The 57,671-nt window shown below is 67.6% G+C and carries 48 protein-coding genes and 1 riboswitch; of the genes, 17 read left to right on the top strand and 31 right to left on the bottom strand.

Annotated elements, in window-relative coordinates; translation table 11 throughout:
- Window positions 1–745 precede the first annotated feature (745 nt).
- The 5 genes from NN2_RS15725 to NN2_RS15705 all read right to left on the bottom strand — a co-directional run bounded on the left by NN2_RS15725 (window position 746) and on the right by NN2_RS15705 (window position 6,121).
- Entirely contained in the window at window positions 746–1,492 is a 747-nt protein-coding gene (locus NN2_RS15725) for a succinate dehydrogenase/fumarate reductase iron-sulfur subunit (protein WP_063014358.1), read from the bottom strand.
- A 2-nt stretch (window positions 1,493–1,494) separates the two neighbouring features.
- Window positions 1,495–3,435 carry a fumarate reductase/succinate dehydrogenase flavoprotein subunit gene (locus tag NN2_RS15720; protein WP_063014356.1) on the bottom strand — a complete coding sequence of 647 codons (1,941 nt, stop codon included), beginning with the start codon at window positions 3,433–3,435 and terminating at the stop codon, window positions 1,495–1,497.
- A gap of 60 nt (window positions 3,436–3,495) precedes the next feature.
- Window positions 3,496–4,326: a succinate dehydrogenase subunit SdhC gene (gene sdhC / locus NN2_RS15715; protein WP_062966449.1), complete on the bottom strand. Its 831-nt coding sequence runs from the start codon at window positions 4,324–4,326 to the stop codon at window positions 3,496–3,498.
- 306 nt (window positions 4,327–4,632) lie between these two features.
- Window positions 4,633–4,923: an Rv0250c family protein gene (locus tag NN2_RS15710; RefSeq protein ID WP_030514117.1), complete on the bottom strand. Its 291-nt coding sequence runs from the start codon at window positions 4,921–4,923 to the stop codon at window positions 4,633–4,635.
- 169 nt (window positions 4,924–5,092) lie between these two features.
- Window positions 5,093–6,121, bottom strand: a complete 1,029-nt coding sequence (locus NN2_RS15705) for an alpha/beta fold hydrolase (RefSeq protein ID WP_082857017.1) — start codon at window positions 6,119–6,121, stop codon at window positions 5,093–5,095.
- Between the two features lie 249 nt (window positions 6,122–6,370).
- On the opposite strand from NN2_RS15705, the gene NN2_RS15700 reads away from it, so the two are divergent.
- Window positions 6,371–7,501, top strand: coding sequence for an epoxide hydrolase family protein (locus NN2_RS15700; RefSeq protein WP_063014411.1), 1,131 nt, complete (start codon window positions 6,371–6,373; stop codon window positions 7,499–7,501).
- Between the two features lie 72 nt (window positions 7,502–7,573).
- On the opposite strand, the gene NN2_RS15695 is transcribed toward NN2_RS15700, so the two are convergent.
- Together NN2_RS15695 and NN2_RS15690 are read right to left on the bottom strand one after the other, a co-directional pair.
- On the bottom strand, window positions 7,574–9,529 hold the full coding sequence (locus tag NN2_RS15695) for an acyl-CoA dehydrogenase family protein (RefSeq protein WP_063014354.1): 1,956 nt from the start codon (window positions 9,527–9,529) through the stop codon (window positions 7,574–7,576).
- 95 nt (window positions 9,530–9,624) lie between these two features.
- A complete protein-coding gene (locus tag NN2_RS15690; RefSeq protein WP_030514121.1) occupies window positions 9,625–10,809 on the bottom strand; it encodes an ATP-binding protein in 1,185 nt (394 codons plus the stop codon).
- A gap of 164 nt (window positions 10,810–10,973) precedes the next feature.
- Between NN2_RS15690 and NN2_RS15685 the strand changes: the two genes are divergently transcribed.
- From NN2_RS15685 to NN2_RS15675, 3 genes are all read left to right on the top strand, one after another.
- Window positions 10,974–11,258 carry a hypothetical protein gene (locus NN2_RS15685; RefSeq protein ID WP_063014352.1) on the top strand — a complete coding sequence of 95 codons (285 nt, stop codon included), beginning with the start codon at window positions 10,974–10,976 and terminating at the stop codon, window positions 11,256–11,258.
- Window positions 11,259–11,521: 263 nt separating this feature from the next.
- A riboswitch (cyclic di-AMP (ydaO/yuaA leader) is annotated at window positions 11,522–11,686 on the top strand.
- Window positions 11,687–11,704: 18 nt separating this feature from the next.
- Entirely contained in the window at window positions 11,705–12,382 is a 678-nt protein-coding gene (locus tag NN2_RS38955) for a C40 family peptidase (RefSeq protein WP_063905996.1), read from the top strand.
- 61 nt (window positions 12,383–12,443) lie between these two features.
- Entirely contained in the window at window positions 12,444–12,830 is a 387-nt protein-coding gene (locus tag NN2_RS15675; protein ID WP_063014350.1) for an RNA-binding S4 domain-containing protein, read from the top strand.
- Here NN2_RS15675 and NN2_RS15670 read toward each other — a convergent pair.
- From NN2_RS15670 to NN2_RS15655, 4 genes are all read right to left on the bottom strand, one after another.
- Window positions 12,807–14,537, bottom strand: coding sequence for a fatty acyl-AMP ligase (locus NN2_RS15670; RefSeq protein ID WP_063910772.1), 1,731 nt, complete (start codon window positions 14,535–14,537; stop codon window positions 12,807–12,809). The two genes, NN2_RS15675 and NN2_RS15670, sit on opposite strands and share 24 nt — an antisense overlap.
- Window positions 14,534–19,747 (bottom strand): type I polyketide synthase, encoded by a 5,214-nt coding sequence (locus NN2_RS15665; RefSeq protein ID WP_063014348.1) that lies wholly within the window; start codon window positions 19,745–19,747, stop codon window positions 14,534–14,536. Before NN2_RS15665 ends, NN2_RS15670 begins: the two co-directional genes overlap by 4 nt.
- Window positions 19,744–19,995, bottom strand: a complete 252-nt coding sequence (locus tag NN2_RS15660) for an acyl carrier protein (protein ID WP_063014346.1) — start codon at window positions 19,993–19,995, stop codon at window positions 19,744–19,746. The genes NN2_RS15665 and NN2_RS15660 overlap by 4 nt, the downstream gene beginning before the upstream one ends.
- 233 nt (window positions 19,996–20,228) lie before the next feature.
- Window positions 20,229–21,200, bottom strand: a complete 972-nt coding sequence (locus tag NN2_RS15655) for an NAD(P)H-dependent flavin oxidoreductase (protein ID WP_030514128.1) — start codon at window positions 21,198–21,200, stop codon at window positions 20,229–20,231.
- 417 nt (window positions 21,201–21,617) lie between these two features.
- Here NN2_RS15655 and fadD5 point away from each other — a divergent pair, with 417 nt between their 5' ends.
- On the top strand, window positions 21,618–23,183 hold the full coding sequence (fadD5, locus tag NN2_RS15650; protein WP_063014344.1) for a fatty-acid--CoA ligase FadD5: 1,566 nt from the start codon (window positions 21,618–21,620) through the stop codon (window positions 23,181–23,183).
- A gap of 155 nt (window positions 23,184–23,338) precedes the next feature.
- Here the strand turns inward: fadD5 and NN2_RS15645 are convergent, their stop codons facing one another.
- The 3 genes from NN2_RS15645 to NN2_RS15635 all read right to left on the bottom strand — a co-directional run bounded on the left by NN2_RS15645 (window position 23,339) and on the right by NN2_RS15635 (window position 27,490).
- Entirely contained in the window at window positions 23,339–25,711 is a 2,373-nt protein-coding gene (locus NN2_RS15645) for a lysylphosphatidylglycerol synthase transmembrane domain-containing protein (protein WP_063014342.1), read from the bottom strand.
- Window positions 25,712–25,959: 248 nt separating this feature from the next.
- A complete protein-coding gene (locus NN2_RS15640; protein ID WP_227463097.1) occupies window positions 25,960–26,730 on the bottom strand; it encodes an SDR family NAD(P)-dependent oxidoreductase in 771 nt (256 codons plus the stop codon).
- On the bottom strand, window positions 26,717–27,490 hold the full coding sequence (locus NN2_RS15635; RefSeq protein ID WP_063014332.1) for a 2OG-Fe(II) oxygenase family protein: 774 nt from the start codon (window positions 27,488–27,490) through the stop codon (window positions 26,717–26,719). Before NN2_RS15635 ends, NN2_RS15640 begins: the two co-directional genes overlap by 14 nt.
- Window positions 27,491–27,604: 114 nt before the next feature.
- Between NN2_RS15635 and NN2_RS15630 the strand changes: the two genes are divergently transcribed.
- Window positions 27,605–28,204: a GDSL-type esterase/lipase family protein gene (locus NN2_RS15630; RefSeq protein WP_245658714.1), complete on the top strand. Its 600-nt coding sequence runs from the start codon at window positions 27,605–27,607 to the stop codon at window positions 28,202–28,204.
- A gap of 126 nt (window positions 28,205–28,330) precedes the next feature.
- Entirely contained in the window at window positions 28,331–28,891 is a 561-nt protein-coding gene (locus NN2_RS15625) for a dihydrofolate reductase family protein (protein ID WP_063014328.1), read from the top strand.
- A gap of 12 nt (window positions 28,892–28,903) precedes the next feature.
- On the opposite strand, the gene NN2_RS15620 is transcribed toward NN2_RS15625, so the two are convergent.
- From NN2_RS15620 to NN2_RS15610, 3 genes are read right to left on the bottom strand one after another with little or no spacing between them, the layout of a single operon-like run.
- Entirely contained in the window at window positions 28,904–29,257 is a 354-nt protein-coding gene (locus tag NN2_RS15620) for a glyoxalase superfamily protein (protein WP_063014409.1), read from the bottom strand.
- Window positions 29,258–29,293: 36 nt separating this feature from the next.
- Complete coding sequence (locus NN2_RS15615; RefSeq protein WP_063014326.1) at window positions 29,294–30,856, bottom strand: phytoene desaturase family protein; 1,563 nt, start codon at window positions 30,854–30,856, stop codon at window positions 29,294–29,296.
- Between the two features lie 12 nt (window positions 30,857–30,868).
- Entirely contained in the window at window positions 30,869–31,540 is a 672-nt protein-coding gene (locus tag NN2_RS15610; RefSeq protein WP_063014324.1) for a class I SAM-dependent DNA methyltransferase, read from the bottom strand.
- Window positions 31,541–31,636: 96 nt separating this feature from the next.
- Here NN2_RS15610 and NN2_RS15605 point away from each other — a divergent pair, with 96 nt between their 5' ends.
- Entirely contained in the window at window positions 31,637–32,167 is a 531-nt protein-coding gene (locus NN2_RS15605) for an NUDIX domain-containing protein (RefSeq protein WP_063014322.1), read from the top strand.
- Window positions 32,168–32,178: 11 nt separating this feature from the next.
- Here NN2_RS15605 and NN2_RS15600 read toward each other — a convergent pair whose 3' ends face one another.
- Together NN2_RS15600 and NN2_RS15595 are read right to left on the bottom strand one after the other, a co-directional pair.
- Window positions 32,179–32,874 (bottom strand): class I SAM-dependent methyltransferase, encoded by a 696-nt coding sequence (locus NN2_RS15600; protein ID WP_082857015.1) that lies wholly within the window; start codon window positions 32,872–32,874, stop codon window positions 32,179–32,181.
- Window positions 32,875–32,900: 26 nt separating this feature from the next.
- Complete coding sequence (locus NN2_RS15595; RefSeq protein WP_063014407.1) at window positions 32,901–33,923, bottom strand: NAD(P)/FAD-dependent oxidoreductase; 1,023 nt, start codon at window positions 33,921–33,923, stop codon at window positions 32,901–32,903.
- Between the two features lie 78 nt (window positions 33,924–34,001).
- On the opposite strand from NN2_RS15595, the gene NN2_RS15590 reads away from it, so the two are divergent.
- The gene (locus NN2_RS15590; RefSeq protein WP_063014320.1) at window positions 34,002–34,592 is read left to right on the top strand and encodes a helix-turn-helix domain-containing protein; all 591 of its coding nucleotides are present in this window, start codon (window positions 34,002–34,004) and stop codon (window positions 34,590–34,592) included.
- Here NN2_RS15590 and NN2_RS15585 read toward each other — a convergent pair.
- Entirely contained in the window at window positions 34,589–36,124 is a 1,536-nt protein-coding gene (locus NN2_RS15585; RefSeq protein ID WP_063014405.1) for an FAD-binding protein, read from the bottom strand. The two genes, NN2_RS15590 and NN2_RS15585, sit on opposite strands and share 4 nt — an antisense overlap.
- Window positions 36,125–36,313: 189 nt before the next feature.
- Here NN2_RS15585 and NN2_RS15580 point away from each other — a divergent pair, with 189 nt between their 5' ends.
- From NN2_RS15580 to NN2_RS15570, 3 genes are all read left to right on the top strand, one after another.
- Entirely contained in the window at window positions 36,314–37,573 is a 1,260-nt protein-coding gene (locus NN2_RS15580; RefSeq protein ID WP_063014318.1) for an MFS transporter, read from the top strand.
- Between the two features lie 89 nt (window positions 37,574–37,662).
- Window positions 37,663–38,019, top strand: a complete 357-nt coding sequence (locus NN2_RS15575) for an ArsR/SmtB family transcription factor (RefSeq protein WP_227463096.1) — start codon at window positions 37,663–37,665, stop codon at window positions 38,017–38,019.
- Between the two features lie 33 nt (window positions 38,020–38,052).
- On the top strand, window positions 38,053–39,072 hold the full coding sequence (locus NN2_RS15570; protein WP_063014316.1) for an LLM class flavin-dependent oxidoreductase: 1,020 nt from the start codon (window positions 38,053–38,055) through the stop codon (window positions 39,070–39,072).
- A gap of 54 nt (window positions 39,073–39,126) precedes the next feature.
- Here NN2_RS15570 and NN2_RS15565 read toward each other — a convergent pair whose 3' ends face one another.
- Window positions 39,127–40,827 (bottom strand): cutinase family protein, encoded by a 1,701-nt coding sequence (locus NN2_RS15565; RefSeq protein ID WP_063014314.1) that lies wholly within the window; start codon window positions 40,825–40,827, stop codon window positions 39,127–39,129.
- Window positions 40,828–41,078: 251 nt separating this feature from the next.
- On the opposite strand from NN2_RS15565, the gene NN2_RS15560 reads away from it, so the two are divergent.
- Together NN2_RS15560 and NN2_RS15555 are read left to right on the top strand one after the other, a co-directional pair.
- Window positions 41,079–41,663, top strand: a complete 585-nt coding sequence (locus NN2_RS15560; protein ID WP_063014312.1) for a helix-turn-helix domain-containing protein — start codon at window positions 41,079–41,081, stop codon at window positions 41,661–41,663.
- Between the two features lie 46 nt (window positions 41,664–41,709).
- Entirely contained in the window at window positions 41,710–42,561 is an 852-nt protein-coding gene (locus tag NN2_RS15555) for an AraC family transcriptional regulator (RefSeq protein WP_063014310.1), read from the top strand.
- On the opposite strand, the gene dnaB is transcribed toward NN2_RS15555, so the two are convergent.
- The 5 genes from dnaB to rpsF all read right to left on the bottom strand — a co-directional run bounded on the left by dnaB (window position 42,530) and on the right by rpsF (window position 47,696).
- Window positions 42,530–45,160, bottom strand: a complete 2,631-nt coding sequence (gene dnaB / locus NN2_RS15550; protein ID WP_063014308.1) for a replicative DNA helicase — start codon at window positions 45,158–45,160, stop codon at window positions 42,530–42,532. The two genes, NN2_RS15555 and dnaB, sit on opposite strands and share 32 nt — an antisense overlap.
- A gap of 786 nt (window positions 45,161–45,946) precedes the next feature.
- Window positions 45,947–46,402, bottom strand: coding sequence for a 50S ribosomal protein L9 (gene rplI, locus NN2_RS15545; protein ID WP_030514150.1), 456 nt, complete (start codon window positions 46,400–46,402; stop codon window positions 45,947–45,949).
- A gap of 16 nt (window positions 46,403–46,418) precedes the next feature.
- The gene (gene rpsR / locus NN2_RS15540) at window positions 46,419–46,691 is read right to left on the bottom strand and encodes a 30S ribosomal protein S18 (protein WP_025353551.1); all 273 of its coding nucleotides are present in this window, start codon (window positions 46,689–46,691) and stop codon (window positions 46,419–46,421) included.
- A gap of 58 nt (window positions 46,692–46,749) precedes the next feature.
- Window positions 46,750–47,295, bottom strand: a complete 546-nt coding sequence (locus NN2_RS15535; protein ID WP_063014306.1) for a single-stranded DNA-binding protein — start codon at window positions 47,293–47,295, stop codon at window positions 46,750–46,752.
- Between the two features lie 110 nt (window positions 47,296–47,405).
- Complete coding sequence (gene rpsF / locus NN2_RS15530; protein ID WP_030514152.1) at window positions 47,406–47,696, bottom strand: 30S ribosomal protein S6; 291 nt, start codon at window positions 47,694–47,696, stop codon at window positions 47,406–47,408.
- Between the two features lie 260 nt (window positions 47,697–47,956).
- Between rpsF and NN2_RS15525 the strand changes: the two genes are divergently transcribed.
- Window positions 47,957–49,327 carry a glycosyltransferase family protein gene (locus tag NN2_RS15525; protein WP_063014304.1) on the top strand — a complete coding sequence of 457 codons (1,371 nt, stop codon included), beginning with the start codon at window positions 47,957–47,959 and terminating at the stop codon, window positions 49,325–49,327.
- Window position 49,328: 1 nt separating this feature from the next.
- On the opposite strand, the gene NN2_RS15520 is transcribed toward NN2_RS15525, so the two are convergent.
- The gene (locus NN2_RS15520) at window positions 49,329–49,868 is read right to left on the bottom strand and encodes a CGNR zinc finger domain-containing protein (protein ID WP_063014302.1); all 540 of its coding nucleotides are present in this window, start codon (window positions 49,866–49,868) and stop codon (window positions 49,329–49,331) included.
- Window positions 49,869–49,951: 83 nt separating this feature from the next.
- On the opposite strand from NN2_RS15520, the gene NN2_RS15515 reads away from it, so the two are divergent.
- Window positions 49,952–50,896, top strand: coding sequence for a DMT family transporter (locus NN2_RS15515; protein ID WP_231983120.1), 945 nt, complete (start codon window positions 49,952–49,954; stop codon window positions 50,894–50,896).
- Between the two features lie 24 nt (window positions 50,897–50,920).
- On the opposite strand, the gene NN2_RS15510 is transcribed toward NN2_RS15515, so the two are convergent.
- The gene (locus NN2_RS15510; RefSeq protein ID WP_063014400.1) at window positions 50,921–51,286 is read right to left on the bottom strand and encodes a MerR family transcriptional regulator; all 366 of its coding nucleotides are present in this window, start codon (window positions 51,284–51,286) and stop codon (window positions 50,921–50,923) included.
- 48 nt (window positions 51,287–51,334) lie between these two features.
- Between NN2_RS15510 and NN2_RS15505 the strand changes: the two genes are divergently transcribed.
- A complete protein-coding gene (locus NN2_RS15505) occupies window positions 51,335–52,423 on the top strand; it encodes an alkene reductase (RefSeq protein ID WP_063014300.1) in 1,089 nt (362 codons plus the stop codon).
- Window positions 52,424–52,564: 141 nt separating this feature from the next.
- Here the strand turns inward: NN2_RS15505 and NN2_RS15500 are convergent, their stop codons facing one another.
- The 3 genes from NN2_RS15500 to NN2_RS15490 are packed head-to-tail and all read right to left on the bottom strand — an operon-like array spanning window position 52,565 to window position 57,503.
- Window positions 52,565–53,317 carry an isocitrate lyase/PEP mutase family protein gene (locus NN2_RS15500; RefSeq protein ID WP_063014298.1) on the bottom strand — a complete coding sequence of 251 codons (753 nt, stop codon included), beginning with the start codon at window positions 53,315–53,317 and terminating at the stop codon, window positions 52,565–52,567.
- Entirely contained in the window at window positions 53,314–55,029 is a 1,716-nt protein-coding gene (locus tag NN2_RS15495; RefSeq protein WP_063014397.1) for a glycosyltransferase family 87 protein, read from the bottom strand. Before NN2_RS15495 ends, NN2_RS15500 begins: the two co-directional genes overlap by 4 nt.
- 29 nt (window positions 55,030–55,058) lie before the next feature.
- Window positions 55,059–57,503, bottom strand: a complete 2,445-nt coding sequence (locus NN2_RS15490) for a transglycosylase domain-containing protein (RefSeq protein WP_063910774.1) — start codon at window positions 57,501–57,503, stop codon at window positions 55,059–55,061.
- Window positions 57,504–57,671: the final 168 nt, after the last annotated feature.

Raw genomic sequence — 57,671 nt, 5'->3', positions numbered from 1 at the left:
ACCGGCGGCGCGGTGGAGCTGGTGGATCCTGTGGTCCGGTCGCGGCGCGGCCGGTCGAAGCGGACGAAAGTTCGCTGGTCATCAACGACGACCCGATGACATGAACAGCCATGACTCCTCGTTCCTGCATGCGATACCCGACTGTGCCCGGCGAGCCGACTCCGGGGCCCCGCTGCGAGCACACTCTCAGCATCCATCAGATCGTCGCTGCGCGGGGCAGAATCGCCGATCCCGTCCGATTCTCAGCGAACCGCCAGCACCGAATCAGCTTGGGAGAAAAGGACTTTTCGCATCCGTCCGAGCGTCGCCACCTGCGAACACTCCGGGCATGCCGCCGCGCCGCCGCCCGGGATGCGCGCCCCGAATATTTGCCGGCAGATCACGAAACCACACCCGTTTCGCAACGAATCTATGTTTACCCCGGGCCCGTTCGGGTAATCAGAACTACATGGATCGCGGGCTGAGAAATACCTCACCTCGGTACCGCAAACTGCTTCCGGGTGACTGGGTAGAACACCTTATCGTCGGAATGTTGTTCGTGGTATCGGCTGTCGGGGTGTACGTACTGACCGGTGCCATGCTCTCGTCACTGCTGGTAGGAGCGCTGGTCGCGGTAGTCGCGATCGGTGTGGTGACAATGCTGTAGCCGGTCGGCGAACCGACCGGCTACGTGGTTACCGTTATTCGAACAAAGTGAGAAACGGCGGAATCGGCGAAGAAATTCTTCTCCGATTCCGCCGTAGATTTATCGCCGGAACAATTTGTTACCCAGCCAGACGATCGGATCGTATTTGCGATCCGCAACTCTTTCCTTCATCGGGATGAGGGCGTTGTCGGTGATCTTGATGTGCTCCGGGCACACCTCCGTGCAGCACTTGGTGATGTTGCAGAAGCCGAGTCCGAACTCCTCCTGCGCCATCTCGCGCCGGTCCGCCACATCCAGCGGATGCATCTCCAACTCGGCCACCCGCATCAGATAGCGCGGCCCGGCGAAGGCGTTCTTGTTGTCCTCGTGGTCGCGCACGACGTGACAAACGTTCTGGCACAGGAAGCATTCGATGCACTTGCGGAACTCCTGCGAGCGTTCCACATCCCGCTGCTGCATGCGGTAGTCGCCCGGCTTCAGATCGGCCGGCGGAGTGAAAGACGGTATTTCCCTGGCCTTCTGATAGTTGAACGACACATCGGTCACCAGATCGCGAATTACCGGGAAGGTGCGCAACGGGGTCACCGTCACCACCTCGTCGGCGGCGAAGGTCGACATTCGGGTCATACACATCAGACGCGGCCGGCCGTTCACCTCCGCCGAACAGGAACCACACTTGCCGGCCTTGCAGTTCCAGCGCACCGCCAGATCCGGGGCCTGGGTGGCCTGCAACCGATGAATGATGTCGAGGACGACCTCGCCCTCGTTCACCTCGACGGTGTAGTCCTGCAGTTCGCCCTTGTCGTCATCACCGCGCCATACGCGGAAGTGGGCATCGTAACCCATTGCTACTCATCCCCTTTCGCGGATGATTCGGCGGCCGCGGGATGAGCGGCGGTCTCCGCCGGGGTGTAATACTTCTCCAGCTCGCTCAACTCGAACAGGGCGAGCAGGTCCGGTCGCATCGGCTTCTGATCCTCCGAGGTGACCACCACCGGCGGCACGGTCTGGCCGACACCGTCCGGATCGGTCCGGCACACCAGCAACCGATTGCGCCACTGCGGATCCATCTGCGGATGGTCGTCGCGGGTGTGACCACCCCGGCTCTCGGTGCGCAGCAGCGCGGCCTGCGCGACACATTCGCTGACCAGCAACATGTTTCGCAGATCGAGTGCGAGATGCCAGCCGGGATTGAACTGCCGGTGGCCCTCGACGGTCACGCCGTCGTAGCGCTCCCGCAATTCACCCAGGCGCACGATGGCCTGTTCCAGCTCGTGCTCCTTGCGGATGATGCCGACCAGGTCGTTCATCGTCTGCTGCAGATCGGTGTGCAGGGTGTACGGATTTTCTCCGGTCCCCGTGGTCGGCGGATCGAAGGGCGCCAGTGCGGATTTCGCGGCCGCGTCGATATCGGCGTCGGCGACCGCCGGCCGCTGTGCCAGCTGTTCGACATAGGTGGCCGCGCCCAAGCCGGCGCGTCGACCGAAGACCAGCAGGTCCGACAGCGAGTTGCCGCCGAGGCGGTTGGATCCGTGCATACCGCCCGAACATTCACCGGCGGCGAACAATCCGGGCACGGTGGCCGCGCCGGTATCGGGATCGACCTCGATTCCGCCCATCACGTAGTGGCAGGTCGGCCCGACCTCCATCGGCTCCTTCGTGATGTCGACATCGGCCAGCTCCTTGAACTGGTGATGCATCGACGGCAGCCGCCGCATGATCTCCGCGGCCGGCAGCCTGGAGGCGATGTCGAGGTACACCCCGCCGTGCTGGGTGCCGCGCCCGGCCTTGACCTCTTCGTTGATCGCGCGAGCCACCTCGTCCCGGGGCAGCAGGTCCGGGGTGCGGCGCGCGGAATCGTTGTCGCGCAACCACTGATCGGCTTCGTCCTCGGTCTCGGCGTACTGCCCCTTGAACACCGCCGGGATGTACTCGAACATGAAGCGCTTGCCCTCGGTGTTCTTGAGCACGCCACCGTCACCGCGCACACCCTCGGTGACCAGAATGCCCTTCACACTCGGCGGCCAGACCATGCCGGTCGGATGGAACTGCAGGAATTCCATATTGATCAGCGAGGCGCCGGCGCGCAGTGCGAGCGCGTGGCCGTCGCCGGTGTACTCCCACGAATTCGAGGTGACCTTGTAGGACTTGCCCACCCCGCCGGTGGCCAGGACGACCGCGGGAGTCTCGAACAGGACGAACCGGCCCGACTCCCGCCAGTACCCGAAGGCACCGGAGATGGCATCGCCGTCCTTCAGCAGATCGGTGATCGTGCATTCGGCGAACACCTTGATCCGAGCCTCGTAGTCGCCGGTCGCGGCATAGTCCTCCTGCTGCAGCGAGACGATCTTCTGCTGCATGGTGCGGATGATCTCGAGGCCGGTGCGGTCGCCGACGTGGGCGAGGCGGGGATAGGTGTGCCCGCCGAAGTTGCGCTGACTGATCCGCCCGTCGGGCGTCCGGTCGAACAGCGCACCGTAGGTCTCCAGCTCCCACACCCGGTCGGGCGCTTCCTGAGCGTGCAGTTCGGCCATGCGCCAGTTGTTGAGGAATTTTCCGCCGCGCATGGTGTCGCGGAAATGCGTCTGCCAGTTGTCCTTCTCGTTGGCATTGCCCATCGAGGCGGCGCAACCGCCTTCGGCCATGACCGTATGGGCCTTGCCGAACAACGATTTACACACCACCGCCACCGACAGACCGTGTTCGCGCGCCTCGATCACCGCACGCAGGCCGGCGCCACCGGCACCGATCACGACGACGTCGTACTTGTGCCGTTCGACTTCAGGCATGAAACGAATACTCCTGGGACACTGAGGAATTGGGCTCTATGGCGTTATCTGTCACCGGAATCAGCCGACGAAACGCGGATCGGAGATGGTCCCGCTGGCGACCAGCATGATGTAGAAGTCGGTGATCGCCAGGGTGGCCAGCGTGGTCCACGCCAGCTGCATGTGCCGTGTGTTCAACTTCGACACCTGCGTCCACATCCAGTAGCGCACCGGATGGGCGGAGAAGTGTTTGAGACGGCCGCCGGTGATATGCCGGCAGGAGTGGCACGAGATCGTATATGCCCACAGCAGAACGACGTTCACCACCAAGACGATGTTGCCCAGGCCGAAGCCGAAGCCGCCGTCCTTGCCGTGGAACGCCATGACCGCGTCGTAGGTGTTGACCACCGACACGACGACCGCGACATAGAAGAAGTAGCGGTGCACGTTCTGGATGATCAGCGGAAGCCGCGTCTCACCGGTGTATTTGCCGTGCGGTTCGGCGACCGCGCAGGCCGGCGGCGAGAACCACACCGCGCGGTAGTAGGCCTTGCGGTAGTAGTAGCAGGTCAACCGGAACAGCAGAAGGAACGGCAGCACCAGGAAACCGAGCGGAATCCACATCGGCAGGTCGCCGACCCAGTGCCCGAAGTGGCTCGAACCTTCGACGCACGAGGTACTCACGCACGGTGAGTAGAACGGCGTCAGATAGTGGTAGTCGGAGACCCAATATGCCGATCGCACAAAGGCTCTCACGGTTGCGTAGATGATGAATGCGGCCAGTCCGAGCACCGTGAGCAGTGGGGGGACCCACCATCGGTCGGTACGCAGAGTGCGTGTGGAAATGGCCGCCCGGCCTTTGCTGAAAACTCCCGTGCCCGCCTCGGGGGCGCGTGTCGGTGCTGCGCTCACTGCAAGCTGCCTCGCTGGTCTACCCCGTGGAACGTCATCGTTACCTCCGGCGTCGAATGTGATGCTGAGCACCATACGACAACCGGGCTATGACTCGAGGCCGGTCCAGGCAAGATCTATCGCCGCCCCGTCCTATGATTTGCGCCACATTCTCTGGGCGCGCGACGGCGGCGGTGCAACGAGTGAATGACGAGCTACTTCAGACCTTCTTCGCGAATACGGTGGGGTGGGAACCGACGGGCCGCAGCGCCGTCACGGCGGAATGGACAGCCGCCGCGACGGCCCGTGCTGCTGGTGAATGTTCGGTTACTTGGTGCGCGGCCGCGAATGGAAGCCGAGGCCTTCGTCCTGCGCGCCCATCCATGCCGCCTCGTCGGACTTGCTGTCCGGCACGTAGATGACCTCCTGCTGGCGGCGGCTGTCCACCTCGGGTGGTGGGGTGTGTTCGAACTCCTCGGCATCGATGGTGAGTCGTTCGAGATCGTTCTCCAGCCGGCGGACCGAATTGGCATCTCCGTAATGGGTGCGCAACGCGCCGACGCATTGCCGGAGCTGTCCGACTGCGAAGCGCAGTTCAGCGATCTCACTGCGTGTCATCGAAACCTCCTGGTGCTTCCGGGCCGATCACCGGCTCGGATCTCGCCCGAGGGCAAGATCAAACCTGTGACGGACCGCACATCGTGATCTACAACACATTACGTGATCATTTGCGTTCTGGCTCGTCGCCCATGGAAAAAGATCTCGTCACCTGCGCTGGATCCGAGTCTCATCCGGCGGCCGGCAGGGTCACCGTCACCGAGGGCGGCTCCACCTCGCCGAGAGGTGCGAGAACCGGAAGTACGGCCGTGACGGCCGGACGGCTCTCGGAGGTCCCGGCCGACGTCCCGGCCGACGGCACGAGCGCGCGGTCCACGAGTGCCGCGACGGCCACGGCCACTTCCTCGGCGCGTTCCAGGATCACGCTGTGCCCGGCGCCGTCTAGCCGCACCAGTTCCGAACGGCCGAGTTGCGCGGCGAGTACCACCGAATGCGCGAACGGAATCATGATGTCGGCCGATCCACCGAGGACCAGGGCCGGAAGATCGGACAGCAGTCGCAGCGTCGGCGTCTCGTCGAAGCGGATGAGCGAATCGAGGAAGTAGGCCATGGTGGGCAGTGGGGTGTCGTTGAGCATCGCGGTGGCGAGAGCGGCCATGCGTGGATTCACCCGCCGCGAGCCGAAACTCGCCTCGCGCACCATCGGCTCGAAAACGCGGCGCCCCAAACGCTTCGAGACCTGTAGCGCCCGCGGCGCCCGCTGTACCGCGACCCGCAGTGACGTCACGGTGTGCCGGTTGAGCAATCGGCCCAGCCCCACCGCGGTGATACCGGCGGCCGCTCCGGCGATCAGCCCGACGCCGACCACGCGGGTGCCGATCGTGGCCGGGAACAGGCGAGCGTAGGCCAGGACCACCATCGCACCCATGGAATGGCCGACCAGAACCACCGGACCGGTCGGCGCGACCGCGCGCAAGACCGCGTCGAGATCGTGGCCCAGCTGGTCGATGGTGTAGGTCGCGGGATCGGCGCCGGCGGAATCGCCGTGACCGCGGTGGTCGTAGAACACCATCCGGGTGTCCGAGCCCCATTGCCGCAGCAGTTCATCCCGCAGGAACCACCAGGATTCGGTCCGCAGGCAGTGACCGTGGACGAAGACCACCGTCACCGAGGCCGTGGCCGGGCCGAAGGTCCAGGCGGCCAGCGGGGTGCCGTCGTCGGCGCAGACGGTGACGCGGGTGGCGATCGTCGTGGACATGACGTCCTCCTGCAGAGTCCGTTCCTGCCCGGATGTCGTCATTGATTGCCGTCGCGTTAACCGCTCTAACCTGGTGTTATGCAGAAGTTGCACAATTGCTGCCGCTGGGACGCCGACGATCCGGCGGGGCGGTGATCGGGAGAATCTTCGCGTATCTACCGACTTCTGTAGACAGCCGTAGAAAGGCATCGAGACCTTCCCGCCGTACAAGGACGGAATCTGGCCTATACCGCCCATAGCGTGGCGTTCATGAGCGCAGAGATCCGCAGCTTCCGCATCGATATTCCGCAGTCCGACGTCGATGATCTGCACGAACGCCTCGCCCGGACACGGTGGGCGCCGCAATTGCCCGGCGCGGACGGCAGCCGGGGTGTCCCGGTGGCTCGGCTCCGCGAGCTGGCCGAGTACTGGCGCACCGACTACGACTGGCGGGCACAGGAATCCCGGCTCAATCGGTTCCCGCAATACCGAACCGAGATCGACGGTCTCGATGTGCATTTCCTGCATGTGCGCTCGCCCGAACCCGAGGCGCTGCCCTTGGTCCTCAACCACGGCTGGCCCAACACCTTCACCGAATTCGCCGATCTCGTCGATCTTCTCGTCGATCCCCGGGCGCACGGTGGCGATCCCGCGCGGGCCTTCCATGTGGTCGTACCGTCGGTGCCGGGATACGGATTCTCGGCGGCGCCTGCCGAAACCGGGTGGAGCACCGAGCGCGTCGGACGGATGTGGGTGGAGCTGATGCGCCGGCTCGGCTACGAGCGGTACGGCGTCCAGGGCGGAGATCTCGGCACCTACGTGGGCACCGCGATGGCCGAGGCGGCGCCGGACCGGGTGGCCGGGCTCTACCTCACCGCCGGTCCGGGCTTTCCCACAGAGGCCGATCTCCCGATCCTGACCGACGCGGAACGGGCCGGTTACGAGGCGATGATGGCGGCGGACTGGGTCAACGGCGTGGACCATCACGCTCTGCTGCGTGCGGCGCCGCAGACCTTCTCGATCGGATGGAACGATTCACCCGCCGCCGCACTGGCCTGGATGGTGCAGAAGTACACCGACTTCAGCGCCGCCGGCTCGCTCGAGGCGGCGATCGACCGCGATGCGCTGCTGACCACCGTGAGCATCTACTGGTTCACTCAGAGTTTCGGCACCTCCGCGTGGTCGTATTACGACAGCACCGGCTTCGCCTGGCCCACCGGTTCGGCGCAGGTCCCGACCGGGGTGTACAGCGGTGCGCCGGGTATCCGGCGGCTCGCCGAGCGCACCGCGAAGATCGTGCACTGGCCCGAGGGCAATCCGCCCGGGCACCATTTCATCGCGATGGATCAACCGCGGGCATATGCGGCGGACCTGCGCACCTTCTTCGGCAATCTCGGCTGAGCGACGTTTCATCGGGAAATCTAAGGCTCTCGATCGCTGAAGCTAGACAGTCCTAGATTTCCCGATGGATCGCTACGCGTCGGCCGCCGCGCGCGTGGACGGCAGGAACGGGGTGAGCAGATTGTGCTCGGTGGACGGCCCGAATTCCCATTCCGCGATCCACGGGCCGGTGCCCTCGCTCGGGTCGAGCACGCCCGATTCCAGCCATTCGTAGCGGCCCTCGAGCACCTGCCGAGTCAGCGCGGTGTCGGCGTCGTCGGTGTTGTCCCAGAGCGCGGCGAAGGCGGCCTCGACCCGCAACCGGGACTGGCGGCAGAAGGTATCGGCCAGTTCCGTCGCCGCGGCCGCGTCCCGGCTGTCCTCGGCGCGCATGGCCTGCGCCCGAACACAGGCCGCCGACATGGCGAACAGCTCCGCGCCGATATCCACGAGGCGGCCCAGGAACCCCTGCCGGTATTCGAGTTTCGCCTGCCAGCGCGCCATCGCGTACATCAGTTCGCGTGCCTGCTTGCGCGACATGCGCTCGACGAAGCGCAGATGTGTTGCCAGCGGGCCGAATTCGGTATATCCGGCAGGGAGGGTGCCACGGCCGACCGCCAACTGCGGGAACCACTTCGCGTAGAAGCCACTCGCCCCGACCGCTGCGGTGGCCTTGTCCTTCAACGCCGCATGACGGTCCACGAGTGCGCCCGCGGCGGCCATGTGCGCATCGGCCATCTCCCGGGCGATCAGCAGCCGCATGATCTCGCTGGAGCCTTCGAAGATCCGATTGATTCGCAGATCGCGCACCAGCTGTTCGGCCGGCACCGCCCGCTCACCCCGGCTGCGCAGGGAGGCGGCGGTCTCGTAGCCGCGCCCGCCGCGTATCTGCACCAGCTCGTCGGCTATGCGACAGCTCATCTCGGAGGCCCACAGTTTGGCCAGTGCGGCTTCGATGCGGATGTCGTTGCGCGCCTCGTCGCACATCGTCCCGGACAGCTCGAGCACCGCCTCCAGCGCGAAAGCGGTTGCGGCGACGAAGGATATCTTCGACGCGACCGCCGCGTGCTCACCGACCGGGCGGCCCCACTGCACGCGCGCCGCCGACCAGCCGCGGCTGATCTTGAGCGACCACTTCGCCGCCGCGGTGCACAGCGCGGGAATCGCCAGCCGTCCGGCATTGAGTGTGGTCAGCGCGATCTTCAGGCCGTCGCCCTCGCGACCGATCAGATTGCGCGCCGGCACCCGGACCTTGTGCATGCGGGTCACACCGTTCTCGATCCCGTGCAGACCCATGAAGGCGTTGCGGCGCTCGACGGTGATGCCGGGGGTGTCGGCCTCCACCACGAAGGCGGATATCCCGCCGCGATGTCCGGGCCCCTTCGGCACCCGCGCCATCACCACCAGCAGTTCGGCGACCACACCGTTGGTCGTCCACAACTTCACTCCGTCGAGTTCGTAGGCCTCGCCGTCGGCGGTCGGGGTCGCGGTACTCGCCATCCGGGCGGGATCGGATCCGACGTCCGGTTCGGTCAGCAGGAAGGCGCTGACCGCGCCCCGCGCGCATCGGGGCAGGAATTCGCGCTTCTGTTCCTCGGTGCCGGCCAACTTCAGCGGTTCCGGCACGCCGATCGACTGATGCGCCGACAGCAGCACGCCCAGGCTCGCGTGTACCGAGCCGACCAGCATCAGCGCCCGGTTGTAGCCGACCTGCGACAGGCCCTGCCCGCCGTATTCCGGCGGGATCTTGAGTCCGAAGCAGCCGAGTTCGGCCAGGCCGCGAACGTAGTCGTCGGGGATCTTCGATTCGGCCTCGATGACCGACCCGTCCAGCGTTTCGCAGAAGGCCCGCAGCCGTTCCAGGTAGGCCTCGGTCCGCGCCGCGTCGTCGGGAGCCGGCTGTGGATACGGATGAATCAGGTCGAGCCGGAACCGGCCGAGGAACATCTGCTTGGCGAACGACGGTTTGGCCCAGGTACTTTCGCGCGACTCCTCGACCAGTGCGCGGGCCTGCTCTTCGGTGGCGTGAACTTTCGCGGCTGTCGCCATGGGACCCTCCCTCGAAACGTGATCAGGATCACATTTGAGTGTAGAAGGCTTGGTTACCCGCCGGTAGGCCTCCGGCGAAATCGGCGGTCGAAGAATTACTGCACGCCGCGCAGGTACCGCCCGAAATGCGGCACCGTGAAGCCGATGGTGCCCCGCTCGGCGGAGTAGATCAGCCCCTTCTTGATGAGTCCGTCCCGGGCCGGAGACAACGACGCGGGTTTGCGGCCCAGCTCCTGGGCGACCGCCGCGGTCGGCACCGGCCCGTCGTCGCCGGCCAGATCGGCCATCGCCCGCATGTACTCGCGCTCGGCCGGAGTTGCCCGTTCATAGCGGGAGCCGAAGAATCCGACCGCCAACTCCTCCTCGGCCGCGGGGGCGGCCAGTTCCACATCCTCGGCGCCGATCGGGCTGCGGGCGGCCACATCCCACGTGGCCTTACCGTAGGCCTGGACGAAATAGGGGTACCCATCTGCCTTGTCGTACAGGGCTTTCAGGGCCTCCTCGGTGAACTCCACCGCCTCGCGCTCGGCGGGGGCGATCAGCGCGCGGTCCGCGGAATCGCGATCGAGTCGGTCGATACGGTGGTAGCCGAAAAGGCGCTCGGAATAGCTCTTGGAGGCCGAGAGAACGGCCGGCAGATGTGGCAGGCCCGCGCCCACCACGATCAACGGCGCTGTCTCCTGGCTCAATTCGTGGCAGGCGCCGCAGATCGCGGAGATATCGGCCGGTCCCAGATCCTGCATCTCGTCGATGAACACGGCGATGCCTACGCCGATATCTCGGGCGAGCTGGGCGGCCTCCAGCAGCAACTCCACCAGATCGATCTCGATGTCACCGGAGTCCGCGCGCCCGGTGACGGCCGGGACGTCGATACCGGGCTGCCAGCGTTCCCGCATCCCCTTGTCGGCGGTCGCGCGCAGGGCGAAGGCCTTCAGGATGCCCAGGAAATCGTCGACCATCTCGGGATTGCGGTGGGCGACCGCGATCTGGCGCACCGCCATATGCAGCGCCGATGCCAGCGGTCGCCGCAATTCCTGATCCGGGCGAGCCTCCAGTTTGCCGGTCCCCCAGCCGCGCGAGCGGGCCGTGGACCGAAGTTGGTTGAGCAGCACGGTCTTTCCCACGCCGCGTAGGCCGGTGAGCATCACACTGCGTTCGGGACGCCCGCGCGAGATGCGTTCGAGCACGATGTCGAACGCGTCGAGCTGTTTGTCGCGCCCGGCGAGTTCGGGCGGGCGCTGGCCGGCGCCCGGGGCATACGGATTCCGCACGGGGTCCATGCCCCGACACCGTAGCGCGTTCGCACCGAAATCTCGGGATATATAGGGGATGTCCTAGATTGCGCTATCCGAGCGAATGGCAGCCGCTGTGCGGGGATGACCGGGCGCGAGGGGCTCTCTACGCTGGTGGCTGATCGAGGTCCGAAATGCCCGCAGGAGGGGTCATGTCCACCGATTCGGAAGATCAGCAGTCCGGCGATCGGCCGAACCCCACGGTGGCCGAGGTCGTCGGGTCCTGGGACGTGCCGGCCGGAGCGAGCGTCGCCCGGCAGATTCGCGACAACATCCTGCACGCGATCGCGCAGGGGTACGACGATCCGCAACTGGTGGCGGATCTGGCGGTCGGTCCGCTCGTGATCGCGCTGGGTCGGCTGGAAACAGAACTGGCGGACGCGCGAGGACGCATCGCGGAACTCGAGCGGGCGGTCCGTCCGCACGGTGAGGCGTGAATCGGCCGCCGATCTAATGCCGCCGACGAAATGCCACGGATGTAACGCCCCGGGCGACTCGTTTCGATAACGAGGGCAGAGCCGTGGATACCGCGCCGTGATCTCCATAGCAGATGGATTCGTCGGGCTGTAATCGGGGGTGGTCCTGGCGTTTTGGCGACACGCGGGCAGACACGCCGTCGTGTGGGGTGGACAACAACACCGAGCCGTCGTAATCTCTTCGTGACTTCGCGGAGTATGTCGCTTCATTAGAGGGGCGGCCCGCTGAGTCACCGCCTAATCAGCAGTCGAGTGGGCAGCTCGATCGCTGAACCGGGGACCCAGGTTACTGGGGTGAATCCTCTTCGGTCGCAAGGTCGATGGGGTAGGGCCGAATCTTCCCGGTCCGAACCCGTCAGCTAACCCGGTCGGCGCGTGGGCAAGGAAGAAACAGGAGACTCAGCTCGGTGGGTAAACACAGTCTGCAACGGGAATCTCGGCTGCCGAATTCCGTCAAGGGTGCGCTGGTCTGCGGCGCAGTAGCGGCCACAACCGGTGCGATTCCAGCGATTCCGGCCATGGCGGCCACGATCAACGTTCCCGGCGTCGGCAACTTCGACGTTCCGTTGGGTTCGGATTTCGACCAGCAAGTCAGCCAGGCGAACCAGGTGCTCGCCGATCACGCGGATCAGATCAAGGGAGTTCAGCAGGCGCTGAGCTCGCAGGCGATCGCGCCCAGCATCCCCAACGCCGCGCAGAACCCGATGAGTGGCATGTTCGGCCAGCCGCAGCAGCAGCACGGCGTCGGTGACGTCGCGCTCGACGCTGCGCGCAGCAAGATCGGCGCCGACTACGTGTGGGGCGCTTCCGGTCCTTCGAACTTCGACTGCTCCGGTCTGGTGCAGTGGGCGTACAAGCAGGCCGGAATTCAGCTGCCGCGTACCAGCTTCGAACAGTCGCACGTCGGCAAGCCGGTCGCCTTCCAGGACCTGAAGCCGGGCGACCTCGTCATCCAGAACGGTGGCGGCCACGTGTCCATGTACGCCGGGGATGGCAAGATTCTCCAGGCGCCGCAGTCGGGTGAGACCGTCAGCTACGCGCATCTGGACCCCGACTCGATCGTCACCGCACGCCGCGTCGCCTAGTCGTTTTCCGCTCGACAGTAGGCCCGGCGGTGACCCGCCGGGCCTACTGTGAGGAGCGAAACTGGAACAGGCACAACCAGCTACAGCTCGGGTCGACTCCTGGATCTGGGCTGTCCGGCTGTTCAAAACGCGATCCGCCGCAGCCACCGCGTGCCGCGGCGGTCATGTGCGTGTCAACGGCACGACGGTCAAACCCGCTCAACAGATCAAGCCCGGTGATGAGGTGCGGGTCCGCAATGCCGGGGCCGAACGCATCGTCGTCGTGGTCCGCCCGGTCGTGAAACGCGTCGGCGCTTCGATCGCGACGCAATGCTATATCGACAAGAGCCCTCCGCCACCCGCACCGGAAATCGTCGCCGCGATGCCCAAGCGCGACCGCGGCGCCGGACGCCCCACCAAGCGCGAACGCCGCGAAACCGATCGGCTACTCGGCCGGGATTCGACCTGAGTTCGCGCGGAGGGCGCCCGCGTCGGTGCCGAATTCCTCGCTGAACTCCCCTGCCCGATAGCGGGTGCGGCATTCGCCCCGGCGCACCTTTCCGCTCGAGGTCTTCGGAATCGCGCCGCGCGGTAGCAACAGCACGTCCGCCGCTGCGATGCCGTGCACGGTCGCCACCGCGGCCCGGACCCGCCGGCCGATATCGCTCGCGGCGGCCGGTGGGCTCACCACCTCGGCGACGACCACGAGGTCCTCGCGCTCACCGGTATCGACACCGAACGCCACGATATGCCCGGGACGCAGTTCGGGCACGGAGTCGGCGGCGGTGGCTTCGATATCGGCGGGGAAATGGTTGCGGCCGTCGATGACGATCGTGTCGCGCAGGCGGCCCGCGATGTAGAGCCCCCCGTCGTGGAGGAAACCGAGATCTCCGGTGCGCAGCCACGCTCCGGACTGTCCAGGGAGCACTGCGCCGAAGGTGGCCGCGGTCCGCTCGCGCAGCCCCGCATATCCCGCGCCGACATTCGGACCCCGCACCCATATCTCACCGACGGCACTGTCGTCGCACGGTAGGCGCGTTACGGGATCGACGATGCGCACGGTTTGCCCGGCGGGACGGCCGCAGTCGACCAGCGCGATACCGTCGTGGCGCGCGGACGCGACGGTCGCCCGGCCCGAGCTCAGGGCGGCGCGGTCGAAGTCGACGCATACCGGTTCCGCCTCCGGGCGCGAGATGGTCACCGGAAGGGTTGCCTCGGCCAGGCCGTATCCCGCGGTGTGGGCCCGGTGACGGAATCCGTACGGGGCGAAGGTGCGAGTGAAGGCGTCCAGAGCGGTGGCGCGGATCGGTTCGGCCCCGTTGAGCAGCAGATCCAGCGAGGACAGATCGAGACCGTCGCGCTCCGCCGCCGTTGTGGCCGAAACAGCCAGTGCCAGACCGAAATTCGGGCTGGCGGTCGCGGCGGCGCGATAGTCGCTGCAGGCGCGCAACCATCGGATCGGCCGTTTGGCGAAGTCGGCCGGTGGCATCGTGATCGCATGAACGCCCAGATACAGCGGCAGCGACAGGGCGAAAACCAGGCCCATATCGTGGAAGAACGGCAGCCAGGTGACCATCGGACGGTCGTCGGCCGGTGCCAGAGCCGTACGCAACTGATCGAGTACCGCCGCGAGATTGGCGTGGGTGATGCACACTCCCGCAGGCGAAGTGGTGGAGCCGGAGGTGTACTGGAGATAGGCGGGATGCGCGCCGGCCGGATCCACTCGGACGTCGCCGGTGCCGGCATGCACATCCACCGTCAGGAGTTCGCCGTACGGCATGGCGTCGGCATCCGGACATTCGGGCGTGCCGGTCGGCAAGCATGGCGAGACGAGGCTCAGACGCGGCTCGGCGTCGACGAGGATCGTCCGTAGCCGTTCGGCATTGCGGCGCATCGCCATCGGAAACAACGGAACCGCGGTGCGGGCGCTGTAGAGGCAGGCGAGAAAGGCGACGACATAGTCGAGACCGTGCTCGCACAGGATCGCGACACGATCACCGGGCGATGTCCGCTCGCGAAGCCGCTCGGCCAATGCGCCTGCCGCACTGTGTAATTCGGACACTGTGACGGTGGCCTCCGTAGGCCGACCGCCCGGGTACGACAGCGCGGTGAAGGCCGGATCGTCCGGTGTTTTCGCTGCCCGGTCCGCGACGGTCGCCGCCAAGCGGTTGATCATCGTCGCTCCTGGCGCGGCATTCGAAGCGCCAACGCGGCCGACAACGCCGTGACAGAGGGGTTGTCGAACAGCTCGGCGGTGGCGATCCGCATCCCCAGCCGGTGCTCCAGACGGCGTCGCAGATCTATGGCCAGCAGCGAGGACAGATTCAGTGTCGCGAAATCGGCTTCGGGATCGACGAATTCGACGTCTCGCGACAGTACGTTCGCGACCGTGGCGCGCACTATTCGCTGTACATCCTCGCCCGCGTCGGCAACTAGGGACGGACGTCTGTCGGCCGCAGTGTTTGCCGAGCCCGGCGAGCGTCCACCCGGCAAATCGGCCCCGAGCGAACCCGCGGGAGCCAGCGCCTCGCGCAGTCTGGCCGCGACCGGTCCCGGGTCGTCGGTGGGCGTGTAGTCCAGCGCGAGCACCACCGCCTGCGGGCGGCCGAGAATCGCGGACAGCACGGACATGCCGCGAGCGGCATCGAAAGGGGTGATGCCGGCGGTCCGCAGATGTGCGGCGCCTCCGGCGGAGCGGGCGAGCCCGGCGTCCCAGCTGCCCCAGGCGATGCTGGTCACCGATCGGCCGGTGGCGCCGTGCGCGAGCGCATCCACTGCCGCGTTGGCGGCGGCGTACGCGGCCTGTCCGGGTGCCCCGAACAGACCGGTGGCGGAGGAGAACAGGAGGGTGAAGTCGACCGGGTCGCTCGCCGTCAGTTCGAGCAGCGAGACGGCCGCGGTCGTTTTCGGTTCGAAGTGCAAGGCCAGAGATTCGCATGTCACGCGGTCGAATTCGGCGTCGTGCAGCACACCGGCGGAATGCACCAGACCTCGGATCGTCGATCCGCACGCTCGGATGTCGTCGAGGGCGTTGGCCAGGTCCGCGCGATCGGCGACATCACAGCGCACGACCACCACGCGGTCCTCGGCGCCGTCGAGCAGCGGCGGCAGCGGTCGCGGACGCCGGGTCAGGACGACCACATCGCGTGCTCCCTGCTCGAGCAGCCACCGCACCGCGGCGGCCCCCAGCGCGCCGAGCCCGCCGGTGACCACGTAGGTGCCGTCGGCACAGATCGGGACCCCGGAGCCCGCTCCGCCGAGTCGCCGGAACCGCCGCATCAGCGTCCGCGCACCTTCCACGCGCACTTCCGCCGGCCCCCGCGAGTCGAGCACGAGCTCGCGCACGATGTCGGCGCCCGATTCGTCGGACCAGATCAGGCGCACCGGTCGGCCGGATTCCAGCTGCAGGGTCCGGACCAGCGCGGCGACAGCATTGTGTTCGACGGATGCCGGATCCCGCAGCACCACGGTGAGGCTCGCCGTCGTTTCCGCGGCGATCACCTGCTGCAGGACGCGCAAGGCTCGCTCTAGTGCGGGGACGACCGGACTCGTGTCGGTTCCCGGGCCGAACGCGTCGTGCCGAGGCACCGAGAGTGCTTCCGCCCAGACCAGCACCACGGCTGTGGGCGCCCGTCCTTGTGCCGCTGCCGCCAAGGCCGTCGACTCGCCGGGCTCGCGGGCGATCCGCTCGGCGGGGAGGTGGCGGTCCAGCGCGCGGGCGATCGACTTCGCGAGGCGCGATTCTCCGACGACCGACGCCCGCTCGACGGTCGGGTGCACCGCCCGCGCGGCGTCCGCGGAGAACGGCACAGCAATCCACTGTTCCTCGCGCAGTACGGAGTTCGCCCACTCCGGTGCCGTGGCGACCGTCGCGTCGTACTCGGCTCGTCCGCGCGCGGCGGTGCGGTCGAGAAGCAGGTTCATTCCCGATCCGGTGGCGACTCCGGAAACAACACCGGCACTCGCGCGTTCGCGCGGCGCATCGTCCGGCACCGCCGCACGAGTCATCCGGGGTTGGGCGTACAGACCGTCATCGGTGGCAGCGTCGGGACGGTCGCCGTCGAAGCCGGCGTTTCCGGGCGGCCGGTAGACGACCGTGTGCCCGGACGGATCTCTCGCCGCTTGCCGGGAGTCGAAAGCCTTGTCCGCGAATGTGATTCGCACGTCGAGCAGTGCCACTGCCGGGGCATCGTCCTGGTCCACCGCGATGACGTCGCACAGCAGCCCGCCCGGCTCGTGCCCGCGCACGAACGCGTGCGCCTCGGTCAGCAGTACACGGGGCGCATCGGAAAGCCATACGGACCCGATGGCTACCGGTACCGCGAGCCCGGCCGCGGGCAGGATTTCCCGGCCGGCGGCGGCGATCAGCTGTAAGCAGCCGTCGAGCGCGGCCGTGGTCAGCGGGATCGAATCGAAAACTCCGACGGCGCCGCGGTTTCCGGCACGCACGGCGGTTAGCGTCCGGAACCGCGGACCGTAGTCGAGTCCACGGGTGCGCAAGGACGTATAGAACTCGTCGATATCGAGTTCGTCCGCTGTCGTGGCGGAGATGCGATGGTCGTCCACCGTACGCATCCACCCGAGAATGTCGGCGGGCGAGGCGGCGGTCTCCGCCCGCGCCGAGGCCAGCGACACCGGCCCCAGCAGTACGCGCAGATCCGATCCGCTGCGGTAGCCGACCGCGGCGAGATCCGCGATGTCCGTGCGTTCGTGAACCGCGAAGTCGGCCAGCCGGATCGGTCCGGGAACCGAATCAAGCAGGCGCCGAATCCAATACGCGGCCGGCACGGTCGGCACACCGTTCACCACGTGATCGTCCAGTCGTTCGCGGCCGGGATCGGTCGCGGTCCGGGTGAGCAACGGGAAAGTTTTTCGCCGCCAACGTCGTTCGACCGCAGGACCGGCCGTCGCGCCCTGGATCGACCAATCGACATCACGCCCTCGCAGATACATGGCGCCGACCGTGCGGAGCAGGGCGGTGACCTCGCCGTCGCGATGCGCGGCCGAGAAGACCGCGTCGGCCAGTTCGGGATAGTCGCGCACGGCCGGCGCCAGCACCGGATGCGGTGATATCTCCACGACCGAGGTGTAGCCCCGGCCCACGGCGGATTCGACGGCCGCGTCCAGATCGACGGTGCCACAGAGGTTGTCGATCCAATAGTCGGTATCCATCGCGGCGGAATCGATCACCCGGCCGGATCGTGCCGTCGAGAACACCGGCACGCGGGGGGCCCGCGGCACCGGCGCTCGCAGCGCGGTGGTGAATTCGTCGGCGAGCGCGCGAACCTGCGGGCTGTGCGCGGCGAAATCCACCGGCACGGGTCGTACGTAGTACTGCCGCCGCCGCGCTCGCCGCAGCAATGTCTCCATGTATCGCGTGGTCCCGGAGACCACCACCGCCCGGGGCCCGTTCACCGCCGCCACCGCGACCTCCGCGCGCAAGGGCTCGACCAGCCGCCGCGCTTGATCCGGCGTCGCCTCGAGCAGCGCCATCATGCCCTGCCCGGCCAGCCGCCCCAGCGCCCGTGAGCGCACGGTGACCAGATGCGCGGCATCGTCGAGGGACAGGGCGCCCGCGATCACCGCGGCCGCGATTTCGCCGAGGCTGTGCCCGGCCACCGCATCCGGCTCGATTCCCCACGCCGCGAGCAACCGGGCCAGCGCCACCTGGTAGACGAACAGCGCCGGTTGCACCGTCTCGGTGGCGCCGACGCTGTCGGCGAAGCCGTGCCGGGGCGTCCACACTCGCGGCCCGCCCGCATTCGCCACGGCGTCGGCCGTTTCGGCTGCCGCCCGGGCGTATTCGGGATACCGGGCCGCCAGCTCGCGCCCCATGTGCGCATGCTGACCACCTTGTCCGGAGAACAGGAAAAGCACTCGTCCGCGCCGTCGCCCACCGACGCCGAGCAGGGCCGGCGAACGGGAGCCGCTCGCCACCGCGCGCAGTGCGTCGCCTGCATCGTCGGGCTCGTCCGCCACGATCGCGGCCCGAACCGGTTGGGGCAGTGCGCGTCCGGTTGCGGCCAGGGTGGACAGCGACATCTCGCCGCCGGCCAGAACGGTCGCGGTGTCACGCAGTTCGTCCTCGTCGCGACCGGTGAGGCCGATGAGCACCGGAGGCCGCGCCTCGCGCACCGGTCCCGGCTCCACCTCCCGCAGGACCACATGCGCATTGGTGCCGCCGAATCCGAACGAACTGACGCCCGCGCATCGCGGCATGCCGGAATCCGTGGGCCAGCCGACCACTTCACCCGGCACCCGGAGGCCGCGTTCGGACAACCGCAGCAGCGGATTCTCGCGCTGAAAGTTGATGGTGGGCACGATGGTTCCGTGGTGCAGGCACAGCGCCACTTTGGCCAGCCCGGTCACCCCGGCCGCCGCCTCCAGATGGCCGATATTCGATTTGATCGATCCGACATACGGTTTCACCGCGCCGCCCGGCGCATCGAGTACGGTGGCCAGCGCCTCGATCTCCACCGCATCGCCGACCGGTGTTCCGGTGCCGTGACATTCGAAGTATCCGGCGGAGCGGGCATCCAGGCCGGCGCGTGCCCACGCTGTGCGGATCACCTGTTGTTGCGCGCGCCCGTTCGGGGCGTAGAGACCGTTCGAGCGGCCGTCGGAACCCACCGCGGCGCCGGCGATCTCGGCGTAGCACCGGTTGCCCTCACGCTGCGCGTCGGCCGTGCGCTGCAATACCAGCACGGTCGCCCCATCGCCGCGAACGTATCCGTCGGCGGCCGCGTCGAACGGCTTGCACCGCCCGTCAGCGGCGAGGAAGCCACCCTGTTCGAGGTACTGCGAAGTGTGCGGCAGCAGCGCGAGATTCACGCCGCCGACGATGGCGTACGGTACGGCGTCGTCGGCCAGCAACCGCACGGCGAGGTCCACCGCCGCGAGCGAGGACGAACACGCGCTGTCGAGGACCACACTCGGTCCGTGCAGATCCAGTGCGTACGAGATCCGATTGGCGATGATGCTCAGCGCGGACCCGGTCACCGCGTAGGGCGCGTCCTGCCCGCCGCTGCCGAGGACGACCGCTCCGTGGTCGAAACCGCAGGCGCCGAAGAGAACCGCCGTGTCCGACCCGCTCAGCCGATAGCCGACTCCGGCATCGTCGATCGCTTCGACCGCGACCTCCAGCGCCAGCCGCTGTTGCGGATCCATCAGGGCCGCTTCGCGATCGGAGATCGAGAAGCGGTCGTTGTCGAATTCCGTGATCGAATCCAGATAGCCGCCGCGGCCCGCGCCGTCGCGCCCCGGCGGCGGGTCGCCGACTCCGCTGCGGCTCTCGATCAGCAAGCGCCACAATTCGTTCACGCCGGAAGCGCCCGGTACTCGGCATCCGATACCGATGATCGATATCGGTGGCGTGACGGCTGTCATCGGCGCTCGAGGTGGTCGACGAGCCGCTCGATATCCGGGTTGTCGTAGAGCTCGGTGAGCGAGATCTCCACGCCCAGAGCATCTTCCAGCACGCCCGCGAGGCGGGCGAGCTGCGCGGAGCTCAGGCCCAGATCGGTGAAAGGCACTGTGGTGGAGACGGATTCGGGTGCGGCGCCCAGCATGTGCGCGACGGCGGCTACCGCCGCGTCCGCCGAGGTGCCGATCCGTTCCCGCTGCCCCACCGCCATGTCCTCCCCGTATCCGGCGCCGTCGCACGACGGTCGGGTGGCATGTGAGCGCGATTCGCGCAGCGGCTCACAGTGCCGACCGGGTGCGGGTGTCCCGCATAGTGCAGGTTCCCCAGCGATTATGCCGACAAGTCGGGGCCCGGTGAAGAGGTCGAGACAGCTGAGGCCACAGGGGCGAGAGTGACGAGACGAGCCGCGTCCCATGCCGGTCGCGGCTCGCCCCGCACGCCGAATCAGACGACCAGCGAACCCAGTCGCGCGTTGATCAGCGTCTCGGCCTCGTCCACGATGCGCGAGATCAGCTCGGCGCAGGTGGGAATGTCGTCGATCAGACCCTGCACCTGTCCGGCCGACCAGATGCCGGCGTCCAGGTCGCCCTCGTCGAAGACGCGGCGGCCGCGGGCTCCGGCCACCAGATCGCGCACATCCTCGAATTTGCCTCCGGCGGCCTCGATTTCGACCACCTTGCGGCTGATCTCGTTGTCGGCGACCCGGGCGGTGTTGTGCATGGTGCGGAAGATCAGCTGGGTGTCACGCTCGGTGTGGGCGACGATCTGTTCCTTCACCTTCCGATGCACCGGGGACTCCTCGGTGCACAGGAAGCGGGTGCCCATGTTGATGCCGTCGGCGCCCAGAGCCAGCGCCGCGACCAGGCCGCGGGCGTCGGCGAAACCACCCGACGCGATGACCGGGATGTCGAGCGCCTTGGTGGCGGCCGGGATCAGGATCAGGCCGGGGACGTCGTCCTCACCCGGGTGGCCGGCGCATTCGAAACCGTCGATGCTCACGCCGTCGACGCCGATCTTCTGCGCCTTGAGCGCGTGCCGGACGCTGGTGCACTTGTGCAGCACCTTGATTCCGGCTTCCTTGTAGTAGGGCAGGAACGGCTCCGGGTTGCTGCCCGCGGTCTCGACGATCTTCACGCCCGATTCGATGATCGCCTGAACGTATTCCTGGTACGGCGGCGGGTTGATCGACGGCAGGATGGTGACGTTGACGCCGAACGGCTTGTCGGTGAGCTGCCGGGTGCGCTCGATCTCGCGCCGCAGATCGTCGGGGGTCGGCTGGGTGAGCGCGGTGATGAAACCGAGCGCCCCGGCGTTGGCGACCGCCGCCACGAGTTCGGCGCGGCCGACGTGCATCATGCCGCCCTGCACGATCGGGTGTTCGATACCGAACATCTCGGTGAATCTGGTGCGCAACATCTGGTTGTCCTCCTGGCCGCGGTACGACTCGGGGCGACGCGCCCGGCATCTCCGGCACCCCTCGATGCCGGTGTGTGCACAGACTGCCGCCCCTCGGGTGCCTGGCCGCGTGCGAGCCGGGCCTGCCCGGATGGCTCGATACTGGCATGGCGACCGCGTCGGAGACAACAGGATGTGAGCGGCAGTTTGCTCCGAAAGTCTCGAAGGATCGCGAACTGAGGTCACTGTGAACTCAGCCAAAGACCCAGGTTATAGCCATGAGTTGGCGCGTTCGTGCGAATGTTCTGTGAACCGGGATTCTCGTATGTAACCCTTGTCACGGCAAAAAGTTAGTTGCTATTCTCGCTGTTGGTTCAGCCGTCGACGCCGCCGGGCCCATTCGGTGGCGAACTCCGACGGTCCGAGAGGAGTTCCTGCATGACCACCGGTGTCCAGACCGACGAACCGATCCGGTCGCGTCGAAACCACTGGAACAACCAGCTCGCCACGCATGCGCTGATGCGCCCGGACGCGGTGGCGATCCGGTTCCGCGGGCAGGACACCACCTGGAAACAGCTGCACGAGCGGTCACTGAAATTCGCCGATGCTCTGGCTCGGCGCGGTGTCGGCTTCGGCGACCGGGTGCTGATTCTGGCGCTCAACTACACCGAGTACCTGGAGGCCGTGTTCGGCATCAACGCGCTGGGCGCGATCGCGGTACCGGTGAACTTCCGGCTCACCCCGCCCGAGGTCGCCTACATCGTGGCCGATTCGGGGGCCGCGGCGATCGTCACCGACTCGCTGCTGCAGCCGCTGGCCACCGGTGTGATGGCGCAGAGCGAGGCGCTGCATACCTGCGTCGTCATCGGTGGCACCACGGGCGAGGGCGTCATCGGCTACGACGACTTCCTCGCCGAGACCGGCGAACCCCATGTGCCGCAGGACATTCCGGAGGACACTCCGGCGTTGATCATGTACACCTCGGGCACCACCGGCAGCCCCAAGGGCGCGATCCTGTCCTACGAGAATCTGAATGCCCAGGCGCTGACCTGCATTCGGGCGATGAACGCCACCCCCGACAGCATCGGCTTCTGCACCTCGCCGCTGTTCCACATCGCCGGACTGGGCTCCCTCGCCCCGGCGTTCATGCTCGGCTCCAAGACCGTGTTGCATCCGCTCGGCGCGTTCAACGCGACCGAATTCCTCGACGCCATCGAGGCAGAACAGGCCACCACCGCCTTCTGTGTCCCCGCGCAGTGGCAGCTGATCTGCGAGGATCCGACGGTCAAGGAGCGCAAGCTGGCGTTGGAGACGTTGAGCTGGGGAGCGGCGCCCGCCTCGGAGACCGTGCTGCGGGCGATGGCCGAATGCTTCCCGAACGCGCAGAACGTCGCGGTCTTCGGCCAGACCGAGATGTCGCCGATCACCTGCGTACTCGAGGGCAAGGACGCGCTGCGCAAACTGGGCTCGGTCGGTAAGCCCATCCCGACCATCCAGAGCCGCGTCGTCGACGACGAGATGAACGATGTCGCGCCGGGCGAGATCGGCGAGATCGTCTACCGCGGGCCGACCATGATGCAGGGCTACTGGAACAAGCCCGAGGCGACCGCGGAAGCCTTCGCCGGCGGCTGGTTCCACTCCGGTGACCTGGTTCGCCAGGACGAGGAGGGCTTCGTCTGGGTGGTCGACCGCAAGAAGGACATGATCATCTCCGGCGGCGAGAACATCTACTGTGCCGAAGTGGAGAATGTGCTGTTCGCGCATCCGAAGATCCACGAGGCCGCGGTGGTCGGCCGGGCCCACGAGAAGTGGGGCGAGGTGCCGGTGGCCGTGGTCGCGCTGCTCGACGGCGAAACGCTGACCCTCGAGGAGCTGACCCCGTTCCTCAACGAGAACCTGGCCCGGTACAAGCATCCGAAGGATCTGGTGATCGTGCCGGAGCTGCCGCGCAATGCCAGCGGCAAGGTGGTGAAGGTGCAGCTGCGCAAGGAATACGCGGGCTGATCGTAGGGCAGGAGATATGCCCGGCACGGTCGAGGCAGGACCTGCGCCGCATACCCGGTCGTGAACGAGCCGCCGAGTCGACACTCGGCGGCTCGTCGCCTTATCGGCTGCGGCCGGTTGTTACGCTCCGCGACCGGTGCGAATCGGTGTGCGGCTCAGATCATGTCGTGCTTGGTGAGCCAGTTCATCAGCGGCCAGCCGCAGAAGACCGGCAGCCAGCAGGTCAGTACCCGGTACAGCAGAACGGCCGGCACGCCGATCGCCGCGGGCACGCCGAAGGCGGCCAGACCACCGATCAGCGCCGCCTCCACCGCGCCCACACCACCGGGCGTGGGTGCGGCCGAGGCCAGCGTCCCGCCGATCATCGTCACGACCGTCACGGTCACGAATGTCGTTGCGCCGCCGAATGCTTCGATGGCCGCCCACAGCGCGCCCGCCGCGCCGAGCGTGGTGGTCGCGCAGCCGCCGACGATCATCAGCAGCCGTTTCGGTTCACGCGAGAGCGTGCGCAGTTCCGCGACCACCTCCGCCAGCTGCGGTCGCACCTCGTTGCGCAGCCAGCGTCGCACCGTCGGCACGAACATGGCCGCACCGACCGCGCCCAGCAGACCACCGGCCAGCAGATACAGCACGGTCGCACTCGGCACGAAATGTTCCAGGTTCGCCGAGACACCGGCGGCCACGCTGAAGACGATCAGCAGCACCACGTGCGTGATCACCTGCACCGCCTGGTTCAGTGCCACCGCCGCGGTCGCCTTCACGGTGCCCAGGCCGCTCTTCTGCAGGAATCGCACACTCAGCGCCAGCCCGCCGACCCCGGCGGGCGTGGTGGTCGCGGCGAAGGTGTTGGCGACCTGCATGCCCAGCAGCTTGCGGAAATTCACCGAGGTCCCGGCACATCCCCACAGCGCCATCGCCGCGCCGACATAGGTGGCGGCCGAGATCGTCAACCCCAGCAGCGCCCACCACCAGTTCGCGGTCCGCAGTTCGGTGAAGAAGGTCGGCACCTGGCTGATGAACGGGTAGGCCACGTACACCAGCGCGATCAGCAGCACCAGCTGCACGATCTGGTTGCGCGAGTAGCGGGTGATCCGCGCGGCCTCGATCCGATCCTTACCGGTCTGCTGGAGTACTTGGGCGCGGACCGTTTTCATCAGTTCACCGCTGTCGGGCACCGATTTGCGGACCTGGGTGCCGATTCCGTTCTTGGTGAGCCGGCGCGAGGCGTCGAGCACCGCCTGTTCCCCCAGCACGTGAATGGCGGTGGCCACCACCGTTTCCGCCCCGAACAGGGAACTCGTGGTGAGCAACAGCTGCGCGATATCGGCGGAGAAGCGGGAGTCGAAGGCGCCGAATTCCGCCGCCATGAAGCCGCCGAACAGCACCCGCCCCTCGGCGATGCGGATTTCCTCGACTCGCAGATCGCCGTGGGTGATCTGGGCGCGATGCATGTTCTGCAGTGACCGCCAGACGTTGGTCAGCACCACCTCACTGTCGCCGGGGGCCAGCTGCCGGCCCCGGGGCGCGGTGTGCGCGTACAGGGTCCAGCCGCGGCTCAGCGCGGCCACCGTCAGCGGTTTGTTGCTGGCCAGTCCCAGATCGCCGAGCGCGATACCCATCAGTGCGCGATGCTCGACGGCGCGGCGCATCGAGGCGAAGGCGGGGGTGCGTTCGCTGCTGCGGAAGGTCAGCCAGCGCCGGACCTGCCGCAACATTCCCCAGCTGCGCTGATTCTGTCCGTACATCTCCACGATCAGCTGGCGATGCGGCCCGGTGTCGGCGCTCAGCAGCAGCGGTCCGGGACCGGCCGGGCGCAGCACGGTGAATCCGGTGACGGTGTATCCGCGGCCGGCCAGCACCCGGACGGCGGCCTCCAGCGGCACCTCCAAGGCCGGAGTGCCGACCAGCAGGACGATCACCGCACCGACGAACCAGCCCACCGCGAGCCCGAACATCGCCCGCGAGGGCACCACCAGACTCACGAACAGGTGCAGCGGCACGAACGCGATCAACAGCGCCCACCACAACCGTCGCCAGGATGCCGGCAGCCAGGGACTGGCCACGGTCAATCCGGCGGCCAGCATCGCGATCCAGCGCGGATCGTCGAGAAATTGCGACAGGAACGTGTCGAGCTGGCGTGGCACCGCCAGATGCCACTGCGGCGCCGAGATTCCGGATTCGGTGATGGACAGCGCCAGGACCGCGATCAGGCCCGCGGTGACGTAGCCGCTGAGCAGTTTCCATTGCATCCGGAAGATCAGGCGAACGAGAATCGCGAAGGGCAATGCCAGAATCGCGATGCCGTAGAGCAGATAGACCAGGTTGGACTGTTCGGGCGTGAGGAAGCCGACGATGTCGGAGACCGATCGCTCCAGGGCTTCCCAGCGCGGCCGGGTGATGAGCGATCCGGCGACCACCACCGCCACCAGCAGGGCGGACAACACCACGCGAATGATGTCGCTGGTCCGCCTGATCCGCGGCTGCAGCAGACTGCCGGAGACGGGGATCTCCCGCCCGTCTACTCGCATGTCGTATCGAAACTTTCGGATCGAGGGAGCTGCGTCGGTCCCTGGGTCGGCTCGGGTGTGAGTATGCAGGAGGCCGTCCGAGCGCCCGTCGGCAACACGCCGTTCCCCGGGTTCGCGCAGGTGGGCGTGCGCGTACTCCACACGAGCCGACCGAACTCGGGTGGCTGCTCCGCGTCCGGATCTCCGCTCGCTCGGGCCGAGGCCGCCGCGCGAGCGCCCGGGTCTTCGCGGACCGGCAGGGCGCAGCGTCACCCGGGCGGTCCCGAGCCGGCCGTGACGGGTTCGAGTGCGTCGGTGTCGCCGACGCTGAAGATACCGCCGGTCATGGTGCCGGTGTCGAGTTCGGCGATCGCGGCCGCGACCAGCTCCGTCGGCACCAGCGCGGGAAAGGAATTGGGGGCGACGGCATTCGCGCGGACCCCGAATTCGGCGAATTCCGCGGCGATATGCCTGGTCAGGTGGTCGAGTGCGGCCTTGGTCGCGGAATAGACGGCCTGCCCGCCGGAGTAGACCCGGGATCCGGACAAACTCGAGACGTTGACGATATTGCGATTGCGCGCCCGATTCTCGTCGCCGCGATGCAGCCAGCAACGCTGTGCGAGCCGCGTCGCCAGTCGCAGCGGCACCTCGACGTTCATCGCGAACTGCGGGGCGAGCGCGTCGAGGGCGGTGTCGCCGTCGACCAGGCCGTTCGGCTGCAGATCCAGCTGCGCCGCATTGTTGACCAGCAGATCGACCCCGCCGAATTTCGCCAGTGCCAGATCCACCACTCGCTCGGCCTCGCCCTCGCGGCGCAGATCGGCGCGCACGACGAAGATGCGGGAGTCGTTCTCCGGAACCGGCTGCCAGGGTTCCAGCGGATCGATGAACCATTCCTCCTGGGAGGGCGCGGCCGGAACCCGATTGCGGCAGACGGCCACGATGTCGTAGTCCCGGTAGTACGCGCGGCAGAACGCATCGCCCAATCGCCCACCCGCCCCGGTGAGCAGGCACACTCGACGGCTGTCACCACTGGACAATGCGGTCCCCTCCCCAGCGGCTCGCCGCCTGCTCCTTGGGCCGGTGCAACCACATCACCACACTGTTGCGGGCCGCGGTGTTGGCGCCGAGGAAGGTGTGCCAGGACCGCGGCGTGCATTCGAAGACGACCATCGAATTGTCCAGTGGCGGAACGACCACCGTGGGTGTCGGCTCCGCGGCGCCGATATCGGCGAACAGTCCCGTCTCGCCGCCGTCGCCCGGTTGCCATTCGCCGTTGCCCAGATAGAACAGCACCGCGACGGCGCGCACCATTTCACGCGCCGGCACCCCCGCGGGCCGGGCGCCGGACTTCAGATCGATATCGTCGCCCGGCAGGCCGACCGTGTCCGGCCCGGGCGCCGCCCCCGGGAACCAGGCCGGGGTGAGGTCGTGGTGCGGCCAGCCGCGCGGACTCCCCGGCGGGTGATGATGAAGTGAGCCCTCCACGTCGCCGCTGGCCGGGACGCCGGCGACCCGTTCGATCAGGTCGTGCCAGGCGCGCGACAGGAAGACCTCGAGCGGTCCGTTGCGCATCCGGGTCAGGCTCGCGCCGGAGGCGCCGTAGCCCGCGGCAACCGGACCGAACAGGTCCCGGCGATCGGTGCGCACTCGTTCGAATTCGATCGCGAGCCGCTGGTAGAACTCGGCGACGAAGACGTCGCGGACGTAGACGTGGGGGAAGGGGCGGGTGCGGCGAATCCATCGCCGATGTGCCAGCAGATCGATGAACCAGCGCGGCAACGGCGCGTCGGACAACATACAAGCTCCCTCCCGGACTACCCCGCCGATCTTATTGCCTTCCCGGTACCGCGCCGAGTTCGTCCCGGTTTGTGCAACCATCACCCGGTGGTGCGCGACGTTCGGGTCTGTTTCGTGGGAGATTCTCTGGTTGCGGGACTGGGAGATCCGCAGTGTCTCGGGTGGGCGGGCCGGCTCGCCGGGCGTGCGACAGCGGCAGGAATACCGCTGACCTATTACAACCTCGGGGTGCGACGCCAGACCTCCTCCGATATCGCCGCCCGCTGGGAGGCCGAATGCGGACAGCGATTATCCGGCGAGGTCGACGCGCGGATCGTCTTCTCCTTCGGCGTCAACGACACGCTGTGGGAAAACGGGGCGATCCGGGTGCCGGCCGACGAGTCCGCGGCCAATCTCCGCCGCATGCTGCGCCGCTGCGCCGAACTCGACTGGACCGTCCTGGTGGTCGCGCCCCCGCCCTGTATCGACGACGAACAGAACACGCGCACAGTCGAATTGGACGATCGGTTCACCGAAATGTGTTCCGGCGAACAGGTTCAGTATCTTCGCGTTCACCAACCGCTGCGCCACAACGACATCTGGATGCGCGAACTGCGCGTGGGCGACGGCTACCACCCCGGCGCGCCGGGCTACGAGCAACTGGCGGCCATGATCGGCCCGCACTGGCTGCAATGGCTGACCGAACCTCGCACCCGTCTCCCCACGGTGAGCTGATCCGCCGTATTTCTCCGCACCGCGTTTTTCTCCGCACCGATTAGTTAGCGTTGTTCGTCCCGTCTTCATGGTTCGAACGCATCGGCCGACCGGGCCGGTGACAGGTTGCAGAGGAGCAGGTCAATCATGGGGAAGATCGTTGTCGCCGAGTTCGTTTCGCTGGACGGATTCATCCAGGATCCGCTGTGGACCGCACCCTTCTGGTGCGACGGCATGGCGAAGTACAAATCCGGTGAGCTGGAGGCGGTCGACGCCTTGCTGCTGGGCCGCACCACGTATCAGATGTTCGCCGCGTCCTGGCCGGACCACCCGGAAGAGGGTGCGTACAAGGACAAGATGAACAGCATGCCCAAGTATGTGGCGACCGATTCGCTGCGTGAGCTGGAGTGGAACGCTCAGCGCATCGAGGGCGATCTCGCCGCCGGCATCGCGAAACTGCGGACCGAGCAGAACCTGCTGGTCTTCGGCAGCGCCTCGCTGGTGAAATACCTGCGCGAACACGAACTGGTCGACGAGTACCGCTTGGTCGTCTACCCCGTCCTGCTGGGCAGCGGCCTGCGGCTGTTCGAGTCCGTCGAGCCGGAAGCCACCCTCGCCCTCGCCGAATCCGAGGTGCTCGACAACGGCGTCCTCCTCACCACCTATCGGGTCACCGGCAATTCGGTGGTGCGACCCAGCTTCGGCTGACCGGCCCGGTACTCATTCGCGGTGGCGGACGATATTGAGCACGTTGCCGTCCGGGGCGCGGACCAGGAACCGGCGAACTCCCCAGGGCTCGGTGGTGAGGGGATGGACGATCTCGTAGCCGAGGCGTTGCGCCTGCGCATAGGCGGCGTCGACGTCGTCCACCAGCACCGACGCGACGGAGTCCGCAGGCGCGGCCGCGTCCTGCGTGACGAGCTGGATGGCGGCGCCCGTATCCGGGGACGTGTAGCGGGCAACCCAGCCCATATCGAATTCCTCGGTGCTCAGGCCGAGGAATTCGGTGTAGAAATCGCGGGCGGCCTCGATATCGGCCACTCGAAGGTTGGGCAAGATGCGATGGGTGCGCATGCGGTTCTCCTGTCCGCCGGGCATCGGTCGGTAATGCTAGTCCGCCGCGGGGGCGGTGCGGCCCATAATCTCCAGTACCGCCATGGCCGCGTTGTGACCGCCGATTCCGCTCACGCCACCGCCGCGGACCGCGCCGGCACCGCACCGGAAGATGTTGCGATGGCCCGTGCCGACTCCCCACCGAGCGGCGGGCGCGGAATCGTCGTCGGTGCGAAACGGAAAATCCAAGTCGCCGTGGAAGATATGGCCGCGTGGCAGGCCGAGTTCGGCCTCCAATTCCAACGGCGTTCTGGCCTCGATACACGGATCGCCGTTCGCATCCGTGGCGAGACAGCCGGAAAGCGGCTCGGCCAGAACGGCATCCAGTTGTCGCAGCGTCGAAGCCAGCAGTTCGTCGCGTGAGTTGTGCTCGAAAAGAATTGCCGGAGTGTGCAAACCGAACAGCGTCAGTGTATGCATGCCCTGTTCGGCGGCCTCGGAACCGAGAATCGACGGATCCGTCAGCGTATGGCAGTAGATCTCCGATGGCGGGGCGCTCGGGAATCGCCCGCCGGCCGCCTCGCGATAGGCCCGTTCGAGCTGGTCGTATCCCTCCGCGATGTGGAACGTGCCCGAGAACGCCGCGCGCGGATCGATCTCGGTGCGCAGCCGGGGGAGCCGGCGCAGCAGCATGTTCACCTTGAACTGACTGCCCTCGGGCAGCGCGTCGACCGGCTCGCCCAACAGCCGGGCAAGGGTCGCGGGCGCCGCGTTGACCAGGACGTGGCGGGCATCGGCCAGGCCGGATTCGTCCGGCGTGTCGAACCGGACCTGCGCTGTGTCGCCGTCGGTGTCGATCCCGGTCACCGTGCACGACGTGCGCACCCGCGCACCCGCCCGCAGCGCCGCATCGGCGAGGGCATCGGTCAGCGCGCCCATCCCGCCGACCGGCACGTTCCACTCGCCGGTCCCGTTGCCGATCACGTGGTAGAGGAAGCAGCGATTCTGCCGCAACTCCGGATCGTGCGCGTGCGTGAACGTGCCGATCAGCGCATCGGTGAAGACCACGCCGCGCACGGTGTCGTCCCGGAATCGCGCCTCGACGGTTTCGCCGAGCGGCCGCTCGAACAGCATCTCCCAGGCGTCCGGATCGTCGAGCACCCGCTGTAGTCCGGTACGGGTGGGCAGCGGCCGCAGCATGGTCGGAAAGATCCGCTGCGCGGCCCGCGCGGTCGTCGCGTAGAACCGTTGCCACGCCTCGAAATCCGCATCGGATCCGGTGACCCGGCGAAAGCTCTCGCGGGTTCGTCCGGCATCGGCCGTGTCGACGAGCAAACCGGTGTCGCCGACCGGCGTGTACGACGAGATCCGCCGCTCGCGGGTCCGGAACCGCAGATCCAGATCCCGGACGATCCGATCCGGAAGCAGACTCACCAGATACGAATACCGCGACAGTCGCGCATCGATCCCGGCGAACACCTGCTCCGACACCGCCGCTCCACCGGTATGGTCCTGCCGTTCGAGGACCAGTACCGACAGTCCGGCGCGCGCCAGGTACGCCGCGGCCACCAGCCCGTTGTGCCCGCCGCCGACGATGACGACGTCATAGGAGTCGCGCATCAGCCCTGGATATCACGAATCCGCGCGACCCGCGTCCGATCCGCCGGGTGTCGCGGACTTGCGTACCAGCAGATATCCGTGCGGGCACCGCTCGTCGGGTTCCGGGGGTCGCACCATCCGGGCCACCGGGACGAACCCGTGCGGCCGCAGCATCTGCGTGAGGCGTTCAGGAGACCACCGCACCACCGGCGCCACCTTGTGGTCGTACGGTTGCCGGTCGGCGCCGTCGTCGGCCGCCTGGAACGCCAGCATGAGATAACCGTCGGCGGCCAGTGCGCGAGCGAATTCCGCGAACAGATCCGGCAATTGCTCCGGCTGCATATGAATGATGCTGTACCAGGCCACAATTGCGCCGAACCCGCCGTCGGCGACGTCCAGCTTCTCCATCGAGCCCTGTTCGAATCGCAGATGCGGATGGACCTCGCGGGCCATCCGGATCATTTCCGCCGAGGCGTCGAGCCCGAAGGTGTTCAGCCCCAACCCATCCAGATATCCGGTGATCCGGCCCGGACCACATCCCAGGTCTGCCACCGGCCCGCGGTCCTCGGCCTGTACCAGCTCCGCGAACAGCCCCAGCATCGCCCGATCGACCGGCGCGTTCACCATCGCATCCCGGAAGAGGTTGGTATAGAGCTCCGCCACCCCGTCGTATGCGGCCGCGACCGTATCGGAATTCGCACTCACTCCGGCAGCCTACCCACGCCGAGCCCGGACCCTTCCGGGTTTCGGCGCGTAGGGTCGCGGCATGGCCACCTCGACGCAGCAACGGGAGGCGGACGGATGAGAACGCTCACCTCCCGCATCGTGTATCGAAATCCCTGGATCGAGGTCCGCGAGGACAGTATTCGCCGCGCCGACGGCTCCACCGGCATCTACGGCGTGGTCCACCGGGCGGAATTCGCGGTGGTGGTGCCGCTGGAGGGCGACCGTCTGCATCTGGTCGAGCAGTTCAGATACCCACTGGGACAACGGTGCTGGGAGTTCCCGGCGGGCGCGCTGCCGGGTGGCGAGTCCGACGACCCGGTCGAAATCGCCCGCCGCGAACTGCGCGAGGAGACCGGTCTGCGCGCCGCCGACCTCACCCACCTCGGCATCCTCGACGCCGCACCGGCCACGCTGGCCCAACGCGGCCACGCCTACCTGGCCACCGGTCTCACCGCGGGCGAACCCGAACGCGAACCCGAAGAACAGGACATGCGGTCCCAGTGGTTCGAGCGCGGCGTCGTGGAACGGATGATCCGCACCGGCGAGATCACCGACTCGCAGACCATCGCCGCCTACGGTCTGCTCCTGCTCCACGAGCGCCGCTGATCCGGCGGTGGTCAACGCCTCCGGGCTCGGAAAACGCTGTCCCGCAGTGTGATCGACTCTCCGTTCGAACGGACGACCGATCGCGTCCGGCTCTCGACCAGCTGAACATCCCAGCGATCCGGCGCCAATCCGGCGGCAATCTGCTCGGCGGTGACGTGCACGTGGGAAGCGGAGGTGTGGGCGGCCGACTCGTGATCCCCGGGGGCGTGGCCGACGATGAACAGCGTTCCGCTCGGCGCCACGGCGGCGGCCAGGCGCTCGAACAGGGCGTCGTTCGAATCGACCGGGTGTACGTAGCATGCGCAGACCAGGTCGAAGCGGTTCTCGCCCGCGTCCCACTGCGTCATATCCGCTGCGTGCCAATCGATTCGGCCGGCGATGTCGCGGCCGGCCCGATCGGCGCGCTCCCTGCCGCGCGCGACGGCCGCCGCCGCGATATCGACGGCGGTGACCCGCCAGCCCTGCCGGGCCAGCCAGATCGCCTCCGCGCCCTCACCGCAGCCGGCGTCCAGGGCCGTGCCGGGCGGCAGGCCGGCGAGTTCGCCGATGAGGTGGGGATTGGGTTCGCTCTCCGACGCCGAACCGGCGCCGTGATAACGCTGTTCCCAATAGTGCCGGTCGAATTCACGCCCGGCGGAGCCGTGCCGATGCTCGTGGTGTGCGTGGTCACCGGTCGTGTCGCCGCCGGTCGGATGGCTGCCGCTCATGTCGGCTCCTTCGGTGGGGTGCGAGTTCACAGGCCGTGGCGCCGATCGCCGAGCACGCGGTCGGCGAGCTCCCTCTCATCGTCGGCGGAGAATCCGCGTCGATGCCGTTCCACCGCCCGGCGCGTCTCCTCCTCCACCAGATCGGCATTGATCTGCGCGGCCGCGAACGCGCCCGCGGCGGCCGCCGCACCCACCTGTGCGCTCAGGTCGGTGACATTGCCCGCCGCCCACACGCCCGGAACGTCGGTGCGGCCCATCGCATCGGTGGCAATGTATTCGCCTGCGCCCGAAGGATGGTCGACAGGCTCGAGACCGAGTTTGCGAAGGATCTCGGACCGCGCGACCATGCGTGGGCCGACGGTGATCACCTCGCGTGCCACCACCGTTCCGTCGGCGAGCCGCACACCGGTGATGTGGTCCCCGGCGACCTCCAGCGCCGCCACTTCCCCCGTGATCACCGGAATGCCCCGCGCGGCAAGCTTTTCCGCCTCCTCGCCGCCGGGTGCGTCCATGGTGTGGGTGAACAGGACGACATCGTCGGTCCACTGCCGGAACAGCAGCGCGCCGTGGACGGACATCGGGCCGTTGGCGATCACCCCGATCCCGCGGTCCCGGACCTCCCATCCGTGGCAGTACGGGCAGTGCACGACATCGCGGCCCCAGCGTTCCCGCAGGCCCGCGATATCCGGAATCTCGTCGACCAAGCCGGTGGTCACCAGCAGGCGGCGCGCTCGCACGGTCCGCCCGTCCGCGAGTTCGAGGAGAAATTCGCCGTCCTCGCGGACAGCGCCGGTGATCTCACCGGACACGATGTGCCCGCCGTAGCCGCGCACCTCGGTGCGGCCGCGGGCGAGCAGTTCCGCCGGCGGCATCCCTTCCCGGCCGAGCAGTCCGTGCACCCCGTCGGCCGGGGCGTTGCGGGGTGCGCCGGCGTCGACCACCGCCACCGATCGGCGGGCCCGCGCCAGCATCAACGCGCCGTTCAACCCCGCTGCCCCACCGCCGACGATCACCACGTCGTAGTTGCTGTTCAGCTCATCGGTCACCATGACCACCTCCTGGCGTCCACCGTGCCGGATACGTGGCGAACATGGCAAACATCTTTGCTGAAATGGCAAACTGGGGTCATGGACGAGAACCTGGACCGAGCGCTCGACGCCGTGGGCCCGCGGCTGCGCGCACTGCGGCAACAACGCCAGACCACGCTCGCCGATCTGTCCACGACGACCGGCATCTCGGTGAGCACCCTGTCCCGCCTGGAATCGGGCGACCGCAAGCCGACCCTCGAACTGCTGCTGCCGCTGGCCCGGGCCCACGGCGTCACGCTCGACGAACTCGTCGACGCCCCGCCCACCGGCGACCCGCGCATCCATCTGCGACCGATCACCCGGCACGGGATGACCATGCTGCCGCTGACCCGGCGCGCGGGCGGCATTCAGGCCTACAAGATGGTGATCCACCCCGAGAACCGCCGCGGCGAACCGGATCCGCAGACCCACGAGGGGTACGAGTGGCTCTACGTCCTCAATGGACGTCTCCGCCTGATCCTCGGCGAACACGACCTCGTGCTGGCCCCGGGCGAGGCCGCCGAATTCGATACTCGCGTCCCGCACTGGTTCGGCCCGGCCGACGAACAGTCCGTCGAATTCCTGAGCCTGTTCGGCAAACAGGGCGAGCGCGCCCACGTGCGCGCCCGCCCCAGAGCCGGCGGGGACTAGCGTCCGGCCATATCCAGCGCGGCCAGATGGCTGAACAGCACCGATGCCCCGATCGGATTACCGCCGCCGGGATAGACGGTTCCGCTCACCGCGGCCATGGTGTTACCCGCGGCGTACAGCCCGGGAATCGGGGTGCCGGATTCGTTCAGCACCCGAGCGGTCGTATCGGTGCGCAACCCGCCCTTGGTGCCCAGGTCGGAGATGCCGAAGGCGGCGGCGTGGAAAGGTCCCTTCCGAATCGGCACCAGCGGTGACTTTCCTTCCGAGAAGGCGCGATCGTAGGCCTCGTCACCGCGCCCGAAATCCTCGTCGACGCCGCGGTCGGCGAAGTCGTTGAATCGGTTCACGGTGTCGGCCAGCGCCTGCGCCGGAACGCCGATCTTCTCGGCGAGTTCGTCCAGGGTCGCCGCACTGTGCCGCAGCCCCGCCCGCACATACTCCTCGTGATCGACCATCGGCACGTTGCTGGCCTGCACCGGTGGTACCGGGCCGGCGCTGTCGTCGTAGATCATCCAGAACGGCAGTGTCATGGAACCCTCGTCCAGGCGGGCGATGATGTCGCGGCCCAGCCGGTCGTAGGGTGCGGATTCGTTGACGAAACGCTGTCCGGCCCCGTCGACGAATATGCCCCCGGTGAACCACAGTGCGAACGCCGCACGGCCGTCGGGATGAATCATTCCCGGCGACCACCACGCCTGATCCATCAGATCGGTATCGGCGCCGACCGCCATTCCGGCCTCGTGCGCCCTGCCCTGATTTCCCCAGGGCCCCATGGTGTCCCGCGCTCGTCCGGGGACGCCGAAGCGCCGGCGCAGGTCGTCGTTGCCTTCGAAACCGCCCGCCGCCAGCAGAACTCCCTTGCGGGCCCGGATGGCGACTCGCGTGCCCTCGCGTTCCACGATCGCGCCGACCACCGCGCCGTTCTCGGTGACCAGCTCGACGAGCGGGGTGTTCAGCTGCAGCGAGACGTGGGGGTACTTCGACAGCGCCAGCAGGAACCGCCCGACCAGGGCGCGGCCGCCGATCAGATATTTCGGCTGCGGCTCGCCCAGCCGATCGGTCCCCAGCGGGCCGCGCACGGCTGCGGCGAGTTCCCCCAGCGTCGCGGCGGGCAGCGGCGCCGGAACGATATGACGCTTACCGTCGGTACGAGCCTTCGGCGCCGCCCCGAAATAGTCCGGCCACGGGAACATCTGGAATTCGAAACTGTCGTCGCTCTCCAGGTACTCGATCACCCGGGCGCCGTTGCGGATATAGGTCTCCTGCAGGTCGGCGGGTGTGCGATCACCGACGACCGCGCGGAAATAGGTGAGCGCGTCCTCGAAGGTGTCGTCCACACCGGCCCGCCGCAGCACCGGGTTGCACGGAAACCACACTCCGCCGCCGCCCGAATACGAGGTGGTGCCGCCGAATTTCTCGGTCGCCTCCACCACGGCCACCGAAAGTCCCTCCCGCGCAGCGGTATAGGCGCCGGCCAAACCGCCGCCCGAACCCGCGACCAGTACATCGACTTCTTCGTTCCAGTCCGTCACCGCACACTCCCAGCACTCGTCTGTGCTCACGGTAAGCGCTCGGCGCCCACGCGTCACCGATGATCCCGATGGGCAGGAACGGGATGGTCGCCGCGGCCGATCCGTGTCACCGCGATACAACCGGCGGTTGTGGCCGCGCGCGTGTCGGTTGTTTGCGCGCCGCCCGGGCCGATTGCTTCGATCCCCTCGATGATGAATCGTTCGCTGGGCACCTCGTTCACCCGGCTCTGGTCCGCCTACGCGGTGAGCACCTTCGGCACCTACCTGGCTCTGGATGCGCTACCCCTGATCGCGATCCGCGTGCTGCACACCGGACCGGGCGCGGTCTCGGCACTGGCCGCCGCCGGTCTCGCGGTCGGCGTGTTGCTCGCCCTGCCGCTCGGCCCCTGGGTCGAGTACCGGCCGAAACGTCCGGTGATGGTCGCGACCGATCTGCTGCGCTTCGCCGCCATGCTCAGTATTCCGGTCGCCTTCGCCTTCGGCGTACTCGGTTACGCGCAACTGCTCGTCGTCTCCGTCGTGGTGGCCGCGGCCGATATCGCTTTCCGCGCGGCGAGTGGCGCCTACCTGAAAAGCGTTGTCTCGCGGGAGGATCTGCTCGCCGCCAACGGCAGATTCGAATCCACCACCTGGACCGCGACCGCGCTGGGGCCGCCGCTGGGCGGTACCGCGATCGGATTGTTCGGTCCGGTCACGACCGTCCTCGCGGACGCGTGCAGCTATCTGCTGTCCGCCGCGGCGCTCGGCTCGATCCGCGCCGGCGAACCGCGTCCGGATCGCGGGAAGGCCACGCGCACCCGCGCCGCCGATCTGTTCGCGGGCTGGCGCTATCTGCTGGCCCATCCCGGACTGCGGCCGCTGTTTCTCAACTCCGTCGCCGTGAACGGGCTGATCATGGCGACCGCGCCGGTGCTGGCCGTGCTGATGCTCGGTCGCCTCGGCTTTCCGACCTGGCAGTACGGGCTGGCATTCGGAATCCCCTGCCTGGCGGGCCTGCTCGGCTCCCGGCTGTCGCCCCGGCTGGTCCGGCGGTACGGGGAACGCCGGATCGTCCTGGTCGCCGGCAGCCTGAGGGCCTGCTGGCCGATCGGATTGGCAGGGATCACCGCGGGGCTCGATGGTCTGGTGCTGGTGATTCTCGTCGAGGCCGGTCTCATCGCGAGCATCGGGATCTTCAATCCGGTGATGGCGACCTACCGCCTGCAGCGCACGGATCCGGGAGTGGTGGCACGCATGCTGACGGCGTGGTCGATCACCGGAAAGGCCACCACCGCGATACTGACCGCACTCTGGGGCGTGCTGGCGCAACTCACCGGCCCGCGCACCGCACTCGCCGTCGCCGGTGTGCTGTTGCTGGCCACGCCGTTGCTGCTGTTCCGAGGCGGATACGTCGACGCGGACGACGCGGTGGAACCGCAGCCGGCGCCGGAGCCGATGCGGCAGGGGTGACCGGCGACCCGGGTGATGAGCGACACAGTGCCGGTCCGCTGTTGGGCGCCTAAATTCGTTAATTAGCGAAATGCCGAAGGATGGTGGATGTGCGCGACAGCGGATCGGTCCGCGCGGGAGACCTCGCGGAGGTGAGCGAGGCCGAATGCGAGATGCTCGAGGAATGCAAGGCCCTGGCCAACCGGACCAGGCTGCAGATCCTGCACTGGCTCAAAGACCCGCACGCGAATTTCGCTGAGCTGGAACAGGATTCGGCTGAACTCGGCGTGTGCGTCGGACTGATCCAGCGGCGGGCCGGAACGTCGGCCTCGACCATCTCCGCCCATCTGGCGGTACTGCAGCGCGCGGGCTTCCTCGTCGCCACCCGGCGCGGGCAGTGGACGTACTACCGCCGCGACGAGGCCCGCATCCGGCACTTCACCGACCGACTACACCGCGTGCTCTGATCCACGCACCCCCGAGTACGAAAGGCAGCGACCATGCCTACCGCCACTGGGCCCACCGCCCTGTCCATCCTCGACCTGGCGTCGGTGGCACCCGGCGCGACCGCGCGCGAGAGTTTCGCCAACAGCGTCGCCCTCGCCCAGGCCGCCGAGCGCAGCGGATATCGGCGCGTCTGGTACGCCGAACACCACAACATGCGCTCGATCGCGTCCAGCGCCACCAGCGTGCTCATCGGCCATGTGGCCGAACACACCGAGACCATCCGGCTCGGTGCGGGCGGCATCATGCTGCCCAACCATTCCCCGCTGGTCATCGCCGAACAGTTCGGCACTCTCGAAACGCTCTTCCCCGGCCGCATCGATCTCGGCCTCGGCCGCGCGCCCGGCAGCGATCAGAAGACGATGCTCGCCCTGCGCCGCGATCCGCATTCGGCCGACTCGTTCCCGCAAGACGTTCTGGAGCTGCAGGGATATCTGAGCGGCCGGTCGCGGATCCCCGGGGTGGAGGCCGTGCCGCGTGCGCAAGGCATCGTGCCGCTCTACATTCTGGGTTCCTCGCTGTTCGGCGCCCAGCTCGCGGCGCATCTCGGCCTGCCGTACGCGTTCGCATCGCACTTCGCACCCGACGCACTCCACCAGGCGGTCCAGGTCTACCGCGAGAAGTTCCAAGCCTCCGAACAGCTTTCCGAACCGTATGTGATGGCCGGCGCCAACGTGTTCGCCGCCGAGACCCACGACCTGGCGATCGGGCAGAAGACCGTCTCCTACCGGGCCCGCGCCCGCATGATGATCTCCCGCGGCGCCGGCACGGCGACCTTCACCGACGCGGAGATCGACGCCTTCCTCGCCTCCCCGAACGGCGCCCAGCTGTCCTCGATGACGCGCTACACCGCCGCCGGCACCGCCGACGAAGTGCGCGACTACCTCGACGAATTCGCCGCCTCGATCGGAGCCGACGAGCTGATTCTCGTCCACCACGCCACCGATATCGCCGACCGTGTCCGATCGGTCGAACTGACCGCGTCCGCGATGCTCGCCGAGCGAGCGGCCAACTGAAACGGCCGGGCCCGTTGCTACGGGCCCGGCCGTTGTCGGCTCACCTGGGGTCGGCTACTTCGTGGCCGTCGTGGTCGGCGCCGCCGACGTGGTGGTCGGCTGCGTCGTCGTCGGCTCGGTGGTCGTCGATTGGGTGGTGGGCGATTGGGTGGTGGTCGGTGCCGTGGTCTCGACCGGGGCCGCGACCTGCGTCCGAGCCGGCGGTTCGGCCGGCGCGACGGTGGTAGTCGTGGTGGCCGGGGCCTGCGTGGTGGTCGGCGCCGTGCTGCTGCTGGTGGTCGTCGGCGTCGCGGTCGTCGGCGCGGGCGCAGTGGTGGTCGGTGCCGGGCTCGTGGTCGTCGCCGCCTTGGCGTCCGCCGCCTTGGTGTCCTGGACGGTCTTGTATGCCGCCTGGACGTCGGCCTGGGTCGGCTGCGACTTCGGGTCGATCTGCTGACCCGCCTGCGCCTGCTGCGCCAGATGGGTGAGCCACGCCGCCGCATACTCGGCCGAGGTCATCGGCTTGCCGTTCGCGGCATCCGAATCGCGCCAGTAGTCGAAGTGGTGACCGGTGCCGTTGGGGCCCAGGGTCAGCTGGTACGGATCACTCATGATCACCGGGATCGTGTTCTGGTTCGTGACGATCAGGCCGATGATCTCGTTGAGCACCTTCTGCGGCAGATAGGCCAGCGGCGCCATCTGATCGGTCGAAATCGACTGTGCCGGAGCGGGTGCGGGCGGATTGTCGCCCGGCTTGTAGCCCGGCTCGGACACCTTCAGCAGCACCTGCAGGAAGGTCTCGTTACTGGCCATCCAATTCGGCTGCGATGCGATGTAGGAGAAGGCGTTCATCGCGATCCGGCCCAGCGTGACCGCCACGTCCTGACCCGTCGCGGGCGTCAGCCCCTCGTTCTGCAAGGCGTCGACGTTCAACTGCCGGCCCACGTTCGCGGCCAGCTGCAGCAGCGAAATGTTCTGCGGCGCAGCGCACGTGAGATCGCCTTCGGAGCAGAAGGAGGCGACCTTGCCGTTCAGCGCACCGAAGTCGCCGGCCTGGTCGGGCAGCGCGCCCTGTCCGGAGATCGGCTTGTTGCCGTTCTGGTAGTTCTGATCGAAACCGTCGGGATGGTTGGGATCCTGGGCGCCGGGGAACGGGCCATCGCCCGCGGTACGACCGGCATCCGCCAGAATCACCACGCCCAGAACGTTTTTCGGGTCGACGACATCGTATTTGCCGTCGGCGCCCGGCTGATCGTGGCCGATGCCCATGGCCACGCGGCGCGCGACGTCGGCGCCCTCGCTGTAGCCGACGATGGAGAACTTGGTGTCCGGGCAGGCCTGCGCGATGTCGTGCATGACCTTCTCGGCATTGGCCACACCGGTGTCGACCGCTTGCTCGTAGGTGCTCATATTCGCCGGATACGCGACGTACACCGCGGCATAGGAACCCGGATCGACCTTGTCGGCGGGTGCGTTGACCACCGGATCGACCCAGTGACTGCTGTAATCACTCGACAGCGCCGCCGGCAGCGCATTGCCGTTCGCGTCGACCAGCATGGCCGTCTTGTTCGGGTCCGGGCTGTCGTTGCGACCGGCCACCGAGATGGTCACCATGTCATGACATTCGGTGACCGACGAGGTGAGCCGCGTATCGCGGGTCTCGGGCGTCGCCATCAGGCCCCACGAGGCCGCGACAATGGCCGCCACCCCCAAAACTGCTGGTCCGGCGGCCGCAGAGGCAATGCGGTGCCGTTTGATGAACTCGCGAAGAGCCATGTCCTGATCCCCAATTCGGTCCGACAAGAAAGCGGGACAGGCCCCCCGACGGGCCGTGTGTGTCACGAGAGGTGTCGGGAACCACAGGCCCGGTGTTACCAGCCGGAACAGTTCTGTGATCTGAACCGCGACGTGTAAACACGAAGCCTTCCCGCAGCGATAAGGCCTTTTTCTCCGCCGCGACGACGACCACTTTGACGATCCGGCAAATTTCTTTGCGTTCGGGGCGCGGCACCGGTCACGGTGAGGGCGTGGACGACGGCTTCGAACCGGTAGTGGCAGCGCTGGGACCACGGCTGCGTGAGTTGCGCCGACGTAGCGGCAGGACGCTGGCCGAGCTTTCGGCCGGAACAGCGATTCCGGTCAGCACCCTGTCGCGGCTCGAGTCCGGGCAGCGCAAACCCGGACTCGAACAGTTGCTGGCACTCGCCCGGACCTACCGGATTCCGCTGGACGAACTGATCGGCGCCCCGGCGAGCGGTGACCCCCGCGTCTATCCACAACCGTTCACACGCGACGGCATGACCGTCATCCCGCTGACTCGCAATCCGGGTGGCCTGCAGGTATTCCGCCAGATCCTGCCCGCCGGAGGCGGTCACCGCGAGCCGGCGCCGCGCTCGCACGAGGGTTACCACTGGCTGTATGTGCTCGACGGCCGGTTGCGCGTGGTGCTCGGCGACCACGACCTGATACTCGGCACCGGCGAGGTCGCCGAATTCGACACCCACCTTCCGCACTGGTTCGGCAACGCCGACGCCCGCCCGGTGGAATTCCTGAGCATCCTCGGTCCCCAGGGCGAACGTTTCCACCTGCGAGCGCGCTACCGCCCGAACTGAATTCGCCAGGCGCGGCGGATCGGTGAATCGCTCGTACCATGGCGTCATGCCTGTCCAGCCGGTGTCGCTGGCCGGTGCCGCGATGGATGTCGCGGTGCCGGCGGGGCGGGGTATGCCGGGAGTGAGTATGGCCGGGTTCCGCGGCAGAGCCGGGGAATCGGTCGCGTTGCAGATGATTCCGTATCCGGCGCTGACGGTTTTCATCGATGTCGGTGACGCGCTGGTCGTGGACGGTGATCGCACGGGCGGAGCTCTGGTGGTCGGCCTGCCTCGCGGCGCGTTGCGGGGATCGGGCCGCGGGGTCGACCTGCTGCAGATCCGGCTCTCACCCGTGATCGCCCACGCGGTGCTCGGTGCGGGTGCGGAACTGAACGGCATGGTGGTCGGGCTCGGCGAACTGTGGGGTGGTGAAGCCGTGCGAATCCAGGAGCAACTGCGGGCCACGCGGTCGTGGGATACGCGCTTCGCGCTCGCGCACGCCGCGCTGGCTCGGCGACTCTCCACCGGCCCGGAGGTCGATCCGGAGGTCGAATTCGTTTGGCGGAGACTGGCATACAGCCACGGCCGGGCCCGGATCGAACCGCTGGCGGCCGAGGTCGGCTGGAGCCGTCAGCGGCTGTGGTCGCGCTTTCGCGCCCAGATCGGGATCACGCCCAAACAATGCGCCCGCCTGGTCCGGTTCGACCACGTGGCCCATCGCCTCGCCGCCGGCCACCGCCCCGCTCGCGTCGCCGCCGACGCCGGTTTCGTCGATCAGTCCCATCTCCATCGCGACATCGTCGACTTCGCGGGAATGACCTCCGCTGCCGTCGCGGCCGCACCATGGCTCTCGGTCGACCACATCGCCTGGCCGCGGCGACTGACCGCTACCCGCGAGCCATGTCCACGAAGCGGCTGAGGTGGAGCTGATGGGCGACGGTGATCGTCGCGGTGGGCCCGTTTCGGTGTTTGCCGAGGATCAGGTCGGCCTCGCCGCCGCGCGGGTCGTCGCGTTCGAACGCGTCGGGGCGGTGCAGCAGGATCACCATGTCGGCGTCCTGTTCCAGTGAACCGGATTCGCGGAGGTCGGAGACCATGGGGCGCTTGTCCGTTCGCTGTTCGGGACCACGGTTCAGCTGACTGATCGCGACCACCGGAACTTCCAGCTCCTTGGCCAGTAGTTTCAGGCTTCGGGAGAATTCCGAGACTTCCTGCTGGCGAGACTCGACCTTCTTACCGGATGTCATCAGCTGCAGGTAGTCGACCACGACGAGCCGCAGATCGTGGCGCTGTTTGAGCCGCCGCGCCTTGGCCCGGATCTCCATCATGGTCAGGTTCGGCGAGTCGTCGACGAACAACGGCGCCTCACTGATCTCGCTCATCCGCCGCGCGAGCTTGGTCCAGTCGTCGTCGCTCATCCGCCCGGCCCGCATATCCCCGAGCTTGATCTTCGCCTCCGCCGACAGCAGACGCATCACGATCTCGGTCTTACTCATTTCCAGCGAAAAAATAACGCTCGCCAAGCCGTGCTTGATCGAACAACTCCGCATGAAATCCATTCCGAGAGTGGAGTTGTGCGTGGGAACCATCGAGCGCCCGGCCAGGTAGAGGTGGTCGGCGTTGTCGACCTCGACACAGCGGACCGGGACGCTGGGGATCGGCCGGACATCGACGATGAACCGTGAGTGCGAGCGGGCTGTTCCGGCCGCGCGCCGACGCTGCTTGTGCAGCAGATTCTTCCGGCTCAGACCGAAAACCTCGTCGTCGGTCGCGAACGTGAGGGTATACGCCACCGAACTGTCCGCGGTGCGTCCGCGAACGCTCTTGGTCGATCGGTGGCATCGATATCCGAGGCTGACGATCAGTTCTTCCGCGTCGGAGACCAGTCGTTCGTTCGTCACGGTGAATTGCACCGAACCGCCGTGGGGCACAGTGCCGTCGGTGTCGAGCAGACCGGCCAGCAGCGCCCGCCGCTGTGCTTCGGAGGCACGCAGATAGGCGCTGGGGATGTGCTTGTTCCCCAGGACCCCGATGGTGCGCAACCGTGCCTGCACCGTGCCGGTGGTATCGCGGCAGCTCTGGCACATCCGCAGACCGGTCGAGGGTCGGCCACACTGCGGGCAGGTCGGCCGGGGCGAGGGTGCGGATACGAATCGTGATCGACCACCGCATGATCGGCCGCAGGTCTTCACCTCGGAGGTGAACGGCACGAACTCGGTGCCGCACACAACGCAGTTGCGAGTAGCGATGGGACCGGGTTCGGGCAACCGCAGGCTGTAGCGCAGCGGGGCGCTCGCCGATGGGACTGCGATCAGCCCCTCGTTCTCGATGCGCAGCACGATTTCCGGGTCCGCGGTCGTCAGTTGGGCGGAGGCGGAGGTGCCGTCGCCCAGCCAGGCGCCCAGGGTATACGGCGGAACCAGCAGATCACGCTCCGGCAGCTGCAGCGGCGCCGCGTTGGTGACCGAATGGTTGAGACGCCCGTCCGCGGTCGCGCAGCGAAGCGTTCCGGCGATGTCCGCAGTGGTCCGAACCTCGGCGAATGTCCGCTGATTCCGGTACCGATTGCGTCCGGCCGCGGCTTGCTGCGCAGAGCGCCGTGAGGCGCGTGTTTCGGTGAGCCACTGATGTTCGGCATCCGCGACGATCACCGTGCCGTCGGAGAATTCCACCTCGTAGCAAGGGCGTTCGTACATCGTCTCGGTGGCGGCCACGACCCGAGTCGGTCGTCCGTGCGCGTCGAGCAGGTGGTCTCCGACCGCCACCTCACCCATGGTCGTCCAGCCGGCCGGAGTGGGCAGCGGGGTATCGAGTGCGAGCGCCTTACCCACACCGGGCCTGGCCGCGACGATGATCATCTGGCCGGGGTGCAGGCCGTTGGTGACCTCGTCGAGTTCGGTGAAGCCGGTCGGTACGCCGAGGGAGATGCCGCCGCGGCTGGCGATGGAGTCGATTTCGTCCATCGTGGGCTGGAGCAGTTCCTCCAGGGGCAGGAAGTCCTCGGTGGACCGGCGTTCGGTGACCTCGTAGATCTCGGCCTGGGCGCGGTCGACGACCTCGGCGACGTCCTGGCCCTCGGAGCCGGCGTAGCCGAATTGGACGATGCGCGTGCCGGCTTCGACCAAGCGCCGCAGAATCGCCTTCTCCGCGACGATTTCGGCGTAGTAGGAGGCGTTGGCCGCCGTCGGCACGGTTTGGGTCAGGGTGACCAGATACGGCGCGCCGCCGATGCGTTTGAGTTCGCCGCGGCGATCCAGGGTGGCGGCGACGGTGACCGGGTCCGCGGGTTCGCCACGGCCGTAGAGGTCGAGAATCGCGTCGTAGACGGCCTGGTGCGCCGGGCGGTAGAAGTCGCCGGGACGGATGACCTCGACGACGTCGGCGATGGCGTCCTTGCTGAGCAACATGCCGCCCAGAACCGACTGTTCCGCGGCCATATCGTGCGGCGGCTGCCGACCGAAATCCTCGCCGGGCTGATCGTTGTAGTCCGAGTGCCCGCGATCGTCGACGACTGCCACTCGACCGTCCTCTCTCATCGCACCCGGCCTGATCCCACCCGGCTTCGACCCTATTGATGACTTGTTGTACGCCCGGGTACCGACACGTCGGAACATGGCACGCCGGACGTCGGCGCGGCCATCACATGATCGGAAACCCGCTGTAGCTAACGATTTCTCGTAGCGAGAACCGTGGCGTTCCCGGCGCGTGATGACGGCGCCTGGAAGAACCTAAGGGACCGAGTTGGGGATCGCCAAACCGTCCTGTGGAAACAACTGTGGATAAACTGGGCACAGTTCACCCGCTGTTGTGTAGGCCTTGTGCATCAACTGGGGATAACCCGGTATGCGCAGTGGCTATGACCAGGTGGAACCACGTTTTTTCGATTTCCCACATGTGGATCGAAATCCCGTCGGCGTGTCATTCAAGATGAACAGCCGGGCGTGTTGGGTAAACACCGCTCTCCCACGCTATGGCGCAGATCACATTCCAGACGGTCGGTTCGTCTACTTGTCCACAAATCCCCAGGAGCTGGGTAAAAAGTGAGCACGATGCGTCGGCGGCGAGATCCGGTGCCCGCCGTCACCATCTAGCAAATCTTTCGCAACTCTATCGTGTCGGATCCGATTCCGCCCCGAAATGCGACAAGAGCCGTTGACGGGCCTGTCCGGCCCGGGCGAATGCGCGCAGGCGAAGACCATCCCCGCAGTGACTACGGGGATGGTCTTCGAAGAACTGTGATCCACCGTCCGGAGCGAGCACATCGGCGAACCGATGCGGGACCCCGCCGGACGGCGGAGCGGATATCACTCCGCGGCAGCAACCTGCAGATCGAACTTGGCAATCACGTCGGGGTGCAGGTGCACGGTGACGTTGTGCTTGCCGGTGCTCTTGATGTGCGACTTCGGCAGCTCGATGCTGCGCTTGTCGAGCACCGGGCCGCCGGCGGCCTTGACCGCACCGGCGACGTCGGCGGTGGTGACCGAACCGAACAGCTTGCCGGTGCCGGCGGTCTTCACCGACAGGGACACGCCCTCCAGGCCCTCGATCGCGGCCTTGAGCTCCTTGGCGTGGTCCAGGTCGCGCACGCGGCGAGCGTCCTGCGCCCGGCGGATGCCCTCGACCTGCTTCTCGGCACCGCGGGTGGCGACGATCGCCAGGCCGCGCGGCAGCAGGTAGTTACGGCCGTAGCCGTCCTTGACCTCCACGGTGTCGCCGGGCGCACCGAGGTTGTCCACATCAGCAGTCAGAATCAGCTTCATCGTCTGCCTCCCGTTCTCAGCGAGCCGTGGACACGTAGGGCAGCAGCGCAACCTCGCGAGAGTTCTTCACCGCGACGGCGATGTCCCGCTGGTGCTGCACGCAGTTGCCGGTGACGCGGCGGGCGCGGATCTTGCCGCGGTCGCTGACGAACTTGCGCAGCAACGCCGTGTCCTTGTAGTCGATGACGGCCCCGGTGCCCGAGCCGTCCTTCTTGGCTTTCTTGTCGTCCTTGCAGAACGCGCAAGCCTTCTTCTTCAGCACCTTTTCGCGTGCCGGTGCTTTGGCCATGGGTCTTCACTCCGTTTGCCTGGGAGCCGCATAGCGCGGGCCCCGATATGTGAGCCGTTCAGAACGGCGGTTCGTCGTCCATCTGGCCGCCTCCGAAGGAGCCGGCCGCGGGAGCGCTGCCCCACGGATCGTCGCCGGCGGAACCCTGTCCGCCGCGACTGCCACCGTTGGAGCCGCCGAAGCCCCCACCACTGCCGCCGGAATTGCCGCCGCCGAAACCACCACTGCCGCCACCGCCGCGCGAGGTCTTGTTGACCTTCGCGGTCGCGTAGCGCAGGGAGGGACCGACCTCGTCGACCTCGAGTTCCACGACCGTGCGCTTCTCACCCTCGCGGGTTTCGTAGGAGCGCTGCTTGAGCCGTCCGCTCACGATCACGCGAGCGCCTCGGGTCAGACTCTCGGCGACATTCTCCGCGGCCTCACGCCAAATGTTGCAGCGCAGGAACAGTGCCTCGCCGTCTTTCCATTCGTTGGCGTTGCGGTCGAACACCCGGGGAGTCGAGGCGACGGTGAAATTGGCCACCGCCGCGCCCGCGGGCGTGAATCGAAGTTCCGGATCTGCCGTCAAATTGCCGATGACGGTGATTACGGTGTCGCCTGCCATGGTTCCTCCTGGTCTCCGGTGCGATCAGCTGTGCACTCGCCTGTTGCGCTAGAGCCTAAGGCCAGGCAACGACAAGTGCGGTTTGCTTTCCGGCAGGTATGCCAGGGGTCTTACTTCTTGTCCTGCCGCAGCACCTTGGTGCGCAACACCGACTCGTTCAGGCCCAGCTGACGGTCGAGCTCGCTGACCGTGGCCGGCTCGGCGGTCAGGTCGACGACGGCGTAGATGCCCTCGGCGCGCTTCTCGATTTCGTAGGCCAGCCGGCGGCGGCCCCAGAGGTCGACCTTGTCGATCTTGCCGCCCTGCTGCGAGACCACACTGAGCATCTTGTCCAAGTTCGGACCGACAGTGCGCTCGTCCAGGTTCGGATCGAGGATGACCATCACTTCGTAATGACGCACGGGAACCCATCACCTCCTGTGGACTGTGAACGGCCACGGACTTTCCGTGGCAGGAGGGGTCGTTGCGTCAGCAACCCGACAAGGCTACATGAACAGCCGGTCCGGACCCGAATCCGGGGCATCGGGTGCGAAATGGGTCTCCTTCCCGGGGAATAACGCCGTCCGCGGGGTAGCCCACCTATCGTGGTGCACATGCCGATTCGACCCGCCGATCGTTGGGACCGCGGCGGCGGCGACGGCGTGGCCGCGGAGGTGGCCGCGTGGCCGATGCCGTAGTCCGGGCGCGCGCCACCGGCCGGGTCGCGGCCGCGGCCGCGGTGCTGGCCTGCGCGGTGACGCTGATCTTCGCCTATCTCAACAAGGCCCGCTGCGCGGGCGCGCCGTTCGACGGCGACGGGCGCAGTCTGATCTTCGACCGCATCAAGGATGCCGAGGTCTGCTATTCCGACATCCAGTTCCTCTGGCTCGGCCGCGGCATCGACGAGCATCTGTTTCCGTACGTCGGCGGCGGCATCACCCCCGACGGCACGCTGACCGGTGGCGCCGTGGAATATCCGGTGCTCAGCGGACTGCTGATGTGGCTCGGCGCGGCCGGGGTGCACGACGACGCCGGCTTCCTGCTGCACTCGGCCCTGCTGCTGGCGCCGTTCGCCCTGCTGACCGCCTGGATGCTGGGCCGGATGTCGGGAGCCGTCGCGCTGCTGTGGTCGGTGGGCCCGCCGCTGGTGCTCTACGCCTTCCACAACTGGGAACTCCCGGTGGTGTGCACGGCCGTCGGCGCGGTCTACGTGATGACGACGCTGACTCGATATTCGTTGCGCACCAGGGGAATTGTCGCGGCGGTCCTGCTGGGCATCGGGTTCTGCCTGAAGTTGTATCCAGGGATCTTCGTGCTGCCGCTGATGCTCCACATATTTCTCGGCGAGCCGGACCTCGGCGAGCCGCGGCCGGATACCCCCCGCCGCGGCTACGACCCGGGCGGTGCGCTCGCGGCCGCGGGTGCGGCGATCGCGACGGTGGTGGCGATCAACCTGCCCTTCGCGCTGCTCGGCTACGACGGCTGGCGGGCCTCGTTCATTTTTCAGCAGATGCGCCAGGCCGACATCACCACCAACTCCGTCTGGTACTGGGGACTGCGGCCGATGTTCGCGCAGGGGCAGAGCGGGGAGGCGTCGTTCCAGGACGTCGTGGCGACGGCCTCGCCGATCCTGGTGGTCGTCTCGTTCGCGCTGGCTATCTGGTTGGGGTGGAAGCGTTTTCCCGCACTCGGCTACTACCCGTGGGTGGGCGTGAGCGCGGCGATGCTGTGTGGATTCCTGCTGTTCCACAAGGTGCACTCACCGCAGTACACGCTGTGGATACTGCCGTTCTTCGTCCTGCTCGAGGTGCCGTGGGCGGCGATCGGCGCCTATCTGCTGGCCGATCTAGCGCTCGGCATCGGGGTCTTCCGCTACTTCCATGCCCTGGGCAGCGGGACGGGTGCGGACTTCTACGAGAAACTCGTGCAGTTCGGGGTGTGGGGACGCGCGATACTGCTGGTGTTCTTCTTCTTCGCGTTCGTCCGCGCCCGCCCGCGCGGATATCGGCCGATGGTGTCGCCGGTGGCGCGCGAACTCGTTCCCGCGCGGTGACTTACGGCTTGCCGCGGCGAGCGCGGAACGACGCGCTCTTGGCGCGGTTGCCGCACAGCGTCATATCGCACCAGCGTCGCGAACCCGCGCGGGAGGTGTCGAGGTAGAGGCGTGTGCAGGTGTCGCGGCCGCATTGTTTGATCCGATCGCGATCGGGTCCGCCGAGAAGTTCGATCGCCTCGGTCGCGATCCGGGCGAGGGCGTGATCGCAATCGCCGCGCCGGGTCACGCCGGTGTCGGCACGCAGGGCGATCGAGGGTTTCGGCCCGTCGGCGATCCGATTCACCAGCACGCGGTCGGCATCGCGCCACGGCTCGCCGACGCTCGTGGCCAGGGCCAGGCGGTACACCGCTTCGCGCAGTTCGACCGACCGCGCGAGTGCGGCCGCGTCGCACTGTGCCGCGGAGTCCAGTAGTCCGGCCGCGATCAGCCATTCGTCGAGTGCGGCGGGAGCCGTCAGCAGATCGATGAAACCGGCGTTGCGCTCCTGGACCGTGCCGGCGAAATCCAGGGCCAGGTTGCCGCTGACGAAGGTGAACACCTCCCTATAGTAACCCCCTTGACAGGTTAGTTGCCCCGATGTCAGGGTTGATAACCAGTTGAAGCGGTTACTTGGGAGGCGTCGTGCGGAACCGACTGATGGAGACGGCCGCGCCCGCGGCCTTCGTCGTGATGTGGAGCAGCGCGTTCATCGCCGGCATCATCGGCGTCGGCGCGGCGCCGCCGATGGTGGTGCTGTTCGCACGCTTCGCCTTCGCCGGGGTGGCCTTGGCCGCGTATGCCGTTGCCGTGCGGGCGACATGGCCGCGTGGCCGGGAACTACTGCATGTCGCCGTCGCCGGCTTGCTCATGCAAATGGTGCAGTTCGGGGCCTTCTACACGGCCATGGCCGAGCATGTGTCCGCGGCGGTGATCTCCCTGGTACAGGGATTGAATCCGGTGGTGATCGCACTGTTCGCCGGGACCGTGCTCGCGGAGTCGGTCACCGTGCGGCAATGGATCGGATTCGGTGTCGGCGGCATCGGGGTCGGACTGGCCGTCTTCGATCAATCCCATTTCTCCGCAACGGGTTTGGTGCTGTGTGTGCTCGGCCTGCTGGGCCTGAGTCTCGGCACGGTCTATCAGAAGCGTTTCGTGCCGCAGGTCGACCCTCGCACCAATACCGCTGTGCACGTTCTGGTCAGCGCGCCGGTGGCCGGAATCTTCATGCTCGCGAGCGGCAGTACCCATATCGCCGATCCCCTTCGGTTCGCCGGCTCGCTGGTGTGGATGGTGGCGATCAACGCCGTCGCGTGCTTCCTGTTGCTGAACGCCATGCTGCGGCGCTGGGACGCCACCCGTGTCGGCAAGCTGTTCTTCGTCACCCCGCTGGTCACGGCGGTGCTGGCCTGGCTGCTGATCGCACAACCGTTGCGCCCGTCGACGATTGCGGGCCTCGGCGTCGGCCTGATCGGGATGGTGCTGGCCTCGCTGCGGTCCGGAACCCGGCGGGATGCCGCGCCGGCCGGGGAGCCGACATCGCCGGTACCCGGCGGTGTCCGGGAGCATCGGGCGGGCGTGGCCGCCTGACGTGCGGGCGCGCCCGACCGGGCGTTACTGCGGCTCGCCCCGCGCCGCGCTGATCACGCCGTCGAGCACGTCCCTGGTGCGGACCAAATCCTTGATGCACGCCTCGATGCGCTTGCGTTCGGCGGCAAGGGTTTCCGTGAGCCACGGTGTCGCGGTCGCCGCGGGCGTGCCGTCGGTGTCGTTGATGCACGGGAGCAGTTCGGCGATGGTGCGGCTGTGCAGTCCCGCGGCGAACATCTCCTGAATGCGAACGACACGGTCCACTGCCTGCTCACGGTATTCGCGCTGACCGCCGGAGGTCCGGGTCGAGGCGAGCAGGCCCTGGCTCTCGTAGTACCGCAACGACCGCACGCTGACGCCCGTGCGTCGTGCCAGTTCACCGATGCGCACCGGTTTCTCCTTGCACCTCACATTGATGTCAGGTTCTACGGTACGCGCATGCTGTTGCTGACCGACTATCACGCACACCACCTGCATCTGCCCAATCGCGTCGTGATGGCGCCGATGACTCGGCTGCGCTCCCGTCCCGACGGTTCACCCACCGCCGATGTGGCGACCTACTACGCCCAGCGGGCGGAGGCCGGACTCATTGTCACCGAGGGCATCTGGCCGCATTCCAGCGGGCAGAGCGAGGCGTGGGTGCCGGGCCTGGCCACCGAGACGCACATCGCCGAATGGCGCCGGGTCACCGACGCCGTCCACGGCGCGGGCGGCCGGATCTTCGCCCAGCTCATGCACGGTGGCCGGTGGGGCCATCCGCTCGCCCGGATCGACGGCACCCTGCCGGCCGGTCCGTCCGCGGTGCCGGCATCCGATCCGGTCCACCTGCTCGACGGCGGGAAGGCCCCGGCGCCGCACCCCCGTGCCATGACCCGCGCCGAGATCGCACAGGCCGTCCAGCACTACGCCGATGCCGCCGCCAACGCGCTCGCCGCCGGATTCGACGGTGTCGAAATCCACGGGGCGAACAGCTATCTCGTTCATCAGTTCCTGGCCGACAACACCAATCTGCGCACCGACGAATACGGCGGCACGATCTCCAATCGTATGCGATTCGCACTCGAGGTCACCGATGCCGCTGCCGCGGTGGCGGGTTCGCATCGAGTCGGGATCCGGCTGTCCCCGGGCAATCCGCAGTTCGGGATGCGCGAGGCAGATCCGGCGCCGCTCTATCGCGCCCTGGTGGGTGAACTCGCCGGGAGAGATCTCGCCTATCTGCACCTCACCGACAACGACGACTATCCGGCGCTCGACGATCTGCGTCCGCGCTGGAACGGCACACTCATCGCCAATGTCGGCGAGAACCGCACGCCGACCACACCGGCGGCGGCCGAGCGGGTACTCGCCGACGGCCGAGCGGATCTGGTGTCCTTCGGGCGCGCCTTCATCGCCAACCCCGATCTGGTGTCGCGGATTCGGCACGGGCGAGCGCCGGCACCGGTGCGCGAGGATGGTCTCTACGGCCGGGGACCGATCGGATACACGGACTACCCGTCCTGGACCGACCGCGACGAGTGGGTCGCTTGAACGGCGATCACAGCGCCGATGACCGCCCCGTTCGCATGCCGTCGGCTCGCTCATCTCGGGCTTCGTGGCATGCGTTGCGACGGGCATCGGCGTGTTCCATTGTCACAGAACCGCACCCGGTTCGGTGCCGGGGTTCCGGGATTACTGCCAGCGGGCCAGCAACCGGTTCGCCTCGGTGCTCAGTGCGCGTTGCAGGAAAGGCCCGAAACTGACTCGGGCAACACCCAATTCGGCGAACCACGCCCGATCGCCCTGATCCGGCAGACCGATGGCGTTGACGGGCAACGGAAGTTCGGCACAGAGCCGGCGCAGGATCTCCGGATCGCGCTGGCCCACCGGATACAGCACGTCGGCACCCGCGTCGGCCGCCAGCCGCATCCGCTCCAGCACCCGCTCCACGCGATCCGGGGTGTTCTGGTCCTCGCGCAGGAACAGATCGGTGCGGGCGTTGACCACCACGTGCACACCGGCGGCATCGGCCGCCTGCCGCAGTCCGGCAACGAAGTCGGCGTGCTCGCTCGGCTCACGCAGGCGGCCACCCTCGCTGTGCACCGAATCCTCGATGTTGAGGCCGACCGCGCCCGCCTCCAGCAGCCCGTCGATCAGTTGTGCCGGCTTCAGGCCGTAGCCGGATTCGATATCGACCGAGACGGGAATGTCCACGGCCGCGGTGATTTCGCGAACCCGGGCCATCGACTCGGGATAGGTCATCCCCTCCTGATCCGATTTGCCCAGCGAATCCGCCAGCGGATGGCTGCCGACGGTCAGTGCGGCGAAACCGGCCGCCTGCACCAGATTCGCGGACCACGCGTCCCAGACGGTCGGCAGAATCGCCGGGTCGCCGGGGCGGTGCAACTCGAGGAAGGTGGTCGCCTGCTCGCTCAATGCGGTCATGTGTCGATCCTGGCCCATGAGCGGGTGTTCGCGCCAGAGGCCGGATACGGCGCCCTGGGTTGCAGGGCCGACGGCAACCACGGCAGCGCCGGGTCCTGCGCGCGGTCCAGAATTCCGCCCACCGGATCGTCGGCGCCGTCGCTTCGCACGAGGTCCAGGTCGGGCCGGTAGATCTGGCGGACCACCAACGCGCACAGGCCCACGACCGCGAGGTCGCGGATCAGGACCGCGCTGGTGAACCACTGTTCGGGGACGCCCTTGTCCTCGGTGCCGAGGTAGTAGTACATGCGCGGGAACCACACCAGCGCGTCGATCGTCATCCATGCCAGCAGGATTCGCCGGTGCGGCAGGGCCAGCACCGCCAGCGGCACCAGCCACAGTGAATACTGCGGACTCCACACCTTGTTGGTCAGCAGGAACGCCGCCACCACCAGGAAGGCCAGCTGTGCCACCCGGGGCCGGCGGGCGGCGGTCAGCGCGATGTAGCCGATCACCGCGCAGGCGGCCGCGAACAACACCAGCGACACCGTATTCAGTGCGGTCGGAGTGTCGGAGGAGGCGAGTGGACCGTCGAAACCCTGCCAGCCGGTGAAGGAGGTGACCACGTTGTAGAGCGAATCCGGATCGGCATGGCGTTCACTGTTGAGCCGGAAGAATTCCCACCAGCCCTCGGTGAACGGCACGGCGATGGGCAGATTCACCGCCAGCCAGGCCAGCACCGCCGACACCACCGTCACCAGCGCCGCGCGCAGCGGGCTGATCCGCGCCCCGGCCAGATAGTCGCGCAGCGCGGCGATCACGTTGTTGCCGTTGCGCCGCAGCTGTTCTCGCAGGCCCGGCAAGCGGTCGCGGCCGTCGACGCGCAGGCACAGCACCACGATCGGGCCCAGCAGCAACAGCGGATACAGCTTGGCCGCACCGCCCAGCCCGAGCAGTATCCCGGCCAGGACCGGTCGCCGCCTGGCCCACGCCAGCAGGCCCGTGGCCGCGAAAGCCGTTGCCAGGGCGTCGAAATTGGTGAATATGTGCACGAGCACCAGCGGTGAGAGGGCCACCAGCGCGGCATCCCAGATGCGGCGGCCCGAGAGCATCGCCGACGCCCACACCGTCACCAGCCAGGCCAGTGCCAGTCCCACGGCGACGACGTTGAAATACACCACCACCGACAGCGCCTTCGGCAACGGCAGCGACATCCAGATGTTGGCGACCTCCATCGCCAGGTACTGGTAGAGGCCCGACAGCACCGGATACTCCATGTACCGGGTCTGCAGCTTGCCGTCGGGACCGACCTCGGTCCACTTCTTCTTGTAGGGGAACGCGCCCTCGTCGAGATGCTCGGCGCCGTAGAGCGGCACCGTGTCCGAGTAGCACATGGCCACGTACTGGCGGCCGTTGTTCCAGTCGAGGGTGAGATGGCCCTCCGAGGTGGTCGTCTGCTGGATGCAGCCGGCCTTACCGGCCCAGCCGAAGGCGAGGAACACCACCGCGAAGGCCAGCAGGATGCGCAGCGGAGTCCAGAAGCGGGCCCTGCCGATCAGGGCGTGGTCGCCGACCGGGCCGCCGATCGTGCTGCTCAACTGCGCGGTCATCGAATCGGTGCGGCTGGGTTTGTCCCGGCGGGCCGCCGACCTCCGATCCGCCGCGAGGGGCGCCGCGGAAACGAAACCGGTGGCGGTCTCGACACCTTCGTCACCGAACGTCGAGGCCGCCACCGGCTGTTGTTCACTCACGCCACCCGAGGCTACCGGTGACTGTTGGTGTACCCGTCTCCTGTCCCGTCGGTACTGTTGCCGACGCCCGCACCCGGACGCTGGGACCGTGAATTGCCGCTGGTGTCACCGGAGTTGGAGGTGCTCGGTGACGTGCCGTCGGCGGGCGCCACCGGTTGCCCTGGCAGCGGCCCCGTGTCCTGCGACTGCGGCTGGTTCTGCTGCGGTTGTGACCGCGGGTTCGGCTGGATGCCCGGCACCGGAATGGTGATGCCCGGCAGGATCTCGACCTGCGACGGCTTCACCACGACCGGCGGCTGATACTCCTGCTGCGTGGTGCTCGGCGCGGTGTAGGGCGCCGAGAAGGACGGCACACCGGCCTGACCGCCGATCGCGGCCGGCTTCGGGAAGTTCTCCTTCGGCGTCCCCTCGAGCGCGCCGTCCATGGTGTCCTTCCAGATATCCGACGGCAGGCCGGAGCCGTACATGATCGAGCCGCCGGGCGTCTTCAGCGCGACACCGTCCGCGGTACCCACCCAGACCGCTGTCGACAGCGACGGGGTGAAGCCGATCATCCACGCGTCCTTGTTCTGACCGGTGTCACCGAGCTGGGTGGTACCGGTCTTGGAGCCGGACAGCCGGCCGCCGGCCAGGCCGTGGTTGCGGGAGGACGCGGCGATCGGTTGCATCGCCGACGAGAGGTTGTCGGCGACCGCTGCGGAGATCCGCTGCTCCCCGGCGACCTGTCCGCGGTCGAGCAGCACCTGACCGTCGGCCGTGACGACCTTCTGCACGAAATGCGGCTTGTGATACACACCCGAGGCCGCGATGGTCGCGTACGCGGAGGCCATATCCAGCGGCCGCACCTGGTACTGACCGAGGATGATGCCGTTGTTGGGCCCGGAACCATCGGGTTCGGTCAGGGTCTGGCCCACACCCGGAATCGTGTCGGGGATGCCCATCCGATGCGCCATCGCCGCGATCTTGGCCGGGCCGTCCGGCATATCGAGTTCCATGCGGTAGAAGCTGGTGTTCAGCGACCGCTTGAGTGCCTCGGCGATGGTGCAGGTGCCGCAGGTTTCGCCTTCGGCGTTGGTGATCTTGATGCCGTTGACGGTCAGATCGGAGCTGTCGTACATCGTCGACAGCGGCTTGCCGAGCTCCAGATTCTCGGCCAGGCCGAAGACCTTGAAGGTCGAGCCGGACTGCAACCCGGCATTGGCGAAGTCCCAGCCGGTTGCGTTGTCGCCACCGTAATAGGCGCGCACCGCACCGGATTTCGGATCGACCGAGACGACCGCGGTCCGGACCTCGTCGCGTTCACCCTGCATGTTCTTGTGCACGGAATCGATCGCCGCCTGCTGGGCCTTCTGATCGATCGTCGTGGTGATCTGCAGACCCTCGGTGTTCAGCTGGGTATCGCTGATGCCGGCCTCGGACAGCTCGCTGAGCACCTGCCGCTTGATCAAGCCGTTGGGGCCCGCGGTCTTGTTCTCGCTGTCGTCCTTGGCGCTGGACGGCAGAACCTTGGGATACACCATCTTGGCGCGTTCGGCGGCGGGTACGGAACCGGCCTTGACCATGCCGTCGAGGACGTAGTTCCAGCGCTGTTCGGCGCCCTTCGGGTTGTTCTCCGGGTCCAGGCCGTACGGCTGGTTGATGGTGGCGGCCAGCATCGCGCCCTCTTCGACCGTCAGCTGTTCGACCGACTTGCCGAAATAGGCCTTGGCCGCGGCGTCGATACCGAAGGTGCCGCGACCGAACGGGATCGTGTTCAGATACGCGGTGAGGATGTCGTCCTTACTCCACTGCCGCGCCATCTTCGCCGAGATCACCAGCTCGCGCATCTTGCGGCTCAGCGAATGCTGATTGCCGACCATCGCGTTCTTGACGTACTGCTGGGTGATCGTCGAACCACCACCGGCGGTGTCCTTGCCCATCAGGTTGTCGCGCGCGGCACGGGCGAAACCGCTGATGGAGAAGCCCGGGTTGGAGTAGAAGTCCCGGTCCTCGGCCGCGATCACCGCATTGCGCACGTGCGGCGGGATCTGGTCGATGGTGACGTCGGTCCGGTTACCTTCCGGCGGAACGATTCTGCTGATCTGCGTGGTGCCGTCGGAGGCCAGGATCGTGGCGACCTGAGGGGTTTTGAGATCGCCCGGCTGGGGTATCGAGACCGTCGTGTACGCGATCAGGAAGACCGCGCTCGGCACCACGATGGCCAATGCCACCAGGACATAGATCACTCGGCGCACGATGCGCCACGGGGATTTCTTCTTGGTCTTCGGGCCCTTGCCCGCTGATCCACCCGGACCGTCACCGCCGCCGTTGCCCTTGCGCGGCGGCGGACCCGACGGGGGCGTACCGCCGGCAACCGCGCGGCGTCCGCCGGTGCCCGGACCGGATCCGGGACGCGTCCCGGCGCCACCGGGAGCCGACCGGTTGGCCGCGGTCGAGCGCGGGCCGCGCTGCGCCATCGCCTCACCGAGGGTTCCGGCCGCGATCTTCTGGGTGGCCTGAGGTTTCTGCTCGCCCGGTTTGGCGATCTTCTGCGTTGCCCCCGCCCCCGGACGCGGTGCCGGGTTCGCGGGACGGCGCGGCGGGCCACCGGCCGGATTCGGCTGACCGCCGCGCACCGTGGGCTG

It is taken from the genome of Nocardia nova NBRC 15556, from assembly GCF_001613005.1.
GTDB classification, from domain to species: domain Bacteria; phylum Actinomycetota; class Actinomycetes; order Mycobacteriales; family Mycobacteriaceae; genus Nocardia; species Nocardia nova.
Note: the sequence above shows the minus strand (reverse complement) of the source record. Positions and strands in the feature narration are given on the sequence as shown.

Coding starts and splice junctions, on each gene's coding strand:
- NN2_RS15725 (WP_063014358.1), bottom strand. CDS start 1,492: ATGGGTTACGATGCCCACTTCCGCGTATGGCGCGGTGATGACGACAAG.
- NN2_RS15720 (WP_063014356.1), bottom strand. CDS start 3,435: ATGCCTGAAGTCGAACGGCACAAGTACGACGTCGTCGTGATCGGTGCC.
- NN2_RS15710 (WP_030514117.1), bottom strand. CDS start 4,923: ATGACACGCAGTGAGATCGCTGAACTGCGCTTCGCAGTCGGACAGCTC.
- NN2_RS15705 (WP_082857017.1), bottom strand. CDS start 6,121: ATGTCCACGACGATCGCCACCCGCGTCACCGTCTGCGCCGACGACGGC.
- NN2_RS15700 (WP_063014411.1), top strand. CDS start 6,371: ATGAGCGCAGAGATCCGCAGCTTCCGCATCGATATTCCGCAGTCCGAC.
- NN2_RS15695 (WP_063014354.1), bottom strand. CDS start 9,529: ATGGCGACAGCCGCGAAAGTTCACGCCACCGAAGAGCAGGCCCGCGCA.
- NN2_RS15690 (WP_030514121.1), bottom strand. CDS start 10,809: ATGGACCCCGTGCGGAATCCGTATGCCCCGGGCGCCGGCCAGCGCCCG.
- NN2_RS15685 (WP_063014352.1), top strand. CDS start 10,974: ATGTCCACCGATTCGGAAGATCAGCAGTCCGGCGATCGGCCGAACCCC.
- NN2_RS15670 (WP_063910772.1), bottom strand. CDS start 14,537: ATGATCAACCGCTTGGCGGCGACCGTCGCGGACCGGGCAGCGAAAACA.
- NN2_RS15665 (WP_063014348.1), bottom strand. CDS start 19,747: ATGACAGCCGTCACGCCACCGATATCGATCATCGGTATCGGATGCCGA.
- NN2_RS15660 (WP_063014346.1), bottom strand. CDS start 19,995: ATGGCGGTGGGGCAGCGGGAACGGATCGGCACCTCGGCGGACGCGGCG.
- NN2_RS15655 (WP_030514128.1), bottom strand. CDS start 21,200: ATGTTGCGCACCAGATTCACCGAGATGTTCGGTATCGAACACCCGATC.
- fadD5 (WP_063014344.1), top strand. CDS start 21,618: ATGACCACCGGTGTCCAGACCGACGAACCGATCCGGTCGCGTCGAAAC.
- NN2_RS15645 (WP_063014342.1), bottom strand. CDS start 25,711: ATGCGAGTAGACGGGCGGGAGATCCCCGTCTCCGGCAGTCTGCTGCAG.
- NN2_RS15635 (WP_063014332.1), bottom strand. CDS start 27,490: ATGTTGTCCGACGCGCCGTTGCCGCGCTGGTTCATCGATCTGCTGGCA.
- NN2_RS15625 (WP_063014328.1), top strand. CDS start 28,331: ATGGGGAAGATCGTTGTCGCCGAGTTCGTTTCGCTGGACGGATTCATC.
- NN2_RS15620 (WP_063014409.1), bottom strand. CDS start 29,257: ATGCGCACCCATCGCATCTTGCCCAACCTTCGAGTGGCCGATATCGAG.
- NN2_RS15615 (WP_063014326.1), bottom strand. CDS start 30,856: ATGCGCGACTCCTATGACGTCGTCATCGTCGGCGGCGGGCACAACGGG.
- NN2_RS15605 (WP_063014322.1), top strand. CDS start 31,637: ATGAGAACGCTCACCTCCCGCATCGTGTATCGAAATCCCTGGATCGAG.
- NN2_RS15600 (WP_082857015.1), bottom strand. CDS start 32,874: ATGAGCGGCAGCCATCCGACCGGCGGCGACACGACCGGTGACCACGCA.
- NN2_RS15595 (WP_063014407.1), bottom strand. CDS start 33,923: ATGGTGACCGATGAGCTGAACAGCAACTACGACGTGGTGATCGTCGGC.
- NN2_RS15590 (WP_063014320.1), top strand. CDS start 34,002: ATGGACGAGAACCTGGACCGAGCGCTCGACGCCGTGGGCCCGCGGCTG.
- NN2_RS15580 (WP_063014318.1), top strand. CDS start 36,314: ATGATGAATCGTTCGCTGGGCACCTCGTTCACCCGGCTCTGGTCCGCC.
- NN2_RS15570 (WP_063014316.1), top strand. CDS start 38,053: ATGCCTACCGCCACTGGGCCCACCGCCCTGTCCATCCTCGACCTGGCG.
- NN2_RS15565 (WP_063014314.1), bottom strand. CDS start 40,827: ATGGCTCTTCGCGAGTTCATCAAACGGCACCGCATTGCCTCTGCGGCC.
- NN2_RS15555 (WP_063014310.1), top strand. CDS start 41,710: ATGCCTGTCCAGCCGGTGTCGCTGGCCGGTGCCGCGATGGATGTCGCG.
- rplI (WP_030514150.1), bottom strand. CDS start 46,402: ATGAAGCTGATTCTGACTGCTGATGTGGACAACCTCGGTGCGCCCGGC.
- rpsR (WP_025353551.1), bottom strand. CDS start 46,691: ATGGCCAAAGCACCGGCACGCGAAAAGGTGCTGAAGAAGAAGGCTTGC.
- NN2_RS15535 (WP_063014306.1), bottom strand. CDS start 47,295: ATGGCAGGCGACACCGTAATCACCGTCATCGGCAATTTGACGGCAGAT.
- NN2_RS15505 (WP_063014300.1), top strand. CDS start 51,335: ATGCTGTTGCTGACCGACTATCACGCACACCACCTGCATCTGCCCAAT.
- NN2_RS15500 (WP_063014298.1), bottom strand. CDS start 53,317: ATGACCGCATTGAGCGAGCAGGCGACCACCTTCCTCGAGTTGCACCGC.
- NN2_RS15490 (WP_063910774.1), bottom strand. CDS start 57,503: ATGGCGCAGCGCGGCCCGCGCTCGACCGCGGCCAACCGGTCGGCTCCC.